Raw genomic sequence first — 57296 nt, forward strand, 5'->3', positions numbered from 1 at the left:
CGGCCCCTGAGGCGGTCGGTGGTGCCCGACTCCGGCCCACACGAGCCCCTTCGACCAGCCTGAATTCTTACGAGCCCAGACGGTGAAGCGGTAACGGTCCCCGCGTTACTCACCCAAACGAGTGAATGGGTCCACCCGGAGAGCCGGGTGGACCCCTTCATCGGTCCGTTGTGGTGGTTACGCGCCGCGCAGCTCCGCGCCGATGCGCTCCACGGCGACAGCCACAGCGGCCGCACGCGCCGCCGAGGCCTCATCGGCCGTCAGAGTGCGGTCGGCTGCCCGGAAACGCAGGGCGTAGGCCAGCGATTTCTTGCCCTCACCGAGCTGTTCACCGGTGAAGACGTCGAACAGCCGCAGCGACTCGAGGAGTTCACCCGCGCCATCGCGGAGCGCCGACTCGACCTCGGCGGCCGGGACAGCGCTGTCCACGACCAGGGCCACGTCCTGAGTGGCCACCGGGAAGGTGGAGACCTTCTGAGCCGTCACCGGACCGGTACCGGCCCGCTCGACCATGTCCAGGTCCAGCTCCATCGCACAGGTACGGGCCGGCAGGCCGAACGCCTTGGTGACGCGCGGGTGCAGCTCACCGGCGAAGCCGATCAGCCGCTCGGCGCCGTCCACCCTGACGCTCAGCGCCGCGCAGCGGCCGGGGTGCCAGGGACCGTACTCGCCCTTGGCGACGATGAGTTCGGCTCCGGCTTCACGGGCGATGGTGCGGGCCGCCTCGATGGCGTCCGCCCAGTCGGCCGGGCGGCCCTTGCCCCACCAGCCGGCCTGCTCGCGCGCTCCGGCGAGCACGGCGGCGGCGTGCCGCGGCTGCTCGGGCAGCGCGGCGTCCAGTGCGGCGATCTCCTCGTCGGTGGGCCGGGAATCGACCGGCAGCCGGACCGCGGCGGGGGCGTCCGCACGCGGCTGGAAGACCAGACCGGTCTCGAAGAGCGCCAGATCATGGCTGCCGCGGCCGTCATTGCGGCGCAGCGCGGCGAGCAGTCCCGGCAGCAGCCTGGTGCGCAGCGCGGGCTCCTCGTCGGAGAGCGGGTTGACGAGCTTGACCACCCGGCGGCACGGGTCATCGGAGCCCAGCTGGAGCTGGTCGAAGACGCCCTCGCTGATGAACGGGTAGTTCAGCGCCTCCACATAGCCCGCCCCGGCCAGTGCGCGGCCGACCCGGCGGTGCAGCCGCTGCCGCTCGGTCAGACCACGGCCCGCCGGAGGCTTCGGCAGCGTCGAGGGCAACTCTTCGTACCCCTCGAGCCGGATGACCTCTTCGGCGAGGTCATTGGGGTCGGTCAGATCGGGGCGCCAGCTGGGCACGGTGACGGTGAGCTCATCGGAGCCGTAGACATCGCAGCCGACCTGCTGGAGGCGGCGTACGACGGTCTCCCGGCCGTACTCCACACCCGCCACCCGGTCGGCGTGGTCAGCGGCGACCTTGATGGTACGGGGGCCGCTGGGCGCGACCACCTCGGTGACCCCGGCCTCAGCGGTACCGCCCGCCAGCAGCACCAGCAGATCGACGGTGCGCTGGGCGGCGGCGGACGCGGCCTGCGGGTCGACGCCACGCTCAAAGCGCTTGGACGCCTCCGAGCTCAGCTTGTGACGGCGGGCGGTGCGGGCGACGGCGATCGGGTCGAAATGCGCCGCCTCGATCACGATCTCGCGGGTGCCTTCGCTCTTCCCGGTCTCATCGGCGATCTCGGTATTGGCTCCGCCCATCACACCGGCCAGCCCGATGGGACCGGTGTTGTCGGCGATGACCAGATCCTCGGGGTCGAGCACCCGCTTGACGCCGTCCAGGGTGGTGATCTTCTCGCCCGGCTCAGCGCGGCGCACCCCGATCGCACCGTCGATGCGGCTGCGGTCGTACGCGTGCAGCGGCTGGCCCAGCTCGAGCATCACATAGTTGGTGATGTCGACGGCGAGGGAGATGGGGCGCATTCCGGCCTTCTGCAGCCGGCGCCGCAGCCAGACCGGGGACCGGACCTCGGGGCGCAGCCCGGTGACGGCACGGGCGGTGAACTGGTCGCAGCCGGCCGGGTCGGCGACCTTGACCGGGGGGCCGTAACTGTTCGGCGGCGGTACGTCCAGCAGCGCCGGGTCGCGCAGCGGCAGCCCGTAGGCGGTGGCGGTCTCCCGGGCGATGCCGCGCATCGACAGACAGTAGCCGCGGTCGGGGGTGACGGCGATGTCGAGCACCTCGTCGACGAGCTCCAGCAGCTCGATGGCGTCGGTGCCGGCCTCGTACTCCGGCGGCAGCACAATGATGCCGTCGTGATCGTCGCCCATGCCGAGCTCGGCGGCCGAGCAGATCATGCCCTCGGAGACCCTGCCGTAGGTCTTCCGCGCGGCGATCTTGAAGTCTCCGGGCAGCACGGCGCCGGGGAGCACGACGACGACCTTGTCGCCGATCTCGAAGTTCGTCGCACCGCAGATGAGGTTCTGCGGCTCCCCGGTGCCATTGGCCTCACCGACGTCCACCTGGCACCAGCGGATCGGCTTCTTGAACTCGGTCAGCTCCTCGATGGCGAGGACCTTGCCGACGACCAGCGGGCCCTTGAGCCCGGCGCCGAGCTGGTCGACGGTCTCGACCTCCAGCCCGGCGGCGATCAGTTTCGCCGCGACGTCGCGGCCGGTCTCACCGGCCGGCAGGTCGACGTACTCCCGCAGCCAGGAAAGCGGGGCCCGCATCAGATCTCCATCCCGAACGGCCGGGTGAAGCGCACATCACCCTCGACCATGTCTCGCATGTCCTCGACGTTGTGGCGGAACATCAGCATCCGCTCGATGCCGAACCCGAAGGCGAATCCGCTGTACTTCTCCGGGTCGACGCCGCAGGCGGTCAGCACCCGCGGGTTGACCATGCCGCAGCCGCCCAGCTCGATCCAGCCTTCGCTGGAGCAGGTGCGGCAGGGCCGGTCCGGGGCGCCGACGGATTCGCCACGGCAGGCGAAGCAGACCATGTCCATCTCGGCGGACGGCTCGGTGAAGGGGAAGTACGACGGGCGCAGCCGGGTGCCCAGGCCCTTGCCGAAGAGCGCCTCGACCATATGGTCCAGGGTGCCCTTGAGGTCGGCCATGGTCAGGCCCTCGTCCACGGCGAGGAGCTCGACCTGGTGGAAGACCGGAGTATGGGTGGCGTCGAGCTCATCGGTGCGGAAGACCTTGCCGGGACAGATGACGTACACCGGCGGCTCACGGTCGAGCAGGGAGCGGATCTGCACCGGCGAGGTGTGGGTCCGCAGCAGGACGCTGGACTCACCCGCGGTGGCGCCGCCATCGATCTCAGCGGGCTTCGCGCCATGGATGAAGAAGGTGTCCTGCATGGTGCGGGCCGGGTGGTCCGGGGCGATATTGAGGGCGTCGAAGTTGAACCACTCCGCCTCTACCTCGGGCCCCTCAGCGACCTCGTAGCCCATCGCGACGAAGACGTCCTCGATGCGCTCCATGAGCGTGGTCAGCGGGTGCCGGGCGCCGGCTGGCACGCGGTCGTGGGGCAGCGTGACATCTACTGCCTCCTCGACCAGCACCCGCTCGTCGCGCTCGGCCTCCAGCTCCTCCTGCCTGGCCTTCAGGGCCTTGTTGACCGCGCCGCGGGCCATGCCGACGCGCTTGCCCGCGTCCGCCTTGGCATGCGGCGGCAGGGCGCCGATCTCCCGGTTGGCCAGCGCGAGCGGCGAGCGGTCACCGGCGTGGGCGGCCTTCACCTCGCGCAGCGCCTCAAGGTCGCCCGCAGCGGTGATCGCCGCGATCGCCTCATCCCGCGCTCGGTCGATCGCTTCCGGTTTCAGTGCCTCGACCTCGACAGGGTCGTACGACTTATTGGGTGCCGACATCTCTTCCCGTACTTCCGATTGGCTGGCTGCGCTGCCCCACTGCTCCCGTGGCGGTGCTGCCAAAGGTGCCAAATGACGAGTCTAAGGGGCAGCGCGCCGTGACATGGACGCGGACGAGCCCGTGGGTGCCGCTCAGGCGAGGTCAAGCAAGAATCGCCGGGGCCCCCACGGGCAGGGTAAATCGGAACTCGGCGCCGCCTGCGGCCGAGCGGCCGACGGTGATCGTCCCACCGTGCGCCTCGACGATGCCCTTGACGATGTAGAGGCCCAGCCCGGTGCCGCCGCGCTTGCTGCCCCGCCAGAAGCGGGTGAAGACACGGCTCATCGACTCCTCCGGGATGCCGGAGCCCTCGTCACTCACAGTGATCGTCGTTCCGGCAGACCCCCGATCGGGCGGGGGTGACGAGGGCGCTACGTCGATGATGACAGCTCCCTCACCGTGGCGCACGGCGTTTTCCAGCAGATTGCCGAGCACCTGGTCGATTTTGTCCGGGTCCGCCCACAGGACGGGCAGCGGCTGCGCGATACGGCTGCGGAACCGGTCCGCGGGCTCACCGGCGGCGATATGCGCCCGCACATGGCGGCGCACGGCCGCGGCCACATCAACCGGCTGCTTACGGATCTCCAGCCGCCCGGAGTCGATCCGGGAGATGTCCAGCAGCTCCGCTATCAGCCGGGTGACGCGGTTGGCGTCGGCGTCGACCGTCTCCAGCATCAACCGCTTCTGGTCATCGGTGAAACGCTCCCACTTGGCGAGCAGGGTCGCGGTGAACCCCTTCACCGAGGTGAGCGGGGAGCGCAGCTCATGGGCGACCGTGGCGATCAGCTCAGCGTGGCCGCGCTCGGTGCGACGGCGGGCCTCGGTGCCGCGCAGTGCGACAACGAGCCGGTGCACCGGCCCGGTGGGGTATTCCCGTACGTAACGTGCCGAGACCAGCACCTCGCGGCCGCCGGGCAGCAGCAGATTGCGTTCCGGCTGGCCGCGCCGGGTGGCCAGCCCGCCGTAGGGGTCGGTGAGCTGCCACCAGCGGCGCCCGTCCAGGTCCTCCAGCGGCAGGGCGTGCTCGATGGGATGGCCGATCGCCTCGGCCGGGCGCCGGGCGGTGATCCGGACCGCGGCGGCGTTGAAGCAGATCACCCGGCCGGACCCGTCGGCGACGACCAGACCGTCGGGCAGATCGTCGGGCCGCAGCCCCAGCGCGTCCAGCTGTGGGAACAGCTCGGGCGAAGAAGCGCGGGAGCCATCACCGGACACGGTCCGATCCTCCCTGCCGGACGTTCTGACGTCCATCCCCGCTTTCACCCCCTCGACCTGCCCACCTGGCCCGGCACGGCGGACCCACAGGTCAGGCCACCCTACTAGCTGGAGGTGACGGAGCGGCACCCTCCCGCAGCACGCTGCGCACGGGCTGAGGCATAGAGGCACACGGCTGCCGCGGTAGCCAGATTCAGGCTCTCGGCCTTTCCATGAATCGGCACCCGCACCACCGCGTCGGCCAGGGCGCGGGTTTCCTCCGGCAGGCCCCAGGCCTCATTGCCGAAGATCCAGGCGGTACGGCCGCCCATGGCGCCGTCGTCCAGCTCGGCGTCCAGGTCGCGCTCACCCGCTCCATCGGCCGCCAGAACCCGCACCCCGCTCTCGCGCAGCCCGGCGACAGCCCGCTCGACCGGGACGCCGACGGCCACCGGGAGGTGGAAGAGGGAACCGACAGAGGCCCGTACCGACTTGGGGTTGTAGAGATCCACCGAGGCGTCGGTCAGCACCACCGCGTCGGCCCCGGCGGCATCCGCGCAGCGCAGCACGGTGCCCGCGTTGCCGGGGTCACGGACATGGGCGAGCACGGCGACCAGCCGGGGGTTCCGGGCCAGGATCTCCGCGAAGGGCGAGTCCAGGAAGTGGCAGACGCCGATCAGTCCCTGCGGGGTGACGGTCTGCGAGATATCGGCCATGGTCGCGTCGGAGGCGAGGTGCACAGGGACCCCCGCGGACTCGGCCGCGGTGACGATATCGGAGTGCCGCTCGGCGGCGTCCAGCGTCGTGAAGAGCTCGATGAGGGTGGTGCTGTGCGCGATCGCCTCCCGTACGGCCTGCGGGCCCTCGGCGAGGAATCTGCGTTCTTTGCCGCGGAAGTTACGGCGGGCCAGCCGACGGGCGGCGGCTACGCGCGGATTGCGCGGGGAGATGGGCTCGGCGGTTCCCATGGTGCGGCGTCTCGCTTCTGGTCTGCGTACGGATGCTGCGTACGGATGCGAACGCACCGGACCCGCAGGCGAGCAGCCTGCGGGTCCGGTATCACGCTGTCAGGCTGCTGTTCAGGCGGCCTTCGGGGCGTTGACGTCGCTCGGCAGCGCCTTCTGGGCAACCTCGACGAGCGCGGCGAACGCGTTCGGGTCGTTGACCGCGAGGTCAGCCAGCATCTTGCGGTCCACCTCGACCTCAGCGGCCTTCAGGCCCTGGATGAAGCGGTTGTAGGTGATGCCGTTGGCGCGGGCAGCGGCGTTGATGCGCTGGATCCACAGCTGACGGAAGTCGCCCTTGCGCTTCTTGCGGTCGTTGTAGTTGTAGACGAATGAATGGGTGACCTGCTCCTTCGCCTTGCGGTACAGGCGGGAGCGCTGGCCACGGTAACCGCTGGCCTGCTCGAGGATCGCCCGGCGCTTCTTGTGGGCGTTGACTGCCCGCTTGACGCGTGCCACGTGATAACTCCTTGTAGCGGGGCCGTGGGTTCACTCACACGACCCGGAAATCGATGGGGTCCCGGTCTGGGTCCGCGCCCTCCCCGGGTTCGGGATCAGGGCAGCCGACTCACTTGCCGAGAAGCTTCTTGATCTTCTTGGCGTCGGCCGGGGCCATCTGGACCTTGCCCGCGAGACGGCGCGTCAGCGTCGACGGCTTGTGCTCGAGAAGGTGGCGGCGGCCGGCGCGCTGACGCATCACCTTGCCGGAGCCGGTGATCTTGAAGCGCTTGCTCGCACCACTGTGCGTCTTGTTCTTCGGCATGTCGCCGTTCTCTCCTCGTCGGTGGCGTTCCCGTCTGGTGTCCGGTCCGTAAACCGGCAGGCGGGAACGTCAGATGTTCGGTTGAAGTTCCGGGGCGGAGCCCCGGAGCGAGACTCACGCCTCGGCGCGCTCCTCGGCGGGTGCGCTGCCCGGCTGACGGCCGGCCTTGCGGGCGGCCTGTGCCTCGCGGGCTTCGGCCATCGCCTCGGTCTTCTTCTTGTGCGGACCGAGAACCATGATCATGTTGCGGCCGTCCTGCTTCGGATTGGACTCCACGAAGCCCAGGTCCTGGACATCCTCCGCGAGCCGCTGCAGCAGCCGGAAGCCCAGCTCGGGGCGGGACTGCTCGCGACCACGGAACATGATCGTGATCTTGACCTTGTCACCCTGCTTGAGGAACCGGACGACGTGACCCTTCTTGGTGTCATAGTCGTGCGGATCGATCTTCGGCCGGAGCTTCATCTCCTTGATGACCGTGTGCGCCTGGTTCTTGCGCGCCTCACGGGCCTTCATGGCCGACTCGTACTTGAACTTTCCGTAGTCCATGAGCTTGCACACGGGCGGGCGCGCGTTCGCGGCCACCTCGACGAGGTCGAGATCGTATTCCTGCGCAAGCTCCAGGGCTTTGGCAAGCGGCACAATGCCGACCTGCTCGCCGCTGGGTCCGACGAGTCGCACCTCGGGGACGCGAATCCGGTCGTTGATGCGGGGCTCGGCGCTGATGGGGCCTCCTCGGTTGCACCACGCGATTGTCTGGCGGACAGCCGCGTAACGTCTGTATCGGTGTGACCGTCCCACCGCGACGCGTGACATGAGAAACGCCCCGGACAGGACACAGGCGGGGCTCCTCATAGACCGGGAGCACCGCCGCGATCACCGCGGGGCGCAGCCTGACCAATGACCTGCCAGCCAAACACGAAGCCGGTCAGGTGGGAGAATCGGAGCCTCCACTTGCGGGTCGGACAGGGGTGTCCGACCGGTCGCTGACTATGCTACACGACTCTTACACGGCGAGCGTCCGGTGTGCTAAGCCGATGGCGTCCGCCCTTCCTCATGGGCCTAGGCTGGACGCGCCCCTCAGTTCGCACGGACAGACGAAGAGAGCCATGACCGACGCTACCCCCCAGCCACCGGACGGGAACACCACTCCCGGCTTCGACGCCATGACCCGCGATATCGCGGATGTCCCCGCGGTCGAGGTGATCACCACCGTCGCGGTCCATCTGATGAGTTCGGCCGCGGTCAATCTCGGGCTGGCCGAGGAGGGCGAGCAGCACAAGGACCTCGACGAGGCGCGCAAGCTCATTCACTCGCTGGCCGGGCTGGTCACCGCCAGCGCCACGGAGATCGGCTCCTATCACGCGGGGCCGCTGCGGGACGGGCTCAAGTCCCTTCAGCTCGCCTTCCGCGAGGCGTCCGTCGTCCCCGACGAGCCGGGCCAGGGCCCCGGCGAAAAGTACACCGGCCCCGTCTACGGCTGACCCAGCGCCATGTTGTGCCCACCCGTGCCTCCCCCAGACTTCGTCCGGGGGGACCCCCAGAGGGGCGTGGGGGCACCTCCCAGCGTTAGCTGGGGGAGGGTTGGGCACAACACCGGTCCCGGAGCCGCACCGGCCAACCCCGGGGCCCGGGGGCGAAGCCCCCCCGCCGCGCGGCCGGTCAGCGGCGGAAGAAGGGCTCGCCGGAGAGGGGGGTGTCCGGGGGAAGCAGGGCCAGGGTCAGGCCCCGCACCAGGCGGGCGCGCAGCACCTCGTCGGCGGCGAGCGCGTCGGCCACCCGCCCCGCCACCCGACGGGCGTGGGCATCCGCCCGAAGCTGCAGTGCCAGCGTTCCGTCGGCGTCGCCGCCCGGAGCCAGCCGGGCGCTGAGTACGGCGGGCTCCGCGGCCAGCACAGCACGCAGCGCCTCGGTGACGGCCGGGTCGTCCAGGGGGCCGGGAACGGTCGTGCGGCCCTCGGCCAGCGCGCGCAGCGCGGCACCGGTCAGCTGATAGGTCACCGGCCCGGCCAGATCGAGCACCAGGGTGTCGGCACCCTCCTGGGCCGCGGCCCGCAGCGCCTGGTGCAGCGGCACGGCGACCGGGCGGGCTTCCGCACGCCAGCGGGCCAGCGTCCCGGTGGAGGTGAACGCGGGCAGCGCACGACGGCCATCCGGGGCGGTGAGGGTGGGCACCGCCATATCGCTGCTCTTCTCCCGGCGCAGTCCGTCCCCTCCGGTCTCGGCCTCGCCGAGCACGGCGACCACAGGGACCAGCAGCCTCGCCCGGGAGAGCGCGGCGAGCAGCTGGGGTTCGGCCGCGCGGTCCTGGGACCAGGCGGTGAGGGCCTCGGCGAGGGCGGGGTCGGCTGAGCCGTCGTCACCCGCGAAGCCGGGGTCGGGAATGTTCTTGAGCGCCACCCGGAGAGCGTAGCCCGCCCCGGGCGCTCAGCGACGCCGGGGCAGTCTGATCCCGCGGTACATGGCCACCGAGCCCGCGATGAACAGCGCTCCCAGCACTCCGGCGGCGGGAGCGAGCCAGCCGGTCCCGATGCCGTCGTCGTCGGGCCGCGGCCCGGCGCCGAAGTACTCCTTTCCGTAGGGCTCCGGGGTGGGGCGCTGCTTTCTGGGCTTGACGTTCGCGCCGAGTTCGATCGCGGCCGCCACATCGACCACACCGGTGCCCAGCGAGTCGCTGCGGCCACCCGCGGGGGTGTTGCGGGCGGTGTCCGAGAGAAGTTTCTTGATCTGGGCCGGGCTCAGGTCCGGATGGGCGGCGCGGACCAGGGCGGTGACGCCGGAGACCACCGCGGCGGCGGCGCTGGTGCCCCAGCCGTTGTAGTACTTGCCGTCCGGGTCGGCGATCACCACATCCTTGCCGGGTGCGCTGACGGTGGCGTACCAGCGGCGGGTGGAGAAGGAGGCACGGGCGCCATAGCGGTCCACGGCGGTCACCGTGATCACCCCTGGGTAGGCGGCCGGATAGGAGACCCGGTCACCGTCCTCACCGCCGTTGCCCGCGGAAGCGACCACCACGGCGCCCTTGCGCAGCGCGTAGCGGACGGCGGCGTCCTCGCGGGGGTCGGGGTGGGCGGCGGCGCTGTCGTCGCCCAGCGACAGATTGATGACCTCGGCCCCCTGGTCGACCGCCCAGCGGATGCCTTCGGCCAGCGCGCCGCCCCGGGCGCTGCGGGCCTTCTTACGCTGTGGGTCGCCCTCCTCCAGCAGCACCCGGACCGGCAGGATCTTGGCCTCGGGTGCGATGCCGAGCACCCCCTCCCGGCGGCCGGAGCCGTGGCCGCGCCCCGCGATGATCCCGGCCATGGCGGTGCCGTGCCGGGCCCAGGAGCGATCGCCGCGCTGTGCGCCGAAGCCGATGACGTCCTTGCCCGTCAGCACCGCGCCCCGGAGGTCGGGGTGGTCGGCGTCGACCCCGGTATCGAGCACCGCGACGGTGACGCCCGCGCCCTTGGTGGTCTTCCAGGCGTCCCGGGCGCCCACCGTCTCCAGCGGCCACTGCCGGTCCCGGATGCCGTCCGCGTACGCGTGGTCCGCCGGGAGCAGAGCCAGCAAGGTGAGCAGCGCGGCGGCGAGCAGCGCCGCCGTGCGGCGGCGCTGCTCGCCGGGGGGGCGCGTGCTGGTCATCGGTCCTCCTCGGTGCCGTCCCCAGTGGCTGGGGGCGCTGTCCCGGTCGCCTGGCTCAGGGAGAGGATGCCGCGCTCTATGCGGTCCGCGATGCCCTGGGCGTCGTGGCCCAGACCGGCCTGGGCGGGGGCGGTGGTCTCCCCCTTCTCGGTAGCTTCGGCGGCTGGCTGGGGTTCGCTGACGATGCGTCCGTCGACGAAGCCGGTCACCGCGTAGATGACGATGGGGGCGTCGGTACGGACACGGATCGTCCAGGTGGCGCGCTGTGCGTCGCCGAACCCCGCCGAGTCGGTACCGCGGGCGGCGTACGGACGGGGCATCAGATCGGTGCGCTGGGTGAGGTTTTCCCCGGCGAACCGATCGCGCAGGTCGCGCATGCCCGCCGGGTCGGCCCGGGTGAAGAGCACACCTACGGTGGTGACGCTGCTGGAGGTCTCGTCGATGTAGGTGGCGCGGACCAGGCGGCGGCAGCCCACGGGGGAGAGGACCTTGGTGAGCAGTTCGTCGAAGGCGCGCTCGCAGGCGCTGTCGGGGGCGACGGCCGCCCGTATCCAGCGCCGCTCCGCGCCTCCCGGGCCCGCGCTGTTGGCCCGCAGGCGCTGCGGAAAGAGCTTGTCGACCGGCTTTTCGCGCCACAGGTCCCGCGCGTCAGCGAAGGCGGTCTCGGCGGTGGGCTGGTCCTCGGCGTCCCCGGTCAGCCAGTTGCCGGCCACGGCGCCGGTGAGCAGTCCGATGCCGAGTACGAGGCAGATGGCCGCGGAGACGGTACGGGTCCGGGTGCGCGGCGCGCGCTTGGGCTCGGGCGGCTGGGGAGGCATACCGGGCAGCTGCGGCCCGGCGGGTATCGGCGACGTGGCGCCCGGGGCCGCCCCCCTGGGAGGCGGCGGCTGCGGCGGTACGAACGGCCTCGGTGGTATGAGAGGCGGCAACGGTGCACGTGATGGGTCCGCCTCTGTGCTCACCGGCACCCCCTGGCTCAGTACCGGCTGCCCGGCTGGTTCTCGTTTGCGGGCAGGCCGGTTCGTATCCGGACAACACGCCGTTGACCAGGCGGTCACGGTGTGTGCGTCACTTTACGGGGAGCCCTGGTGGGTCCGGCAACCCGCTCCCGGGAGGGCTGTCCAGGAGGGCTCGGTTCTGGCAAGCTGCCCGCGTGTTCGACGCTATCGCTCACCCAGCCGCCGACCGGGCCCGCTACGACCGGGCCACCGCTCATCTCAACGCGCCGCTGGCCATGGTCGATCTGGCCGCGTTCGACGCCAACGCCGCGGACATCGTCCGACGGGCCGACGGCAAGCCGGTCCGGGTCGCCAGTAAGTCGGTGCGCTGCCGGGCGCTGCTGGAGCGGGTACTGGAGCGGGACGGCTTCCATGGGGTGATGAGCTTCACCCTCGCCGAATCCATCTGGCTGGCCCGCTCCGGGGTGTCCGATGTGCTGCTGGCCTACCCGTCCGTGGACCGGGTCTCCTTCGCCGAACTGGCCGCCGATCCCAAGCTCGCCGCCGCGGTGACCGTGATGGTCGACGATCCGGCGCAGTTGGCGCTGATCGATATGGCCCGGGACGGCGGCCGGGAGGAGATCCGGGTCTGTCTGGAGCTGGACACCTCGCTGCGGCTGCTGGGCGGCCGGGTGCGGATCGGCGCCCGCCGCTCCCCGCTGCACTCCCCCGCCCAACTCGCGGAGCTGGCCCGCTCGGTGGTGCGGCGGCCCGGTTTCCGGTTGGTGGGGCTGATGGCGTACGAGGGCCATGTGGCCGGTGTGGGGGACTCCGTTCCCGGGCATCCGCTGCGCTCGCGCGGTATCCGGCTGATGCAGCGGGCGGCACGCCGGGAGCTGGCCGAGCGCCGGGCGGCGGCCGTACGGGCCGTGACGGCGGTGCAGCCGGAGCTGGAGTTCGTCAATGGCGGTGGCACCGGCAGTGTGCAGCACACGGCCGCCGAGGAGGCGGTCACGGAGATCGCGGCGGGCTCGGGGCTGCTGATGCCACGGCTTTTCGACCACTACACCTCGTTCACCGGCCGCCCGGCCGCCCTGTTCGCCCAGCCCGTGGTACGCCGCCCGGGGGTGGGCGTCGTCACGGTGCTGGGCGGTGGCTATCCCGCATCGGGCGCGGCGGGTGAGGACCGGCTCCCGACGCCGTATCTGCCCGAAGGGCTGCGCTACGACCCGCGGGAGGGCCCGGGTGAGGTGCAGACGCCACTGCTGGGCCCGGCCGCGGATGACCTCCTCATCGGTGACAAGGTGTGGTTCCGGCATGCCAAGGCCGGTGAGCTGGCCGAGCGCTTCGCGGAGCTGCATCTCATTGAGGGTGACCGGATTACGGCGACCATGCCGACGTACCGGGGCGAGGGCCGTACCTTCCTGTGACACCTGTGACACCGCCAGCTCCCGCGACCGTAACGGCGCGCGGGAGCCGGAGGCCGCGCCGCACGGCTACGGCTACGGCTACGGCTACGGCTACGGCTACGGCTACGGCTACGGCTACGAGGAGACAGCCTTCTCTACCTCCTCCAAGGACTTGGCGTCCACCAGCCCGGTGTCCTCAAGCACCTCCAGATGGTCCAGTACCGTCTGGTTCGCCTGGCGGGCGTGACGGCGGATGAGGTCATTCTGGGTGGCGCCGCGCACCTCGCCGATGGTGGCGAAGATCTTGCCGTGTGACACCCGCAGCACATTGGCGAAGAGACGGTCGAACTCCGCGCCACGGGCGTTCTTCAACTGCTCGACCCAGTCCTGCTGCTCCTCGGTGGCCTGATTGGGGATGGTGACGCCGAGTATCTTCGCGTCCTCGCGCACCAGCTGGTCCAGCTTGGCGTGTCCGTCCAGCAGATGGAGGCCAGCGCGCTTGACGGCCTCGCTGGAGCCGTTGGTCTGCGCCAGCCGGCCGGCCGGGATCTCCCATAGCCCGGCCTGCCGCACCGCCACCAGGAACTTCTTGTCGATCTCGGTCACCGTGCCCACCTCCACCGGCTTCTCGCCTCCGGAGGTGCCGGAACCACCCGTGTGCGCTGAGTCGTTGCCGCTGTGCTGCGATCCGGCCGCCGCGGTGCCAACGTCCGCACTGCTGCTGCCGCTCTGCAACGACAGCAACACGGCGGAGACCGTGATGAGGATCGCGGCGGCGACGGTGACCGCGGTCAGCCTGGTCGGTACCTTGCGCCCTGTCAGTCGTCGATAGGACCGCATCCGTTCTCCTTCTTCGCGCCGAGCCCCCTCGGTACGCAGCGCACACTGCCGTGTGTGCCCTGGCCATGGGGGAAGTTGCGCGAGAATGGACGAGGACCGCCCACCGTCGCCGCCGATGCGGTACGGTCACGCGTTCTACACAGGTGTCACATACGCACCGGAGATCCCGCCGTCCACCAGGAAATCGGCGGCGTTGATGAAGGACGCGTCATCGCTGGCCAGAAAGGCCACCGCGGCGGCGATCTCCTCCGGCTCGGCGAAGCGGCCGACCGGGACATGCACCAGACGGCGCTGGGCCCGCTCCGGGTCCTTGGCGAACAGCTCCTTGAGCAGCGGCGTGTTGACCGGCCCGGGGCACAGCGCGTTGACCCGGATGCCCTCGCGGGCGAACTGGACGCCCAGCTCCCGGGACATCGCGAGCACCCCGCCCTTGGACGCGGTGTAGCTGATCTGGGAGGTGGCCGCGCCCATCACCGCGACAAAGGACGCCGTGTTGATGATGGAGCCCCTGCCCTGGCGCTGCATATAGGGGATGGCGTGCTTGCAGCACAGATAGACGGAGGTGAGGTTGACCTCCTGGACCCGTCGCCAGGCGTCCAGCCCGGTGGTGAGGATCGAGTCGTCGTCAGGTGGTGAGATCCCCGCGTTGTTGAAGGCCACATCGATGGAGCCATAGGTGTCGTAGGCGGTCTTGAAGAGCGCCTCCACCTGGTCGGAGTCGGTGACATCGACCGGAACGTAGAGACCGCCGACCTCCTCGGCGGCCGCCTTGCCGCGCTCGCTGTCCACATCCGCGCAGACGACGTTGGCGCCCTCGGTGGCCAGCCGCCGTACGGTGGCCAGTCCGATGCCGCTGCCCGCCCCGGTGACCACGGCGGTACGGCCCACCAGCCGACGGCATACTGCTGCTTCGGTCACTGCTGCTCCTCGGTGCTCAGGAAGACGTTTTTGGTTTCGGTGAAGGCGGCCAGCGCGTCCGGACCCAGCTCACGGCCGAGTCCGGACTGTTTGTAGCCGCCGAAGGGGGTCGAGTAGCGCACGCTGCTGTGCGAGTTCACGGAGAGATTGCCCGCCGCTACGGCCTGGGACATGCGCAGGGCGCGTGCGGTGTCGCGGGTCCAGATCGAGCCGGACAGTCCGTACGCGGTGTCATTGGCGAGCCGTACGGCGTCGGCCTCGTCGTCGAAGGGAAGCACAACGGCGACGGGTCCGAAGATCTCCTCGACGGCGGTACGGTCCCGCGGATCGCCCTCCAGCACGGTGGCCGGATACCAGAACCCGGCGCCCTTGGGCGCCTCGCCCCGGATGGCCGCCGGGAAGTCCTCGGGGACGTAGGAGCGTACGCGCTCGCGCTGGGCGGCGGAGATCAGGGGGCCCATCCCGGTGTCCGGGTCGGTGGGGTCGCCGCAGCGGAAACCACGCACGGCTGGCTCCAGCAGCTCCATGAACCGGTCGTAGACGCGGGCCTGGACGAGGATACGGCTGCGGGCGCAGCAGTCCTGCCCGGTGTTGTCCAGGAAGGAGCCGGGAGCGGCGGCCGCGGCCCGCTCCAGATCGGCGTCGGCGAAGACGATATTGGGGCTCTTGCCGCCGAGTTCAAGCGTCACCCGTTTCACCTGGGCGGCGCACTTGGCCATGATCTCCTTGCCGACCGCGGTGGAGCCGGTGAAGACGACCTTGGCGACGCCGGGGTGTTCGACCAGGGCGTTGCCCGCGACGGGCCCGGCGCCGGGCAGTACCTGGAAGAGCCCTTCGGGCAGCCCGGCCGCCAGGGCGAGCTCGGCCAGACGCAGCGCGGTGAGCGGGGTGGTCTCGGCGGGCTTGAGCAGGACGGCGTTGCCCGCGGCGAGTGCGGGCGCGGTGCCCCAGGCGGCGATCGGCATGGGGAAGTTCCAGGGCGCGATGACGGCGACGACACCCAGCGGCTCGGTGAAGGTGAGGTTCACGCCGCCGGAAACGGGGATCTGGCTGCCGGTCAGCCGCTCCACTCCCCCGGCGGCGTAGTCGAGGAGGTCGCGGACGTTGCCCGCCTCCCAGCGGGCGTTGCCGATGGGGTGGCCCGCCTCGGTGACCTCCAGCTGGGCGAGCTCTTCACGGTGTTCATCGACGGTGAGCGCGAAGCGGCGCAGCAGCCGGGCTCGTTCGCCCGGGGCGAGGGCCGCCCAGCCACGCTGGGCGGAGGACGCCCGTACGACTGCGGCGTCCACGTCCTGTGCGGTGCTGGCGGGGACGGTGGCGACCAGCTCTTCGGTCGTCGGGTTGATCACACGGTGCTCGTGCGGCTCCGGCTGCTCCGGCTGCTCCGGCTGCTCTGACAGTTCCAGTTCTGACTGTTCTGACTGTTCTGACAAGGGGGTGCGGTCCTCACATGCGCTCGAAGGAGCGGTAACGCTCCCAGTCGGTCACTGCGGTGTCGTAGGCCTCTTGCTCAACGCGGGCCATATGGCGGTAGTGCTCGACCACGTCGTCGCCGAAGGCGGCCCGGGCCAGCGCGCTGCCCGCCCAGAGCTCGGCGGCCTCGCGGAGCGTGCCGGGCACATGTACGGCGTCGCCGTCGTAGGCGTTGCCGGTGCAGGGCTCAGGGAGTTCCAGCGCCTGGTCAATGCCGTACAGGCCGCCCGCGATCATGCCCGCGACGGCGAGATACGGGTTCACATCGCCGCCGGGCAGGCGGTTCTCCATCCGGTGTGCGTGGCCGTGACCGATGACCCGGTAGGCGCAGGTGCGGTTGTCCGGTCCCCAGGCGACGGCGGTGGGCGCGAAGGAGCCGGGCTGAAAGCGCTTATAAGAGTTGATGTTGGGCGCGTAGAGCAGGGTCAGCTCACGCATCGTGGCGAGCTGTCCGGCGAGGAAGTGCCGCATGGTCTTGGACATGCCGTACGGGTCGTCGTCCCCGGCCAGTACCGGTGCGCCGGACTCATCACGCAGCGAGAGATGAATATGGCAGGAGTTGCCCTCACGTTCATCGAACTTCGCCATGAAGGTGAGCGACAGCCCCTCCTGCGCGGCGATCTCCTTGGCGCCGGTCTTATAGACCGAGTGCTGGTCACACGTGGTCAGCGCGTCGTCGTAGCGGAAGGCGATCTCATGCTGGCCGAGGTTGCACTCACCCTTGGCGGACTCCACGGTCATCCCGGCGGCGCCCATCTCGTTGCGGATGCGGCGCAGCAGCGGCTCCACCCGGCCGGTGCCGAGGATGGAGTAGTCGACGTTGTACTGGTTGACCGGGGTGAGTCCGCGATAGCCGCTCCCCCAGGCCTGTTCATAGGTGTCCTTGAAGACCATGAACTCCAGCTCGGTGCCCGCGTAAGCGGTCCAGCCGCGGTCGGCGAGCCGGTCGAGCTGACGGCGCAGTATCTGCCGTGGCGAGGCGGTGACCGGTGAACCGTCGTGCCAGGCGAGGTCGGCGTTCATCAGCACGGTGCCCGGGTGCCAGGGGGTGCGGCGCAGGGTGCCCGCGTCGCCGTGCATGGCGAAGTCGCCGTAGCCGCGCTCCCAGGAGGACATGGCGTAGCCGTCGACGGTGTTCATATCGGCGTCCACGGCGAGCAGGTAGTTGCAGCCCTCGGTGCCATGGGTGAGGACGTCATCGAGGAAGAAGCGCGCGGCGAACCGCTTGCCCTGGAGCCGTCCTTGCATATCCGTGAAGGCGAGTACCACCGTGTCGATGTCGCCCGCGTCGACACGTCGGCGGAGTTCACCAATGGAGAGTGGGGGTGTGCGGTCTGCCATGCGGTCTGCCACGAAGGGACCTCCTGTTTGTGCCGCCGGAAGCCATAAGGTAGTCCTGAATACCATTGAAGGGAAGGGATTCGATGAACGAGAGCCAGACGGCGGACGGAGCGCAGGACGCGGACCGGCTGGCGCCGGTGCTGCGCCCCGTACGGGCGGGCGGGGGCTTTGAGGAGGCACTGGAGCAGATACTCCAGATCGTCCGCCTCGGGCTGGTGCGGGCCGGCGAACGGCTGCCCGCCGAGCGGGAGCTGGCCGAGCGGCTGGGGATCAGCCGGGTCACCCTGCGGGAGGTACTCAAGGTGCTCTCCGACCAGGGCCTGGTGGAGAGCAGGCGCGGACGGTACGGCGGCACGTTCGTTCGGCGACCGGAACCGCGCTCCCACGCGCCGGAGGAGCTGCGGCGCCGGGTGGCGGCCGTGGATGTCGACGACACCCTGCGCTTCCGCGAGGTGCTCGAGGTCGGCGCCGCCGGGCTGTGCGCCGCTCAGGGCCTCACGGAGGAGCAGGCGGACCGGTTGCGCGCCGCGCTGGCGGCGACCGGGGACGCCGCACTGCCGGACTACCGCCGCCAGGACACCCTCTTCCATCTCGCCCTGGCCGAGCTGGCCGGCTCGCCGTCGCTCACCGCGCAGTACGCGGCCGTACGGGCGACGGTCAACGATCTGCTGGACTGCATCCCGCTGCTGGTGCGCAATCTGGAGCACGCGCAGCAGCAGCACACCGCGCTGGTGGAGGCGGTACTGGAGGGCGACGCGGAGGGGGCCCGGGAGGTGATGCGTGAGCACTGCGCCGGGACGGCCGCGCTGCTCAGGGGCTTCCTGACGTGAACGCGTAATCATTCTTTACCGCACAGGGCTTGCGCATCCTCGTATCGCCCCGCAAAGGTATGGGCCCCAACCAATGACCTCAGGGCAGGAGCGGCTCATGGCCGAGGGAACCGATTCGCCAACCACCGTGACCACCAGAAACTCCCCGTCTCCCGAGGACGCCTACCTCCAGCGCCGCTCGCTGCGGCGTGGCAGCGCCGGCTGGGTGCTGCTGACCGGCCTCGGCGTCGCCTATGTCGTCTCCGGGGACTACGCGGGCTGGAACTTCGGCCTCGCCGAGGGCGGCTTCGGCGGGCTGGCCATCGCCACGGTCTTGATGGGCCTGATGTACACCTGCCTGGTGTTCTCGCTCGCCGAGCTGTCCTCGATCCTGCCCACCGCGGGCGGCGGCTACGGCTTTGCCCGGCGCGCCCTGGGCACCTGGGGCGGCTTTCTGACCGGCACCGCCATCCTCATCGAGTACATCCTGGCGCCCGCCGCCATCTCCGTGTTCATCGGCGGATATGTCGAGTCGCTGGGCCTGTTCGGGCTGGAGTCCGGCTGGCCGGTGTATCTCGCCTGCTTCGCGATCTTCATCGGAGTGCATCTCTGGGGCGTCGGTGAGGCGCTGCGCTTCAGCTTCGTGGTCACCGGGATAGCCGTCATCGTCCTCATCATCTTCTCCATCGGTGCCCTCACCCATTTCGACGCCGCCTCGCTCACCGACATCAAGGGCGACGGCGACGCCTTCGGCGCCAACTCCTGGCTGCCGTACGGGCTGCTGGGGATCTGGGCGGCCTTCCCGTTCGGCATGTGGTTCTTCCTCGGTATCGAGGGCGTACCGCTGGCCGCCGAGGAGACCAAGGAGCCCGCGAAGACCATGCCGAAGGCGATGGGCCTGGCCATCGGCATCCTGGTGCTGCTGGCGCTGCTCACCCTGCTGCCCGCCGCCGGAGCCGCCGGGTCCGATGCCATCAAGGACGCCGACAATCCCCTGGTCGCCGCGCTGGAGGCGGCCACCGGCGGAGATCCGACCATGCTCAGCAGGATCGTCAACTACGCGGGCCTCGCCGGACTCATCGCCTCCTTCTTCTCCCTCATCTACGCCGGATCCCGGCAGCTGTTCGCCCTCTCCCGGGCCGGCTATCTGCCCCGCTTCCTCTCCCTGACCAGCGGCCGCAAGGCGCCCTACCTCGGGCTGCTGGTGCCCGGAGCGATCGGCTTCTCGCTCGCCGCGGCCACCGGGGACGGCGCCCGGATGCTCAATATCGCGGTGTTCGGCGCGGCCATCTCCTATGTGCTGATGTCGCTCTCGCACATCGTGCTGCGCCGCCGCGAGCCCGGGCTGCACCGCCCCTACCGCACCCCGGGCGGAATGGTCACCTCATCGGTGGCCTTCGTCCTCGCCTGCACTGCGGTCGTCGCCACCTTCCTGGTGGACCCCAAGGCCGCCGGGATCGCCTTCGTGCTGTACGTCGTGGCCGTCGGCTACTTCACCTGCTTCTCCCGGCACCGGCTGGTCGCCGCCGCTCCGGAGGAGGAGTTCGCCGCACTGGCGGAGGCCGAAGCCGAGCTGGAACGCGGCTGAACATCGCTGGCCATACCATCGCCGGCCATACCGAACTGGAGGTTTCTGTGTCCATGCCCGCCCCCCTCATCGGCATCAGCACCTATCTGGAGCCCTCGGCCCGGTGGGGGGTGTGGGACCTGCCCGCCGCGCTGCTGCCCGCCGGATACCACCGGCTCACCCAGCGCGCGGGCGGCCTGGCGGCGCTGCTGCCGCCGGACGACGCACCCGGGGCAGCCGGGGCGGCGGTGGCCCGGCTGGACGGGCTGGTGATCGCGGGCGGACCGGATGTCGAACCGGTCCGCTATGGCGCCGTGCCCGAGCCGAGGACGGGACCGCCCGCCCGGGAGCGGGACGCCTGGGAACTGGCCCTGATCGAGTCGGCGCTGGCCGCCGGGCTGCCCCTGCTGGGCGTGTGCCGGGGCATGCAGCTGCTGAACGTCGCCCTCGGCGGCACCCTTGTGCAGCACCTCGACGGTCACTCCGGCCCGCCCGGCGTCTTCGACACCCACACCGTCAAGCCGGTGCCGGGGACGCTGCTGGACGGTGTGCTGGCTGAGCCGGTGACCGTGCGGACCTATCACCACCAGTCGGTTGACCGGCTCGGCCGGGGCCTGACCGCGAGCGCGTACGCGGCGGACGGCACGGTGGAGGCGGTCGAACTCCCGGGCGCGGACGGCTTTGTCCTGGGGGTCCAGTGGCACCCGGAAGCCGATGACGACGTACGCGTCATGCGCGCGCTGACCGCCGCGGCGCGCGGGTGAGCGAGAGCGGTTCCCGCACCGACCGGGGGCGGGACGGTTCGGGTGCTGTTCAGGGGAGCGCTGCCCGCAGTGCCGTGCTGAGCACGGCCGGGGCTGTGGCCAGCGATGGCCCGTACCAGGTGAGATGGCGGCCGCTGAGCAGCGCGGCGGGCAGCCCCGGGAAAGCGTCCGGGCCGTCGTCAGCGGTGAAGACATACGGCTCATCGGGGAGGACGACCAGCTCGGCGCCGCGCCCGTTCAACTCCTCGACGGGGATGCGCGGATACCGGTCCGGATGGTCCGCGTACACATTGCGCACGCCCAGCCGGGCGAGCAGATCACCCGCGAAGGTGTCCCGGCCCAGCACCATCCAGGGCCTGCGCCAGACCGGCACGACCGCGGTCACCGCGAACTCGCCCTGGAGGCCCTGCCAGGCCGCCTCGGCCGCGTCCAGCCAGGGTGGCCGGGTGAGTCCGCAGCCGCTGACCAGCACCCGCTCCAGCTCGGTAAAGGCCTGTGGCAGGGTTCGGACCTCGGTCACCAGCACCTCAAGGCCGGCGGCACGCAGTGCGGCGAGATCCGGTTCGCGGTTCTCCTCCTCATTGGCGATGACGAGGTCCGGCGCCAGCTCGATGATCCGGTCGGTGTCCGGGTTCTTGGTACCCCGGACACGGGCCACCTCAAGATCCGCCGGGTGGGCGCACCAGTCGGTGGCGCCGGCCAGCAGCCCGGGGGCGGTAGCGGCGACAGCCTCGGTGAGCGAGGGCACCAGGGAGACAACGCGCCGTACCGCGGTCACGCCGCTGGCTCCGGCGTTGTCTCCGGGCTTGCCCCGGGGGCCGTCTCCGGGGCTGCCCCGGGGTGCAGCTGCGCCTCGCCGGTGACCCGGATGCCGGTCTCCTGGCCGGGGCGTACGGCGACCGGTCCGGGCCCGGGCCAGGGCGACGCGCTGCTGCTGGCCGCCGGAGAGTCCCCGCCCGGAAACATGGGTCAGCTACTTCTTGCCCAGGTCGGCCTGGGTGTCACCCGGCCCCTCGGAGAGGGTGCCGCTCTCCAGGCCCTCCTCTATCGCCGCGACCGCCTGGCCGATCAGCCGGTCCTGCTGCTCCTTGCGCCGTGCCGCCAGATACATCTGGCGTTCCCGGTGGAAGGACTTGATCGTGGCGATACACATACCGATCATCACAAAGCTGAAGGGCAGCGCGATGATGATCGCCGCCGTTCGCAATGTATCCAGGGCAGCGGTTCCGGTGCCGCTGGCCACCAGCAGAGCGATGGCCACGGCACCCTCCGCGGCGGCCCAGAACACCCGGCTCCACACCGGTGGTTCGGGGTCGCCGCCGGAGGCCAGCATGTCGACCACATAGGAGCCGGAGTCCGAGGAGGTGACAAAGAAGAGCACGATCAGCAGGATCGCCACACCGGCGACCAGCGCACCGCCGGGCATGGTGTCGAGCAGCTGGAAGAGCGCGCTGTCCGGATCGGTACCGCCCTCCCTGAGCCCGCCGGCTCCGAACATCTCGCGGTGCAGCGCCGCACCGCCGAAGACGGAGAACCAGAAGAAGGTCAGCAGGGTCGGCACCAGCAGTACACCGCAGACAAACTCACGGACCGTACGGCCACGGGAGATACGGGCGATGAAGATGCCGACGAAGGGCGCCCAGGAAATCCACCAGCCCCAGTAGAAGACGGTCCAGCCCTTGACCCACTCAGTGCCCGCGCTGCCCTGCGAAGCACCGGTGTCAAAGCTCAGCGCGAGGATGTTCTGCAGATACGCGCCGATGTTCTGGACGAAGCCGTTGAGGATGAACAGCGTCGGGCCGGCGACAAGAATGAAGAGCACGACCGCGGCGGCCAGCACCATATTGATGTTGGACAGCCACTTGATGCCCTTGCCGATACCGGTAACGACCGAGATGATCGCGATCAGGGTGATGCCGATGATGAGGGCGACCTGCAGGCCCTTGCCCGGCCGGTCCACCCAGTCCTGGAAGTTCAGCCCGGCGGAGATCTGCATGACGCCAAGACCGAGCGAGGTGGCCACACCGAAGAGGGTGCCGATGATCGCTACGACATCGATGGCATCGCCCCAGCGACCCTTGATCTTGTCACCGAGGAGCGGCTCAAGGGCCCAGCGGATAGAGACCGGGCGGCCCCTGCGGTGCACGGCGTAGGCGACGGCCAGGCCGACCACGACATAGATGGCCCAGGGATGAACGCCCCAGTGCAGAAACGTCTGCACCATGGCCGCTTCGCCCTTCGCGGCCTCGCCCCCGCCAGTGCCCGGCCTGGGGGCATCGAAGTGGGACAGCGGCTCGGCGACACCCCAGAAGACCAGACCGATGCCCATACCCGCGGCGAACAGCATGGCCAGCCAGGAGCCCAGGCCGAACTCGGCCTTCTCCTCGTCCCTGCCCAGCTTGATGTCGCCGTACCGGCCGATGCCCACCCACAGAGCGAAGATCACAAAGAGCGAGACAATCGCGGTGTAGTACCAGCCGAGGCCGCCGATGATCTGGTTCTGCACCGCCCCGACGTGACTCTTCGCCGCGTTCGGGAAGACCGTGGCGTAGAGAACAAAGGCGGCGATGATGATCGCGGAGGGCCAGAAGACGCGCGGTGCGATCGACGACTTACGCGGAGTCACCTGTTCTCGTTCCGCGTCCGGTTTGTCACTCGGCGAATTCGCCATCTGCTGGGCGGCCACGCACTCATCCCTTTTGTTGTCGGTGTCAGGCGACTGGCGGATCGGGGCATCTTCGCCCCGACTGCCCCCGCCTGCCCCAAAAGTATGAACTCATGCATCACGAATAAGTTACCGCCCGACAACAAAACGTTACGCGACGCGGGACCTTGGTCCCGGGCGACTGCGGCATCATCGGGTTGTGACGACACCACGCCTGATGCTCCTTGACACCGCCTCCCTGTACTTCCGGGCCTACTTCGGCGTTCCGGAATCGGTGCGGGCCCCCGATGGAACGCCGGTCAACGCGGTACGCGGACTGCTCGACTTCATCGCCCGGCTGATCCATGACCACCAGCCCGATGCCCTGGTGGCCTGCATGGACGCCGACTGGCGGCCCGCCTGGCGGGTTGAGCTGATCCCCACGTACAAAGCACACCGGGTCGCTGAGGAGGCCGAGGAAGGGCCGGATACGGAGGAGATCCCGGACACCCTCACCCCGCAGGTGCCGGTGATCGAGGGTGTGCTGGACGCCCTCGGCATCGCCCGGGTGGGCGCGGCGGGCTATGAGGCCGATGACATCATCGGCACGCTCACCCGCCGCGCCACCGGTCCCGTCGATATCGTCACCGGGGACCGGGACCTCTTCCAGCTGATCGACGACACCCGGAAGGTACGTGTCCTGTACCCGGTCAAGGGCGTCGGCACCCTGGCCGTCTTCGATGAAGCGGCGCTGCGCGAGAAGTACGGGGTAAACGGTTCCGGTTACGCCGATCTGGCGCTGCTGCGCGGTGACCCCAGTGATGGCCTGCCGGGAGTGCGGGGCATCGGCGAGAAGACCGCGGCCACACTGCTGAACACCTATGGCGACCTGATCGGGATCCTGGTCGCGGTCGATGACCCCACCTCCCGGCTGACCCCCTCCCAGCGCAAGCGGCTGACCGAGGCACAGCCCTATCTCGCTGTCGCGCCGAAGGTGGTCCGGGTGGCCGACGATGTCGCGCTGCCGGAGTTCGACGCGGCACTCCCCACCGGCCCCAGGGACCCGCGGGCCCTGGACGAACTGGCCGAGCGGTGGGGGCTGGGGAGCCCGCTGCAGCGACTGCTCTCCGCCCTCCAGGAGTAAACCGCTCAGGCGCTCGGTGGACCGCGCGGGCAGCGGCGCAGCAGGAGCGGTCACCGCTCCAGCGGCCTCCTGGGACACTTCACCTCCGGCACACTGACCGGGTTGCAGCGCACCGTCGCACCACCGGGCAGCCGCGCGGCATAGTCCGAACCGTAGCGGGCGGCCAGGCCGGGCACCGGGAAGTCGGTGGACACCATCTGGGCGCCGGAGTCGAGAGCGGCACGCAGCATGCCCGTATCGCCGCTGGAGGCGTGCTCGACGGGGATATCGGAGCGGGTCCGCACAAAGTAGCCGCGCTTGACCAGGTCGCTGATCACGGCCTGGTTGGCTCCGGTCGGGTCGTTCCACTTCACAAAGGCGGCGTCGGCACGGCCGGGGCGGGAGGCGGTGAACAGCACCCGGCCCTGGAGGCTTTCCCGGCCGCCGGCGCGGTAGGCGTCCTGGAGCTGCTGGTCGTCATTGTCCATCAGGAACATCACCTGGCCCCTGGTATCGGCGACCCTCGGCCAGCCGCGCTTCAGCACCGACTGCTCCAGGGTCTCACCCGCGCGGCGGATGTCATCGGGGTTGACGGTCCGTTCGTCCCCGAAGACGGTGCGGATCTCGGCGTCCAGGGCATCGAGCATCGCGGTGTCCCACGGCGGGCTCTTGGCCCCGCCCAGCTCCTCCAGTCTGGGGTCGGTGCGCTTGAGCTCCAGCAGGACCGGGACGGTGACATGGCCGGGCTGCCGGTCGGACCACTCCTTGACCTGGGTGAGACAGCCGGTGAGCGTGACGCAGCTGGTCTCATAGTCGAAGTCGGCCAAGTGCAGCACCTTGAAGCCGGGCCTCTTCCACTCCGGGGCGGTCAGTGGCGGCTGCTGGGCAAACGCCCGGATGAGGGGGCTGGCGTAGAGCCCGCCGTCCGGATCGGGGAAGACGTCCAGCTCAATGCCGCGAACGCGCTGTGCGCCTAACTGCACGGGCAGCGAAGCATGACTGTAGAGCAGATTCCGGAAGTCCGGGTCATGCTGCTCCATGATCTTCTGCTCGGCGAAGGAGACCTCACGGTGATAGCTGTTGTGCGTGGCCATCGCCTGGAGCTGATTGAGCCTCAGCTCTCTGGCCGGATCATGCCGTGAAGTGGCCTGGGCCCCCGATGACAGCGCCGCGACCGCGGTGACCGCGACGAGCGCCGCCCCGGCGGAGAGCCGTCCGCGGAGCCTGCTTCTGCGGATATACCTGCGCACACTGACCTCCCGTTGACGTCTGATACGAGGTCAACATGCCGGTGGCCCGAAGTACGGTCAACACCGCACATCTGGCCACTCGTTGAACTCCCGTATCAGACGCACGGCTGGTACAACCGGCGCAAGCCGATACCAGTGGTACGAGAGGCCCCGGCCTCAGCCCACCGAGGAGTAGGCGACAACGCCGCGCAGCATGCCGTCGACCGCCCGGCGGGCATTGCGCACAACGGTGCTGCCCTCGGGGGCGGCGGCCGCGATCTGCCCCAGCACATCGATGACCTGCTTGCACCAGCGGACGAAATCACCGGCGGGCATCTCCACATCGCGCAGCACCGCGTCCAGGCCATGGCCCTCGGCCCAGCGGTAGGCGGCCCAGGCGAATCCGAGATCGGGCTCCCGCTGGCCGACGCCTTCCGTCTGGTTGATGCGGTGCTCCTCCTCCAGCGCGTCAAGACGGCCCCAGATACGGACCATCTCGCCCAGCGCCCCCTTGGCCCGGCCGCCGGGCAGCCTTGGCGGCAGCGCGTCGTCAGCCGTCCGCGCCTCATACACCAACGCGGAGGCGCAGGCGGCCAGTTCGGCGGGCGGCAGCCCCTCCCACACGCCCTCGCGCAGACACTCGGAAGCCAGCAGATCCAGCTCACCGTAGAGCCGGGCGAGCCGCTTGCCGTCCTCGGTGACCTGGTCGCCCTGGAGATAGTCGAGGTCGGACAGGAGCGCGTAGACCCGGTCGAAGGTACGGGCGATCGTGTTCGTACGTCCCTCAATGCGCCGCTCCAGCTGCCGGGTATCGCGCCGGAGCCGGTGGTATCGCTCGGCCCAGCGAGCGTGGTCCTCCCGCTCGTCACAGCCATGGCAGGGATGGGCCCGGAGAGCGGCGCGCAGCCGGGCGATCTCGCTGTCATCGGCGGCCGCCGCGCGCTGCTTCTTATGCCGCTGCGGCTCGAAATGGCCCGCCTTGGTGCGCAGTGTGGAGGCCAGATCGCGGCGGGACTGCGGGCTGCGCGGATTGAACGACTTGGGGATCCGCATCCGGTCCAACGGCTCGACCGGAACGGGGAAGTCAATGCCCGCCAGCCGCTTGACCTGCCGCTGTGCGGTGAGCACCAGTGGGCGGGGCCCGTCGTGGTGGTCAAAGCCCCGGTGGCCGGGGCTGCGCCCGGCGGGCAGCCCCGGGTCGAGCACCAGCGCGAGTCCGGCGAACTTGCCGGTGGGCACATGGATGATGTCGCCGGGCTTGAGCTTCTCCAGCGCGGTGGCGGCCTGCGCCCGGCGCTGCACCGCGCCCTGCTTGGCCAGCTCGGTCTCCCGGTCCTTGAGGTCCCGGCGCAGCCGCGAGTACTCCTCGAAGTCGCCCAGATGACAGGTCATGGAGGTCCGGTAGCCCTCCAGCCCCTCCTCGTTCTTCTGCACCTGACGGGAGATTCCCACGACCGAGCGGTCGGCCTGGAACTGGGCGAAGGACGTCTCCAGCAGCTCACGGGAGCGATGGCGGCCGAACTGCTCGACCAGATTGACCGCCATGTTGTACGACGGCTTGAAGGAGGAACGCAGCGGATACGTGCGTGTCCCCGCCAGCCCCGCGAGCGCGCCCGGGTCCATGCCGCGCTGCCACAGCACCACCGCGTGTCCCTCGATATCGATACCGCGCCGCCCGGCCCGGCCCGTCAGCTGGGTGTACTCACCAGGTGTGATGTCGGCGTGCTGCTCACCGTTCCACTTGACCAGCTTCTCCAGCACCACCGACCGGGCGGGCATATTGATGCCCAGTGCCAGGGTCTCGGTGGCGAACACGGCCTTGACCAAGCCCTGGACAAAGAGCTCCTCGACGACCTCCTTGAAGGTCGGCAGCATGCCGGCGTGGTGCGCGGCGATACCGCGCTCCAGGCCCTCCAGCCACTCGAAGTACCCCAGCACATGAAGGTCCTCATCGGGGATGGAGGCGGTGCGCTCCTCGGCGATCTGCCGGACCTTGGCGCGGGCCGCCGCGTCGTTGAGCCGCAGCCCGGCGTACAGACACTGCTGTACCGCGGCTTCGCATCCCGCGCGGCTGAAGATAAAGGTGATCGCGGGCAGCAGACCCTCGGCGTCGAGCCGTTCGATGACCTCGGGGCGGCTGGGTGTCCAGATCCGGCTGCGCTGGCGGCGCTCACGCTCCCGGTCGGCCTCCCGCAAGGGCCCACCGCGGCGGCGGCCTGGCGGTCCGGTGGTGCGGCCGTTCTCCATCCGGGCCATCCGCACCAGGTCGGGGTTGACCTCGCGCTTGGCGGCCTTCTCCTCGAAGAGGTCGTACATCCGCCGCCCGGCCAGCACATGCTGCCACAGCGGCACCGGACGGTGCTCCGAGACGATCACCTCGGTGTCGCCACGCACGGTGTCCAGCCAGTCACCGAACTCCTCGGCGTTGGAGACCGTCGCAGACAGCGAGACCAGGGTCACCGACTCCGGGAGGTGGATGATGACTTCCTCCCAGACGGCGCCACGGAAGCGGTCGGAGAGGTAGTGCACCTCGTCCATCACCACATAGGCCAGGCCGAGCAGGGTCTGCGAACCGGCGTAGAGCATGTTCCGCAGGACCTCGGTGGTCATCACGATCACCGGCGCCTCGGAATTGACGCTGTTGTCACCGGTCAGAAGGCCGACCTTGTCGGGTCCGTACCGCCTGACCAGGTCGCTGTACTTCTGGTTGGACAGGGCCTTGATGGGGGTGGTGTAGAAGCACTTACGGCCCTCGGCGAGAGCCAGGTGGACGGCGAACTCGCCGACGATCGTCTTGCCAGAGCCGGTGGGGGCGGCCACCAGCACGCCTTTCCCGGTTTCCAGGGCCTGGCATGCCTCGATCTGGTAGTCGTCCAGCTCGAAGTCGTACATCTCACGGAAAGGGGCGAGCGCGGTGGCCTGCTCGGCAGCGCGTTGCCGAGCGGCGGCGTAGCGCTCAGCAGGGGACATGTCCTCGGTCATCGTGTGTACGAGCCTACCGGCCACCTCTGACAGCGCACACGATCTTTATCCGGGGGTCCGTACCCGCACCAGCGGGTGCCCGTATCCGCTCGCCCGGTCAGGTGGCGTCGTCGTAACCGTTCCGCCTGGTCCGGCCGTCATCGTCCGGGGAGCCGTCGGCCTGCTCCGGCAGCATCCGGCTCGTCGAGACCGGCTCGGGGGTGAGGTCGATATCGGAGGCCTCGTCGTCGCTCAGCCCGGCATCCGGGTCCTTGTTGAGGCGGCGGCGGTCGTTGAGCAGCGAGAACCCGGTCGCACCGAAGTAGAGCACGGTGATGGGCACCGCGAGGACGATCATCGACAGGGGGTCGGTGGGCGTGACCATCGCTGAAAAGATGGCGATGGACAGCACCATGCCACGCCACCAGCCCAGCATCCGCTTCCCGGAGAGCACACCTCCCGCGTTGAGCAGCATCAGCACCAGCGGCAGCTGGAAGGCAAGGCCGAAGGCCAGCACCATTTTCACGGAGATGCCCACCATGTCGTCGACCGAGATGAAGTTGGTCGAACCGTCGATGCTGAAGCTGAGCAGAACGGGAATGGCGAGCGGCAGCACCCAGTACGCGAGGTAGGCGCCGGTCAGGAACAGTGGCGTGCCAAGCGCCACCGCGGACAGCGCGTACTTCTTCTCATGCCGGTGCAGGCCGGGGGCGAGGAAGGCCCAGAGCTGGTACAGCCACACCGGCGCGGAGGCCACGAGGGCGGCCATCAGTGAAATCTTGACAAAGGTGGTGAACGGGGAGGTGAGCCCGTCCTGCTTGAGGATGGCGCAGCGCTTACCCGTCTCCGCGAAGAATTCCGCGGCCTTGGCTTCACTGGGACACACCGGTACCGGGGCGGTGATGAACGCGGCGATGTCCTTGGCGAAAAACAGCGCCACGATCATGATCGGCACAATGGCCAGCAGCGCCTTGACCAGCCGGTTGCGCAGCTCGCGCAGATGTTCCACCAGGGGCATCCGCCCCTCGGGGTCCCTGGGCTTCTTGCGGGCGGACTTGAGCAACCCACGTCCTCATCTCATGGGGCGGCCGACGGGCGGCGCATGCCCACTGTCTGCGGTGAACCGGAGGGCGTCAGCCCTGGCTGGTGTGCTTCGGCTCCTCGACAGGGCGCGAGCTGGTGACATCGCCGGGGGCGGCCTGGATGGTCCTGGGCGCCGAGGTCTCCTCCGTGGCGGAGGAATCCGTCGTGGCGGTGTCCGAGGAGGACTTGTCGCTCTTCATCGCCGCGGTTTCGCTCTTGAGAATACGCAGGGACTTGCCCAGCGCCCGGGCGGTATCGGGAAGCCTCTTGGCACCGAAGAGCAGCACAATGATCCCAAGGATGATGACGATCTGCCAGATGCCGACATTACCGGGCATGAGTGCCTACCTTCTCGCCGAGGCCACGTGAGGGTTCGTGTTGCGGCTGATCGGAAAGGTGCCGACCGTCGCATGGACAGTCATCGTAACGCGCAGGGGTAAACGCCGGGCAATGCCCATGCGTACTCCCGGCTACGGCCACCGCCTCGGTTCCGGGGCCGCGTTCAGCAGCGTACCGCCCGTGCTGTGCGGCTGCGCAGCCCCGGCATCGGCTCAGCTCCGCCGTGCGGACTCCGCGCGCGTGGCGAGCGGGGTGGCCGCGCGCTCCAGATCCTCGGTGGCACGCGTGATGCGCTCAGCGCTGTCACCGACCGCCCGGGACAAGCGCCGCACCTCCAGCCCCACCCGGACGGCGAGGACGCCGAGCACGGCGGTTCCGCAGAAGGCAAGCGCGAGGAAGAACATCGGCCAGAGCATGCGGGTGAGCGTAGTGGACCGCTCAGTCCCCGTACGCCGCCAGGGCCGCCCGGGCGGCCTCCCGGGCGCTGTCCGCCAGCTCCTGGGGCGCGATGATCCGCCCGTCCCGGCCCAGCCGCAGGGCAAGACGGCGCAGCGAGGCCGGGTCGGGGGTGCGCAGCGTGATCCGCAGGCCTCCGTCGGAGAGCTCCTCAGCGCTGTCGTGCGGGTAGTACTCGGCCACCCAGCGGCCTCCGGGACCGACCTCAACGACCACCTCGGGGTCCTCGGCGGCGGGCTGTACCAGCCCCTCGCTCAGATCCCGCGGCCTGATCGGCGGCGGATCGGCGGGCTCGTCCAGCAGCCGGATTTCGGCGACCCGGTCCAGCCGGAAGGTCCGCCGTGCCTCGGAGAGCCGGCACCACGCCTCCATATACGTGTGTCCGAGGACGAACAGCCGGATCGGGTCGACCGTCCGCTCGGTCAGCTCATCGCGGGCCGGAGAGTAGTAGCGCAGCCACAGTCTGCGGCGTTCGGCGATGGCGCGGTCGACATCGGCGAAGACCCCGCCCTCGGACTCAAAGGTGACCGACAGCCGGGAGCTGGCCCCGGCGCTCTCCCCCGCCGCGGCCTCCAGCTTGGCGGTGGCCCGCAGCAGCGCCTCCCGGTCGCTCTCCCGCAGCCCGGGCAGGGTGGCCACCGCGCGGGCGGCCACCAGCAGCGCGGTCGCCTCATCGGCGGCCAGCCGCAGCGGCTCCCCGGTGGAGCCGACGGCATCGGCGTTGTGCCACCAGATGTGCTCACCATCGGTGTCGATATCGAGCAGATCACCGCCACGGAAGCTCGTGCCGCACATGGGCAGCACATGGAGATCGGAGATCAGCTCATCGGGGGTGATCCCGAAGGCCCGGGCGACCTCGTCGACCCGGGCGCCGGGGCGCTCCCGCAGGTAGGTCACCAGGGAAAGCAGTCGACGGGTCTGGTCAATGGCGTTGGTTGCCATAGCTGCCTCTCCCCCTCAGCCCTTGGCCACGGCGCGCAGCCGGTCCACGACATCCGCCCGCAGCTCGGCGGGCTCCAGCACCATCACCTCAGGGCCGAGCTCGGCCAGCCAGGCGTCCAGCCCATGCCCGTACGGGATCTCCAGCTCGTCCCAGCCGTCGCCGATATCGCGCATCTCGGTGGCCCGGGCGCGCAGCGGATAGCCGGAGTTCTGCCGCAGCCGGATCCGGGCGCTGGCGGTCGCGGTCTCACCGGCCCAGCGCTCCACGGTCTCCCGCACCCGTACCTGATCCGGCACCGGGGCGGTGAAGGCGGCCGCGCGGGAGCGCACCGGACCGGTGATCCGGGAGAGCCGGAAAACCCGCTCGGCCCGCCGGTCCCGGTCCCAGCCCGCCAGATACCAGTGCCCGCGCCAGCACTCCAGGGCCCACGGCTCCACCTGCCGGTTCTCCGGCCGTACGGCGTTCGACTTGCGGTAGGCGAAGACGACCGGGCGCCGGTCACGGCAGGCCAGCATCAGCGGCTCAAAGGCCGCCTCCCGGGTCGGAATCCGTGGCTCCAGGGCACCGTACGGCTCATACGGGGCCTCCCCCAGCGGCATCCCGGCGGCCCGCAGCTTCTGCAGGGCGCCGCTGGCCGCCCCCGCGAGCCGGGCCTGCTGCCACACCTTGGCGGCCAGCCCCAGGGCCGCGGCCTCCGCGGCGTCCAGGGTGATGGGTGGCAGCCGGTTCAGATCACGGCGCGCGTGATAGGCGGGCTCCCCCTCAAGGTTCTCCACCGTGTCGATGACCAGCCCGAGCTCCCGCAGGTCATCCTTGTCACGCTCGAACATCCGGTTGAAGGAGTCATCGTTTCCGGCCTCGATATAAGCCTCGATCGAGGAACGCAGCTCCCGCTTGCTCAGTGGGCGCCGGGTCCCCAGCAGGCACAGCGCCAGATTCATCAGCCGCTCAGCCTTGGCAATCGCCATCGACGCCCTCTTTTCCACTCTCGTCTCAACCGACGACCGTACCGCTCCGGACACCGCTGGCCAAACAAACGCCGAGGCCCCGCACCATCCGGTACGGGGCCTCGGATTCAGCCAGCGCCTTGCGGCACGGATCCCCGGCTCAGACGGCGACCAGGTCGCAGACGAAGATCAGCGTCTCATTCGGCTTGATACGGCCACCGCCCGCACCGTGCTCGCCGTAGGCGAGGTGCGCCGGGATGGTCAGCCGACGACGGCCGCCGACCCTCATGCCCTGCACACCCTTGTCCCATCCAGCGATGACCTGACCGGCGCCCAGCTGGAACTGCAGGGGCTTGCCACGGTTCCAGGAGGCGTCAAACTCCTCGCCCGTGCTGAAGGAGACACCCACATAGTGCACGGAGACCATGTCCCCAGCCTTGGCGACCGGCCCGTCGCCCTCCCAGATGTCCTTGATCTCCAGGTCAGCCGGCGGCTCACCCTCAGGGAAGTCGACCTCGGGCTTGTCGATGCTCACGAAATTGCTCCTACGAACGAAACTTTTGGGCAACCGCGCCATTCTCGCAGACGCGATCATTCAGCGGCTGGACGTCGGCCTCACTGAATGTCAAGGATGTCCACGGCGAAGACCAGTCCTCCGCCGAGCTGTTTGCGGTCCTCCTTGGGGAACTCCTTCTCCGGCACCACCAGCAACACCCGGCTGCCGACCTGCTGCCCCTTCAGGCCCTCCGCCCAGCCAGGCACCTGCTCCACCGGCATCGGCCTCGGGCCGGCGGGGCCCTGCTGCGTGGCCTGCCGGGTGTCGCCCACCAGCTTTCCGTCCTTCCAGGTGACGGCGGTGAAGTGGGCCTCAATCGTGTCCTTGGCGCCGACCTTCTTGCCAGTGCCCTGGATCACGGTCTCGCTCACCACCTCGCCGGGCACCTCCGTGTCCTTCGGCACAGTGATCTTCGGCGCCTTACCGTCCGTATTGGTGCCGACCTTGGGCAACGCGGCGTCCTCCTGCGGGACCTTCTCGCCCTCCGGGATGCCGGACTTGGCTTCCTCGATCTCGATGACGAAGACCAGCGTGTCACCAGGCTTGATGGCGCTGCCCTGCGGAGGGTTGTCCCCATAGGCCTTCTCCGGCGGAATCACCAGCTCAACCCGGCTGCCGACGGTCTTGCCGAGCAGGCCCTCGTCCCAGCCCTTGATGACCCCGTCAGTGTTGATCTGGAAATCAAAGGGCTGCTTCTTGTCGAAGCTGTTGTCGAACTCCTCGCCCTTCCAGGTCTGGCCCAGATAGTTGACCCGCAGCAAGTCGAACTTCGCGACCTTCGCGCCATCGCCCTTATTGAGCACCTTGGACTTGAGTTCCTTGGGCGGATCACCCTTGCCGTCCGCGACCTCGGGCTTCTTCCCGGAGTCCCCGGACACGGCGGGAACCCCGCCGGGCGTCGTCTCATCGTCCCCGCTGCCGCACGCCGCGGCAGAGGCAAGCAGCAGGGGCACGACGAGCGCCGCTGCCGCGCGGCGCACTGTCTTCGTAGAGGTCATCGATCCAACTCACGGGGTAGGGATGTCCGGGTATTCCTGCCACCCTACGGCCACGCCCCAGCACCCCCGCCACTCCCGACACGGATACTCGCTTCCACGCTCGGTCACATCCCCGCGATCAGCTTCTCCACCCGCTCATCCACCGACCGGAACGGGTCCTTGCACAGCACCGTGCGCTGCGCCTGGTCATTGAGCTTCAGATGCACCCAGTCGACAGTGAAGTCACGCCGCTGCTCCTGGGCCCGGCGGATGAAGTCACCCCGCAGCCGTGCCCGGGTGGTCTGCGGAGGCACGGACTTACCCTCGAAGATCTTGAGGTCATTGCAGATCCGCTCGGCCTGGCCATTGCGCTCCAGCAGGTAGTACAGACCCCGCCGACGGTGGATGTCGTGATACGCGAGATCTATCTGAGCGACCCGCGGATGCGACATGGTGATGTTGTGCTTCGCCCGGTACCGCTCCAGGAGCTGGTACTTCATGACCCAGTCGATCTCAGTGTTGATCTTGTCCAGCTCCTGGGTACGGACCGCCTCCAGAGCACGCCCCCACAGCTCCAGGACACGATCCACCATGCCCGTACGGATACCACGGCGCTCGCAGAAGTCCACAGCCTTCTCGTAGTACTCCTGCTGGACCTCCAGCGCGGAAGCCTCCCGGCCGCTGGCCAGCCGCACCTTCCGCTGGCCGGTGATGTCGTGACTGACCTCACGGATGGCCCGGATCGGGTTCTCCAGGGTGAGATCCCGCATCACCGTGCCCGCCTCGATCATGCGCAGCACCAGATCCGTGGCGCCGACCTTCAGCAGCATCGTCGTCTCGGACATATTGGAGTCACCGACGATGACATGCAGCCGCCGGTAACGCTCGGCGTCAGCGTGCGGCTCATCCCGGGTATTGATGATGGGCCGGGAACGGGTCGTCGCCGAGCTGACGCCCTCCCAGATGTGCTCAGCGCGCTGACTGACGCAGTAGACCGCACCGCGTGGAGTCTGCAGCACCTTGCCCGCACCACAGATGAGCTGACGGGTGACCAGGAACGGAATGAGCACATCCGCGAGCCGGGAGAACTCCCCATGCCGCGCCACCAGATAGTTCTCATGGCAGCCATAGGAGTTACCCGCCGAGTCGGTGTTGTTCTTGAACAGATAGACGTCGCCCGCGATGCCCTCCTCATGCAGGCGGCGCTCAGCGTCGACCAGAAGGCCCTCAAGGATGCGCTCGCCCGACTTGTCGTGGGTGACCAGCTCGGTCACGTTGTCACACTCCGGAGTGGCGTACTCCGGGTGCGAGCCCACATCGAGGTACAGACGGGCGCCATTGCGCAGAAAGACATTGCTGCTGCGGCCCCATGACACGACACGGCGGAAGAGGTACCGCGCCACCTCGTCAGGGGACAGCCGACGCTGCCCCCGGAACGTACATGTGACGCCGTACTCGTTCTCAAGCCCGAAGATTCGGCGGTCCATGAGTGAACATTACGCCTGATGCTCTGTTCTGAAACCGGGTTCGAGGGCCACGTTTCGATCATTTTCCACCCGCACGACCGGCCCGGACACCCGCTCAGGCGCCGCGAGGACCCGGCGGGTCGCCAGCAGGACCAGCAACGCGGCGACCCCGGCCGCCCCCGGCACCACAAAGCCGACCGCCGCCCCGCCCAGTTCGATCGCAGGCCCCACCACGGCCGTACCCAGAGCCGCGCCGACGCCGAAGGTCGTCACCAGCCAGGAGAACGCCTCCGTGACGGTGCCCTGCGGAGCATGCCGGTCCACCACCACAAAAGCACAGCTCAGCGCGGGCGCGAGGAACAATCCGGCAACACAGGCCAGTACGGTCATGGCGACCGCGCCAGGCACCAGCGCCAGCGGAAGATAGCCGACCGCCAGCAGACCGATCAGCCACCGCAACCGCGGCTCCGGCGCCCCCGCCCACTGCCGCGCCCCATAGACCAGGCCACCCACCAGCGCACCAAAGCCGATACCGGACATCAGCAGGGCGTACACGATGTCACCACCGTTGTCATCGGCGTAGGCGACCGCGGCGACCGTGATCGAGCCCAGGGCGATACCAACAAAGAGAAACGATCCCAGGAGCGCGAGCAGCCCGCCGGAGCGCAAGGCCCCCAGCCAGTGCGCGGCACGCGGCGCCGACCGCCAGGCGCGCGACGGCGGCGAAACCACCACGGACAGCGCACCCAGCACCCCGACGGCGTTGATCACCAGCAGCGCCCCCGCCTCCGACCACACCGCCACGGCCAGTGTGACCAGCAGCGGCCCCACCGTGAACATCACTTCCTGGGCCACCGAGTCCAGCGCGTAAGCGGTATGGACCCGGTCCTCACGCTTCAGCACACTCGGCCACAGCGCCCGCAGCCCGCCCTCCAGCGGCGGGGTGAAGAGCCCGGCTATCAGTACGGCGGCACAGGCGGCCGGCAGCGGGGATATCCCCACCACCGCGAACGCCACCATGCCCAGGGCGGAGACCAGCGCGGCGGGCAGCATCACGCGCGGCTGACCGCAGAGGTCCACCGCACGGCCGAGCAGCGGCTGCCCCACGGCGGTAGCCAGGCCGTAGACCGTCGCCAGCACCCCCGCCAGGGTGTAGCTGCCGCCCTCCGCCCGGGTGAACAGCACAATGGCGATATGCGCCGTGGCGTTGGGCAGCCGCCCGATGAGGGTGCCCGTCAGCAGCCGCATGGCGTGCTTGGCGCGCAGCAGCTCGGCATAGCCCGTCGCCATCCGGCGACACCTCCTGATGTTACGTACAAGCCGGTGTTACGTATAAGCGGTGTTACGTATAACTTCCGGCCTCATACGTACCATGTCCACGTCCCTGGGTCCATCCAGCAGCTGGAGCCAATCGCCGTGACCACCGCTCACCCCCGGCCCACCAGCCGCGATGTCGCCCGCGCCGCAGGGGTCTCCCAGGCCACGGTCTCCCTGGTGCTACGGGACAAATGGCACGGCCGCGTCTCCGCCCGCACCGTCGAAGCCGTACGGACAGCCGCCCGGGAGCTCGGCTACCGCCCCAACCTCGCCGCCCGCAGCCTCCGCATGGGACGCACCCGCACCGCGCTGCTCGTCGTACCAGCCCTCACCAACGACTTCTTCGCCCGGGTCCACACCGGCGCCGCGCGCATCGCCGCCGAACACGACTTCGGCGTCGTCCTCTACCCCTCCCCCGAAGGCATCGGCCCCACCCGCGACCCCTTCGACTCCGCCCGCGCCACCCTCGACGGCGTCATCGCGTCCTCCATGGCCGCCGACGCCCTCACCGCCCTGCGCGAGGGCGGACTGCCCCTGGTCATGCTGGACAGCGAGCCAGCGCGGACACCAGCCGCCGCCACCGTGAACCTCGATATCGCGGACGGCATCCGACAGGCCACCGCACACCTGCTGGGGCTGGGCCACCGACGCCTCGCACACCTCGCCGCCGATGTGCGGAGCTGGACCTTCGAACTGCGCGCCCGCACCCTCGCCGACACCCTCCGCGGAGCGCCGCAGGCCCACCTCGTACGGACCGAGGCCGCCGAGCTGAGCGTCGCGGGCGGGCTGCGGGCGGCCGAGCGCGCCCTGACCGCCGATCCCCGGCCCACCGCGCTCCTCTGCGACGACGACCTGCTCGCCGCGGGCGCCTGCAAGGCGGCACGACGCCTGGGACTGCGCGTACCGGAGGACGTCTCGGTGACCGGCTTCGACGATCTGGCCCTCGCCACCGCCGTCGAACCAGAGCTGACCACCGTCCGGCTGCCCGCCGAAGAGGTGGGCGCGGCGGGCATGCGCGCCCTCCTGGCCGTCCTGGACGGCCACACCCCCGACACCACCACCCTGCCGGTCGAGCTGGTAGCCCGCGGCTCCTCCGGCCCGCCGCCCGGCAACGCCGAACGCCCCGGCGGGAATTGAGCCGCCGGGGCGTTCGGAACGTGCGGAATATGCGGAATGTGCGGAACCTGGCGAGGTTACTCCTCCTCGGTGGATTCCTCTTCAGTCGCTGCCGCTGCCGACGACGACGAGGACTCCGCCTCGCCCTCCAGCAGCCGGGACAGCTGACGGCCCAGCACCCGCTTGAACTTGCGCTGCTGCGGACGGTTACGGTCCAGAATCGCGACCTCCAGCTGATCAGCGGTAAGACTGCGCTCACCACCGTTGTTGTCCCGCGAGAGGGAGTCAACAGCGAGCTTCAACGCCTCAGCGAGCGTCATCCCGTCCCGGTGCCGCTGATCCAGATAGCTGCTGATCTGGTCGCTGCTGCCACCCACCGCGACCGAGCCATGCTCATCGACAATCGAGCCATCGTGCGGCAGCCGATAGATCTGATCATCCTCGGGGCCGTCCCCGACCTCGGCGACGATCAGCTCAACCTCATAGGGCTTCTCAGCGGCGCTGGAGAAGATGGTGCCCAGCGTCTGTGCGTAGACATTGGCGAGACCACGCGCGGTGACATCATTGCGGTCGTAGGTATACCCGCGCAGATCGGCGTAGCGCACACCGCCGATACGCAGATTCTCAAACTCGTTGTACTTCCCGACCGCCGCGAAGGCGATCCGGTCATAGATCTCACTGACCTTGTGCAGCGCCCGGGAGGGGTTCTCCGCGACGAAGACAATGCCGTCGGCATACTGCAGCACCACCACACTGCGCCCGCGCGCGATGCCCTTGCGGGCATACTCCGCACGGTCCGCCATGGCCTGCTGGGGTGAGACATAGAACGGCGTGGACACCGGCTTTCCCGTCCCTTCCTGTGCTTAGAGAACCGGGGCCTGGGGCCCGTTGGGCAACTGCAGACGACCCTCATGCACCGCGCGCGCGATCTCGGAGACCTCAGCCTCGGTGAGCCGCCTGTAGCCGTCCTCCGTGATGACCGCGACGATCGGATAGATACGCCGGGCCATATCCGGTCCGCCGGTGGCGGAGTCGTCGTCAGCGGCGTCATAGAGCGCCTGGACGACAACCGTCGCCGCCTGCTGCTCCGTCAGGTCCTCCCGGTACAGCTTCTTCAGCGAGCCACGGGCGAACACCGACCCGGAGCCGACCGCCGCGAAGCCGAGCTCCTCGGAACGGCCGCCGGTGACATCGTACGAGAAGATACGGCCCTTCTCCCGGTCGACGTCATACCCCCCGAAGAGCGGCACCACGGCTAGGCCCTGCAGGGCCATACCGAGGTTGCCACGGATCATCGTGGACAGCCGGTTCGCCTTGCCCTCCAGCGAGAGCAGGGCGCCCTCGACCTTCTCGAAGTGCTCAAGCTCCAGCTGGAAGAGCTTGACCATCTCCACGGCGATACCGGCCGTACCGGCGATACCGACGGCCGAGTGCTCATCGACCGGGAAGACCTTCTCGATGTCGCGCTGCGCGATCATGTTCCCCATCGTCGCCCGCCGGTCCCCGGTGAGCACCACGCCACCGGGGAACGTCGCCGCGACGATGGTCGTACCGTGCGGTGCCTCGATGGCACCGTGCACGGGCGGCAGCGGCCGGTTACCCGGCAGCTGGTCGGGCGCGTGCTCGGACAGGAAGTCCATGAACGAGGACGAGCCAGGCGTCAGGAAGGCAGCCGGTAGACGCCCGGTGCTACGAGTGTTGGCTTCCACACGTTTCCTTCCACGTATGCGGCCGCTCGCCTTATGGCGTCCGGCCGGTCCTTGAACTGCCCCAGCGCCGCGTTGCAGCTGAAGCAGAGTACGCCCCGGACCTTACCCGTCCTGTGATCGTGATCCACATGCTCTGCCGAAGCTGCTAGGCAGATTACGCAGACACCGACTTGCTCCTCGAGTAGCTGCTGCAACTCTTCCTGACTGAGCCCGTACTTGCGACGGAAGTAGTGGTCCCGGTTTCGATGCGCTCGGCAGGTGCGGCAGTAGCTCGCCCAGCCGTCTGATGACGTCCTGTTGCGCTCCCACTCGCTGTGCGGCTTCACCTCGCCGCACTGTGGGCAACGCTTGTGTCCACGGGGCACCGGAATTCTCTCGCGGACGGTGAGCCCTCTGGCCTCCTGGCGCTGCCGGTAATACTCCGCAGAGCATTCCCGGCAGTACGCCTGAAGGCCATCCCGCATGGACTTGTTCTCGGCGAACGCGTCTGGCCGTAATGTCCGCTTACACCGAGAGCACTTCTTCCCCTCGGAAAAATCGGACATTCCTCACTCTCCGCCCTTTTGAACAAATGATCGGACAAAATCCTCTGCGTTCTCTTCGAGGACATCGTCGATTTCGTCCAGAACCGCGTCCACGTCATCGGACAGCGCCTCCTGGCGTTCCTTGAGGTCTTCCGATGCCTGCGCGTCCTGCGCCTGCTCCTCGACCTCCTCGGTCGAGCGCGTCGACTTCTGCTGTCCGCCGCCGGTGTCCTTGGTCGCCATCTACCTCACCCCGCTCGGATTGGACGTACAAGATCAGACCCTACTAGCAGGGTCTGACATCGACCCTGCACTTGCTACAACGTCTGGGAGCCACCCCGATCATTCCCAGATCCGGCGGGAATCAGCCGCCGGACAGCACTCGGACCAGGTCTTCCGCTGTACGACAGCGGTCCAGGAGCTCCTTGACGTGGTTGCGCGTCCCGCGCAGTGGCTCCAGGGTAGGGACCCGCTGCAGAGAGTCACGGCCGGGGAGGTCGAAGATCACCGAGTCCCAGGAGGCCGCCGCGACATCGTCGGCGTACTGCTCAAGGCAGCGGCCCCGGAAGTACGCCCGGGTGTCCTCGGGCGGCTTGCTCTGGGCTCGTACGACATCCGGCTCCTTCAGGAGCCGCTGCATCTTCCCCCGGGTCGCCAGACGGTTGTAGAGGCCCTTGTCGGGGCGTACGTCCGCGTACTGGAGGTCCACCAGCTGGAGGCGGGCGGCGTCCCAGTCGAGGTTGTCTCGGCGGCGGTAGCCCTCCATGAGCTCTCGTTTGGCGATCCAGTCCAGCTCACCGGACAGGCTCATGGGGTCGGTCTCCAGCCGGGCCAGTACGTCCTCCCAGCGGCCGAGCACATCCTTGGTCTGGTCATCCGCGTCGGCACCCCAGCGCTCCTCGACATATTTGCGGGCCAGTTCGTAGTACTCCATCTGCAGCTGTACGGCGGTGAGTGTGCGCCCGCTACGCAGCGTGATGAGCTGGCCCAGAGTGGCGTCGTGGCTGACCTGGTGAAGGGTGCGTACGGGCTGGTCAACGGCGAGATCGACGGCGATGAAGCCGTCCTCGATCATGGAGAGGACCAGCGAGGTCATGCCCAGCTTCAGATAGGTGGAGATCTCCGAGAGGTTGGCGTCGCCAATGATGACGTGCAGCCGCCGGTACTTCTCGGCATCGGCGTGCGGCTCGTCGCGGGTGTTGATGATGGGGCGCTTGAGGGTGGTCTCCAGGCCGACCTCCACCTCGAAGTAATCGGCGCGCTGGCTGATCTGGAAGCCGTTTTCGCTGCCGTCCTGGCCGATGCCGACCCGGCCCGCGCCACAGATGACCTGGCGGGAGACGAAGAAGGGCGTCAGATGGCGCACGATGTCCGAGAAGGGGGTCTCCCGCTTCATCAGGTAGTTCTCATGGGTGCCGTAGGAGGCGCCCTTGTTGTCGGTGTTGTTCTTGTAGAGGTGGATCGGCTGGGCGCCGGGCACCTCGGCGGCGCGCTGGGCGGCCTCAGCCATGATGCGCTCGCCCGCCTTGTCCCACAGGACAGCGTCCCGGGGGTTGGTGACCTCGGGCGCGCTGTACTCAGGGTGAGCATGGTCGACGTACAGCCGGGCACCGTTGGTCAGGATGACGTTGGCCAGGCCGATGTCCTCGTCGGTCAGCTGGCTGGCATCGGCTGCCTCGCGTGCGAGGTCGAAGCCACGGGCGTCCCGCAGCGGGTTTTCCTCCTCGAAGTCCCAGCGGGCGCGGCGCGCCCGGTGCATCGCCGCCGCGTAGGCGTTGACCACCTGGGATGAGGTGAGCATGGCATTGGCGTTGGGGTGGCCGGGAACGGAGATCCCGTACTCCGTCTCGATGCCCATTACTCGCCGTACGGTCATGCGGCCCTCCTTGCCTGGCAGTGACCCGTCACTGGGCTACCGCTCAAGTCCCGCTGCGCATCCGACCCGTATGCGGTCCCCGGCACCGCACTGCGCGTCGCGACGGTACGGTCGAGCCTAGAACGACTGAGCTGTGCTGGGGAGATCACTACGGGCTTACCTCTAGCCGACTTCGTGGAAAACGGTCCGGCTGCGGGTGCCCGTCCCCGGGCACCCGCAGCCGGACGGTTGCGCTCTACAGGTACTGACCGGTGTTGGCCACTGTGTCGATGGAGCGTCCGGTGTCCGCGCCCTGCTTGCCGGTGACGAGCGTGCGGATGAAGACGATCCGCTCGCCCTTCTTGCCGGAGATACGGGCCCAGTCGTCCGGGTTGGTGGTGTTGGGCAGGTCCTCGTTCTCCTTGAACTCGTCGACGCAGGCGGCGAGCAGGTGGGAGACGCGCAGGCCCTTCTGGTTGTGGTCGAGGAAGGCCTTGATGGCCATTTTCTTGGCCCGGTCGACGATGTTCTGGATCATCGCTCCGGAGTTGAAGTCCTTGAAGTAGAGGACTTCCTTGTCACCGTTGGCGTAGGTGACCTCGAGGAAGCGGTTCTCCTCGGACTCCGCGTACATCTGCTCGACGACCGACTGGATCATGGCGGCTACGGCGGCTTCCGCGCTTCCGCCGTGTTCGGCGAGGTCGTCGGTGTGCACGGGGAGGGTGGGGGTCAGGTACTTGGAGAAGATGTCCTTCGCGGCTTCCGCGTCCGGCCGCTCAATCTTGATTTTCACATCAAGACGGCCGGGGCGCAGGATGGCCGGATCGATCATGTCCTCGCGGTTGGAGGCGCCGATGACGATGACGTTCTCCAGGCCCTCCACGCCGTCGATCTCGGAGAGCAGCTGGGGAACGATGGTGTTTTCCACGTCCGAGCTGACTCCGGAGCCGCGGGTGCGGAAGAGGGAGTCCATCTCGTCGAAGAAGACGATGACGGGAGTGCCTTCGCTCGCCTTCTCGCGGGCTCGCTGGAAGACCAGCCGGATATGCCGTTCGGTCTCGCCGACGTATTTGTTGAGGAGCTCTGGGCCCTTGATATTGAGGAAGAAGCTCTTTCCGGCGGGTTTACCGGTGACCTCGGCGACCTTCTTGGCCAGGGAGTTGGCGACAGCCTTGGCGATGAGTGTCTTGCCGCAGCCGGGGGGGCCGTAGAGCAGCACGCCCTTGGGCGGGCGCAGCTCGTGCTCCTTGAACAGGTCGGGGTAGAGGTAGGGGAGCTCGACCGCGTCGCGGATCAGTTCGATCTGACCGCTCAGTCCGCCGATCTTGGTGTAGTCGATGTCCGGGACTTCTTCGAGGACGAGCTCTTCGACCTCGCTCTTGGGAACGATTTCGTAGACATAGCCGGAGCGGGATTCGAGGAGCAGGGCGTCGCCTGCACGCAGCGTGGCCTCCAGCAGCGGCTCGGCGAGCCGTACCACACGCTCTTCGTCGGTGTGCCCGACCACGAGGGCTCGTTCGCCGTCCTCGAGGACTTCCTTGAGGGTGACGATGTCTCCGGCGCGCTCGAATTCCATGGCGTCGACCACGTTGAGCGCTTCGTTGAGCATGACCTCTTGGCCACGCTGGAGCTCTTCGAGCTCGACGCTGGGGCTGACATTGACCCGGAGCTTGCGCCCTCCGGTGAAGATGTCGGCCGTGCCGTCCTCATTGGCCTGCAGAAAGGCGCCGAAGCCAGCCGGTGGCTGGGCGAGCCGGTCGACTTCCTCCTTGAGGGCGACGATCTGGTCGCGGGCTTCACGGAGGGTGTTGGCGAGCCGCTCGTTCTGTGCGGACACGCCGGCCAGGTTGGTCTGCAGCTCGACGATCCGCTCCTCGAGAATCCGAGTGTGGCGCGGAGAGTCGGCGAGCTTCCGGCGCAGGACGGCGATTTCCTGCTCAAGATAGGCAACCTGGCCGGCCGGGTCATCGGAACCCCGACCGGGCCGGGTGCCGCGGTTGATGTCGTCGTCGTGGGCTGCCACGGTCCTCACCTCCTCCAAGGGGAGCTGGACGCTTCCTGACCCTACCTGGGCCTGTGGTGGTTGAAACCCCTAGATCACAAAGACGGTCGGGGTGTGTCTGATCTTCACCCTTGCGCACTCCCTCACGCCAGGGGAATACCCACCCAACAACATCGGAAAGCGACCGGTTGTATCGTCAGGGTGGTCAACACCCGTCAGGGTTGGCTCCAATTGGTTCACTCGCGCAGGAACGGCAGGCGACATGACCGTGCAGAACGATGCGGCTACCGGTGAGCTTGAGGTCTGGATCGACCAGGACCTCTGCACCGGTGACGGCATCTGTGCCCAGTACGCGCCCGAGGTCTTCGAGCTGGACATCGATGGGCTCGCCTATGTGAAGGGCAAGGATGACGCGCTGCGGACGGCGGCCGGGGCGACCGCCCCGGTGCCGTTGCCGCTATTGAATGATGTGGTGGATTCAGTCAGGGACTGTCCTGGCGAGTGTATCCATGTACGTCGGGTTTCGGACAACGTCGAGGTCTACGGCCCCGACACGGAGTAAGGGATCACACACTCCCTGTGAGGGGTGCCGCGCGGAGGGCGAACTTCCCGTCTTCCCAGTCCCATTTGACGTCGCGCTCCATGTCCGGGCAGCAGCGTGGGACGTCGTCGGAGGAGTAGCCGCGCAGTTTCGCGGCGATGGTGCGGCCGCGCACGGTGAAGTTCTCCACGGTCAGCTGCTCCGCCGGGTCCACCAGGGTCTCCGCGACGCGTGGTTCGCCGGTGCCGTCGGCGGGCTGGGCCAGTACGTACATGCCGCTGGGCGGGGTGCCCGTGCCGGTGGCGCAGCGCACCACGGCGACGGTCTCGTACTGGCCGTCGCCATCGAAGTCGATGGCGGCCTGGTCGATGACGGCTACGTCCCAGGGGCCGCAGTCTATGGGGTAGGCCGCCTTGGCGGGATCGGGGCCGGTCGCTGCGCTGGGGGTGCCGACCGGGCCCGCCGGGGTGGCGGTGGCGTCGGAGGGCTGGACGAGCGCCGTGGCGCCGAGCACCGCGCCGAGGGCTGCGGCGGTAGCGAGCCAGTGCACCGTTCGGGCGCGGGTGTGCGGGAGGTCTGGGCGGGGCGGCGGCGGGAAGGACGCTGAGCCTGCCGAGGGCTGCACGCGGGAAGTCTCCTGTGAGAGCTGTGGCGGTGGGGATGCCCAGCATCGTGCCATACGTCACACGGCGATGGAACGACCTGACTGCCAAGTCAACGTAAATATGCCGCTGCCGAGTTCCGTGGTCCGGAACGCGGCAGCGGCATATTTCAGCAGTGGTTTACCGCCGTTGCTCGTTCGTCCTATTTCCCCGCTTCGCCCCGGCCGCCCGGCGCTCCTCTGTCCCCACCACCCGGCCCTACGTAGTCCTCGCCATAGGCGCCCTTGGCGGGGCGGCGGCGGCGCAGTGGTGGCTCGACGCCGTCGGCGAGGCGGCGGGCGGTGAGCAGGAAGCCGGTGTGCCCGATCATGCGGTGGTCGGGGCGTACGGCCAGGCCTTCGACGTGCCAGTTGCGGACCATGGTTTCCCAGGCTGAGGGCTCGTTGAAGGTGCCGTGTTCACGGATCGCCTCGACGGTGCGGGCGAGCTGGGTGGTGGTGGCGACGTAGGCGCAGAGGATGCCGCCGGGGACGAGCGACTTGGAGACGGCGTCCAGGCACTCCCAGGGGGCGAGCATGTCGAGGATGACGCGGTCGATCCCGGTGTCGGAGAGGTTGTCCTGGAGGTCTCCGACGGTGAGCTGCCAGGCGGGGTGTTCGCTGCCGAAGTAGCGCTCGACGTTCTTCTTGGCGATGTCGGCGAAGTCGGCCCGGCGCTCGTAGGAGTGCAGCATGCCCTGGTCACCGATGGCGCGCAGCAGGAAGGTGCTCAGCGAGCCGGAGCCGACGCCTGCCTCGACGACGCGTGCGCCGGGGAAGATGTCGGCCATGGCGAGGACCTGGCCGGCGTCCTTGGGGTAGACGACGGCCGCACCGCGCGGCATGGACAGGACGTAGTCGGGGAGCAGGGGGCGCAGCGCGAGGTAGGCGACGTTTCCGGTGGTACGGACGACACTGCCTTCGGGAGCACCGATCAGCTCGTCGTGGGGGAAGGCTCCCTTGTGGGTGTGGAAGCTCTTCCCCGCTTCGAGCGTGAAGGTGTAGTGGCGTCCCTTGGGATCGGTGAGCTGGACCTGGTCCCCGACCTGGAAGGGCCCGCGACGGCGGGCGGCACCGGTCGGTTCGGACATACGAGCAAGAGTAGTCGAGCGGGGGCCGGGGGCCGAATCGAGGTCGGTCCGCGGGTGGACGCCGGTCAGGTGCTGGATTTGGCCATGGCGGCGACGAAGGCGCGCTCGACGTCGCCGGTGGAGAGCACTCCGTAGATCTCGCCGGTGTCCTCGACGACCAGGTATTCGGTGGCGGGGGTGATCCGGAGATGGTCGATGAGCTCTTCGCCGGCGAGCTCGGCGGAGACCCGCATGCCGTCGGTGAGGTCCTGGGCGAGGCTGCTGACGGCGACCCAGGGGCGGCGGTGCTCGGGGACGGAGACGATGCCGGATTCGCGGACGACGCCGGTGGGGGCGCCTTGGCCGTCCACGATGACGAGGGCGCGGGCGCCGGCTTCGTTGGCGCGGCGCAGGGCCTCGGAGAGCGGGGTGTCGGAGGTGACGGGGATGGCGCGCCGGGTGAGGACTCGGGCGCGCAGCTCGGGGAGGCGGGCGCGGAGGCGGGCCATACGGAGGCTGTTTCCGGCGCCGGTCCAGATGATCGCGGCGAGGATGGCGGCGAGCAGGGCGTCGGTCAGTGAGTTGAGTCCGCCGACGCTCTCGCCGCGGGACAGGCCGCTGGCGTGGGTGGCCAGTGGGAGTCCGATGAGGACGGTGACGGCGAGGCCGCGGCCGGTCCAGGCGGCGGCGATGGTGCCGGTCATGGGGTTGCCGCTGAGCTTCCAGATCACGGCGCGGAGCATGCGGCCGCCGTCCAGGGGGAGGCCGGGCAGGAGGTTGAAGACGGCGACAATGAGGTTGGAGATCATCAGTCCGGCGAGCAGGACGCCTGGGACGCTGCGGGGCTCGACTACGTACATGCCGACGTAGAAGAGTCCGGCGAGGGCGAGGGAGAGCAGCGGGCCGACGAAGGCGAGGACGAATTCCCGGCCGGGGGTCTCAGACTCCTTTTCGATCTCGGATACGCCGCCGAAGAACTGGAGCTGGATGCGGCGCACCGGGAGCTTGAAGCGGAGGGCCGCGACCGTATGGGCCAGTTCATGGACGAATACGGAGGCGTAGAAGGCCACTGCGAAGAAGAGTGCGATGAAGTAGCGGGCGGTGCCGAGGCCGGGCAGGACGCGGTCGAGTTGGGAGCCGAAGACCCAGGTGATGAGGGCGGCGACGAGGAACCAGCTGGGAGCGACGTAGACGGGCACTCCGAAGGGGCGACCCATGAGGATGCCGCCGCCGGTCGCCCGCGGGCGCTGCTTTCTGCCGTCCCTGGTGTCCGTGTGGCGGCTGCCAGTGTTGTCAGAGATATCAGCGCTGTCAGCGCCCTCAGCGCCGTCAGGTCTGTCGTCCCCGGGGCCTTGGCTCCGGGTCTGCGGCTGCGGCTTCCCGCCGTTGTCCGTGTCTCCCACGGGATCCCCTCATTGCTGCTGTTCTCACACCCGCTCGCAGTCCCTACGATCATGCGGGGCGAGGGGTGGTGTCGTCGATGGTATGTGTCTGACTGTCGGTGGTGGGTCATAGGGTCTGGAGCATGGGAACCTCCGCTGACCGGCCGGCCGCGCCGCCCAAGTCGCTGTCCCCCTCGCGGGCGGCTGACTTTATGCAGTGTCCGTTGCTGTACCGCTTCCGGGTGATCGACCGGCTGCCGGAGAAACCAAGTGCGGCGGCGACCCGGGGCACGGTGGTGCATGCGGTGCTGGAGCGGCTTTTCGACGCTCCAGCGGGGGACCGGAGTGTGCCGCGGGCGCGGGCGATGGTGGCCGGGGAGTGGGAGCGGCTGCTGGCGAGGCGTCCGGAGCTGGCGGAGCTGTTCGCGGAGGGCGCCGCGGACGGGGAGGGCGTTGCGGACGGGGAGGGCGTTGCGGACGGCGCGGAGCTGGCGCGCTGGCTGGCGGAGGCGGAGGGGCTGGTCGAGCGGTGGTTCACGCTGGAGGATCCGACGCGGCTGGAGCCCGCGGAGCGTGAGCTGTTCGTGGAAGCGCGGCTGGATTCGGGGCTGCGGCTGCGCGGGATCATCGACCGGGTGGATGTCGCACCGACGGGTGATGTGCGGATTGTTGACTACAAGACAGGCAAGGCGCCGCGACCGGAGTTCGCCGGGGAGGCGCTGTTCCAGATGAAGTTCTATGCGCTGGTGGTGTGGCGGCTGAAGGGTGTGGTGCCGCGGCGGCTGCAGCTGGTCTATCTGGGCAGTGGTGATGTGCTGACGTATGACCCGCAGGAGTCGGATCTGCTGGGGGTGGAGCGGAAGCTGCTGGCTCTGTGGGACGCGATTCAGCGGGCCACCGAGTCGGGTGACTGGCGGCCGAGGCCGGGCAAGCTGTGCGGCTGGTGTGACCATCAGGCGCACTGTCCGGAGTTCGGTGGCACTCCCCCGCCGTATCCGCTCGTTGTTCAGCCGCGGTTGCCGGTGGATGAGACGCAGGACGCCCGGGGAGGCCGGGCGGGAGATCGTTGAGCGAGAATGGGGCCGCCTGTGCCTGACGGCCTACGAAGGAGTTTTCCTGTGGCAATCCGCGTCCTGCTGGTCGATGACCAGCCGCTGCTGCGCACCGGTTTCCGGATGATTCTGGAGGCGGAGCAGGACATCGCCGTGGTGGGAGAGGCCGGGGACGGTCTTCAGGCCCTGGACCAGGTGCGGGCGCTGCAGCCCGATGTGGTGCTGATGGACATCCGGATGCCGCGCATGGACGGGGTGGAGGCGACCCGGCAGATCACCGGTCCGGCGAAGGACGGTCCGGCGAAGGTGCTGGTGCTGACGACCTTTGATCTGGATGAGTATGTGGTGGAGGCGCTGCGGGCGGGGGCGAGCGGCTTTCTGCTGAAGGACGCGCCCGCGCAGGAGCTGGTGCAGGCCATCCGGGTGGTCGCGGCGGGTGAGGCGATGCTCGCGCCGAGCATCACGCGTCGGCTGCTGGACAAGTACGCGGGGAAGCTGCCGACGGGTGAGGATCCGGTGCCGGACACGCTGCACACGCTGACCGAGCGCGAGGTGGAGGTGCTGAAGCTGGTGGCCCGGGGCCTGTCGAACGCGGAGATCGCGGCGGATCTGTTTGTGAGCGAGACAACGGTCAAGACCCATGTCGGGCATGTGCTGACCAAGCTGGGGCTCCGCGACCGGGTGCAGGCCGCGGTCTACGCGTATGAGAGTGGGCTGGTCCGTCCCGGGACGCAGTGACACGTCCCGGGGCGGTGGGGTTCAGCTTTCCGCGCCCTTGCTGATCTCCCAGAAGCGGAAGACGGTCGAGGCATCGAGGGTCCACTCCAGACCGGCGATGTTCTCGCGGGCGACGGCGTACTGCTTGCCTTGCCAGATGGGCAGGACCGGCAGGTCCTTGGCGACGATGTCCTGCACCGTGCCGAAGTCCTCGACGGTGGCGGCCCGGTTGCTGGCGGCCGCGGTGCGCGGCAGGAGCTCCTGGGTGATCCGGCCGGGCTTGTAGTTGTTGTGCAGGACGTTGTCCTCGCCGAAGAACGGATCGGTGAAGTTGTCCGCGTCGGGGTAGTCGGGGACCCAGCCCTTGACGTAGGCGCCGTACTTGCCGTCAGCGATGTCCTTGTCGTACTGCTTGAGTTCGGTGCTCTTGACGTCGACATCGAAGAGGCCGCTCGCGTTGAGCTGTTCGGCGATCGCTGCGACCTCCTGGTCGGTGCCGGGGCCGTAGCGCACGGGGGTGGACCACAGGGTGAGCTTCACCTTGCCGGTGATGTTTTCGGCGTGCAGGGCGGCGGCGGCCTTCTTGGGCTGCGGGCGTTCGCCGTAGCGGTCGAAGAAGGCGGTGTTGTGACCGGTGATCCCGGAGGGGACGATCGAGTACAGCGGTTCGGCGGTGCGCTTGTACACATCGCGTACGAGGGTGGAGCGGTCGATCAGGTAGGCGATGGCCTGCCGGACACCCGCCTTGCCGGTCACCGGGTGGTCGTGGTTGAAGACCAGGTGGTGGACTTCGGCGCTGCCGCCCTCGACGACCTTGACGCCCTGCTTGGCGCTGGTGGTGGAAGCTTCGAGCTCAGCGATGTCCTCGGTGGCCAGACCGCGGTAGGCGAGATCGACGTCCCGGTTTTTGACGGCCTTCTTCAGCGTTGAGGGGTCGCTGAAGAATTTCATCCGCATTCCGGAGTTCTGGACCTTGGCGCGGCCTTTGTATCCCGGGTTGACGGAGAAGACGGCTTCTTTGTCTCCGAAGCTGTCGAGGGTGTAGACACCGGATCCGATGGCCTCGTTGTCCGTGCGGAGCTTGTCGGCCGGGTATTCGCGGTGGTCGACGATGGATCCGGCGCCGGAGGCGATCTTCTGGGGGAAGGTGGCGTCCGAGGTGTTGAGGTGGAAGACGACGGTCTTCTCGTCCGGTGTCTTGATCTCGTCGATGGTCTGCAGCATGACGGCCGGACCGTCATCGTCATTGATCGTGAGGGTGCGGTCGAAGGAGTGCTTGACGTCCTTGGACGTGAGGGAGTGACCGTTGCTGAACTTCAGTCCGCTCTTGAGGGTGCAGGCGTAGACCTTGCTGTCGCTGTCGCGGAAGCCGCACTTCTCGGCTGCCTCGGGCTGCGGCTGGCCGCCGCCCTTGGGGAAGTTGAGCAGGGACTGGAAGACATTGTTGAAGACCAGCCATGATCCGGGGTCATATCCGGACGCGGGGTCGATGGACAGCACCTTGTCCGTCATCCCCATGACGATTGACTCGCCCTTGCCGGCGTTTCCATCGCCGTTTCCACAGCCGCTCAGCAGTGCGGCCGCCAGGGCCGCGCTGAGGGGGAGCGCCGGCCATGTGGCCCGATTCCTCACTCGCACTTTCTCACCTTGTTCTAGGGGGGTTCGGCTCGTACCGGGGAGGAGTTGAGTGCCTGCTCGGCCCCGGTGATGCCGTCGCGGGCTGCGACGTACTGTTTGCTCTGTCACAACGGCAGTAGAGGCCGCTCGTCGGCGACGATGTACACGATCGCTGCGGCGGGGTTGGCGAGCTCCCTTTCGGGGGTGGCTCGCACCTTGGTGATGCCGCTGGGCAGTGAGACGTTCCAGGACGCGATGTCGCAGGCCGCCGCGGGACCAGACGAAGCGGGGGTTTCTCTGGTCGCCACGGAGTGATCGGTGGCGGCCAGTACGCCCGCCGGCGCGGGCAGCACAGGCGTCCTGTGGTTCATCTTCGGTGGTCTCCCTCACCCGGCACTGGGTTGTTGCTGTGGTCTCGTGTCCGGGAGGCAGACATTAGTAGTTGGGATACATGGTGTCTGAACAGGGAGTCATGGGAGCGGTATCGCGCACCGATAACGGCGGACGAGCATCCGGTATTCGAACGCCGGTACGTATCGCATGAACAGGCACTAATCCGGATACTTGACCACGCCAGCGAGCCCCCGAGCCACCGGGAGAACGACTCAGACGACCCTTGTCGACCTCCCTTTAGGTGAGAAACATCACTCTGTCAATACCTCAGCGCAACAGATGAATTCAGCCACGGTCATGTTCACGGAAAATAAGCACACAGCTGCTGAGGGTTTTTCATGTGTGCCAGAAAACGGCGCCTGAGGCACGCTCAGTGCACGATGGTGATCAGAGAGCGCAGAAATGGCAGGTCGACTTCCTCCAGGGAACCGACCACCGCCCGCCCCGCGGCAGGCTTGATCGGTGCCACGGACGGCACCGCCACCACACTGCAGCCAGCGGTCTCCGCCGAAGTCACGCCGGTCGCCGTGTCCTCCACCGCGGCACACCGGGCGGGGTCAACTCCCAGTCGGCTGGCCGCCGTCAGGTAGGGCTCCGGGTGTGGCTTCGTACGTTCGAGTTCATCGCCGGAAATGGACAGGGCGAAGTTCTCCGGTCCCAGGGAGTGCAGCATGCGGTCGATGATGCCGCGGTGCGAGGCGGAGACCAGGGCGGTGGGCACCTGGTGCGCCGCGAGCTCGGCCAGCAGCCTTCTGGCCCCGGGCATCAGCGGCACGCCCTGCTCGATGCGCTCGGTGAACTTGGCGTTCAGCAGGGCGGAGAGCTCTGGGAGAGTGATGTCGGCGCCGGTGGCCTGAATCAGGTAGGCGGCGCTGCGGCTCATCGGGCCGCCGACGACGATCTCCCGGTGTTCTTCAGCGAGAACATGCCCGAGCTCCGCGAACGCCTCGACTTCAGCGTCCCACCAGAAGCCCTCGGTGTCGACCAGAGTGCCGTCCATGTCGAGCAGCACGGCCTGCAAGGCGGAGCCTTCGGCCATACGGGTGACAACGGCGGGGATGGAACTGGTCATCCGCGTACACCTCCGTAGGGGACGAGAAGGCCGGTTGCCCACTCCCGGAGGAACGGACAACCGGCCTGTACCGGACCGAACAGTGTACGACGATCGTTTAACGCGCGTTGAAGTATTTCGCCTCGGGGTGGTGGATGACGATGGCGTCGGTGGACTGCTCGGGGTGCAGCTGGAACTCTTCAGAGAGCTTTACGCCGATGCGTTCAGGCTGCAGCAGTTCAGCGATTTTGGCGCGGTCCCCCAGGTCAGGGCAGGCGCCATAGCCCAGGGAGAAGCGCGCACCCCGGTACTTGAGTGCGAACATATCTTCGATATCGCCGGGGTCCTCCCCCGCGAAGCCCAGCTCGGCGCGGACCCGGGCGTGCCAGTACTCGGCCAGTGCCTCGGCGAGCTGGACGGACAAGCCGTGCAACTCCAGGTAGTCGCGGTACGCGTTGGCGGCGAAGAGGTCGGCGGTGGCCTCGCCGATCTTCGAACCGACGGTGACCACCTGGAGGCCGACCACATCACGTTCACCGGCCTCGGCGGGACGGAAGAAGTCGGCCAGACACAGCCGACGGCCCCGGCGCTGGCGGGGGAAGGTGAAGCGGGTGCGCTCGGAGCCGTCCTCGTTCAGCAGGACCAGGTCGTCGCCCTCGGAGTGGCAGGGGAAGTAGCCGTAGACGACGGCGGCTTCCAACAGGTTCTCTGTGTGGAGCTTGTCCAGCAGGCCACGCAGCCGTGGCCTGCCCTCGCTCTCCACCAACTCCTCATAGCCGGGCCCCTCCCCCGTCCGTGCCTGCTTGAGCCCCCACTGCCCCTTGAACAGGGCGCCTTCGTCCAGCCAGGAGGCGTACTCCTTGAGCTGGATGCCCTTGATGACGCGGGTGCCCCAGAACGGCGGCGTGGGAATCGGGTTGTCGGTGCCGACATCGGAGCGCGCCGGCCCCTCGTCCGGGGACGACTCGGTGATCTGGATGTCGCGTTTGGGCACCCGGCGCTGCTTGAGCTCGGGCAGGGTGGCACCGGGCACACCGCGCTTGACGGCGATAAGGGCGTCCATCAGGCGCAGCCCTTCGAAAGCGTCGCGGGCGTAGCGGACTTCGCCCTGGTAGATCTCGTGCAGATCCTGCTCCACATAGGCGCGGGTCAGGGCGGCGCCGCCGAGGATGACGGGGAAGTCCGCTGCCATGCCACGCTGGTTGAGCTCTTCCAGGTTCTCTTTCATGATCACGGTGGATTTCACCAGCAGCCCGGACATGCCGATCACATCGGCCCGGTGCTCCTCGGCCGCGTCCAGGATCGCCGCCACCGGCTGCTTGATGCCGAGATTCACCACGTTGTAGCCGTTGTTGGACAGGATGATGTCCACCAGGTTCTTGCCGATATCGTGCACATCTCCGCGCACGGTGGCCAGCACGATGGTGCCCTTGCCCTCGTCGTCGGTCTTCTCCATGTGCGGTTCGAGATAGGCGACCGCCGTCTTCATCACCTCAGCCGACTGCAGCACGAAGGGCAGCTGCATCTGGCCGGAACCGAACAGCTCTCCGACGACCTTCATCCCCGCCAGCAGTGTGTCGTTGACGATGTCCAGCGCCGGTCGCTCCGCCAGCGCCGCGTCCAGGTCCGCTTCCAGGCCGTTCTTCTCGCCGTCGATGATCCGGTGCTTGAGGCGCTCCTCCAGCGGCAGCGCGGCCAGTTCCTCGGCCTTGCCCGCCTTCATCGACTTCGTATCGACGCCTTCGAACAGCTCCAGCAGCCGCTGGAGCGGGTCGTAGCCCTCACTGCGGCGGTCATAGATCAGGTCGAGGGCGACCTTGACCTGTTCCTCCTCCAGCCGGGCGATCGGCAGGATCTTCGAGGCGTGCACGATCGCCGAGTCCAGACCGGCCTTGACACACTCATCGAGGAAGACCGAGTTGAGGACGATACGGGCGGCCGGGTTCAGACCGAAGGAGATGTTCGACAGTCCCAGGGTCGTCTGGACATCGGGGTGACGGCGCTTGAGCTCCCGGATCGCCTCGATGGTGTTGACCCCGTCCTTACGGGACTCCTCCTGTCCGGTGCAGATCGTAAAGGTCAGGCAGTCGATGATGATGTCGCACTCATGGATGCCCCAGTTCCCGGTGAGATCGGCGATCAGCCGCTCGGCGATGGCGACCTTGTGCTCCACCGTGCGGGCTTGGCCCTCCTCATCGATGGTCAGGGCCATCAGCGCGGCCCCGTGCTCCCGGGCCAGCGTGGTCACCTTCGCGAACCGCGAGTTGGGGCCGTCGCCGTCCTCGTAGTTCACCGAGTTGATCACCGCCCGGCCGCCCAGCTTCTCCAGACCGGCCCGGATGACGTCGACCTCGGTGGAGTCCAGCACGATCGGCAGTGTCGAAGCGGTGGCGAAGCGTCCGGCCAGCTCCGCCATGTCGGCCACACCGTCCCGGCCCACATAGTCGACACACAGATCCAGCATGTGGGCGCCCTCGCGGATCTGGTCCCGGACCATCTCCACACAGTCGTCCCAGCGGCCGTCCAGCATGGCCTCGCGGAACTTCTTGCTGCCGTTGGCGTTCGTGCGCTCCCCGATGGCCAGATACGCGGTGTCCTGCCGGAAGGGAACGCTCTGGTAGAGAGACGCCGCCCCGGGCTCGGGCCTGGGCTCGCGTACGGCCGGTGTCAGATCCCGGACGCGCTCGACGACCTGCCGCAGATGCTCCGGTGTCGTACCGCAGCAGCCGCCCACCAGCGACAGCCCGTACTCCCGGACAAAGGTCTCCTGCGCGTCCGCCAGCTCCCCCGCGGTCAGCGGGTAGTGGGCGCCGTCCTTGCCCAGCACCGGGAGCCCGGCGTTGGGCATACAGGCCAGCGGGATCCGGGAGTGCCGGGCCAGATAGCGCAGATGCTCACTCATCTCCGCCGGGCCCGTCGCACAGTTCATCCCGATGATGTCGATGCCCAGCGGCTCCAGCGCCGTGAGCGCCGCCCCGATCTCCGAGCCCAGCAGCATCGTGCCGGTCGTCTCCACCGTCACCGAGCAGATCACCGGCATATCGACGCCGGTGGCCTCCAGCGCCCGCCGGGCCCCCAGCACGGCGGCCTTGGTCTGCAGCAGGTCCTGGGTCGTCTCCACCAGCAGCGCGTCCGAGCCGCCGGCGATCAGGCCCTCGGCGTTGCGCTGGTAGGCGTCGCGCAGCACGGTGTACGGGGCGTGGCCCAGCGTCGGCAGCTTGGTACCCGGCCCCATCGACCCCAGCACCCAGCGAGCCCGGCCGTCCGCCTGGAACTCATCGGCCACATCCCGCGCGATACGCGCACCCGACTCCGACAGCTCGAAGATCCGGTCGGCGATGTCGTACTCCGCCAGGGCAGCATGATTCGCACCGAAGGTGTTGGTCTCCACACAGTCCACACCGACCGCGAAGTACTCCTCATGCACCGACCGGACGATGTCCGGTCGGGTGATGTTCAAGACCTCATTACAGCCCTCAAGCTGCTGGAAGTCCGCCATGCTGGGGTCCTGTGCCTGGAGCATCGTGCCCATCGCCCCATCAGCGACAACGACGCGGGAGGCAAGCGCCTCCCGCAGGGTCTCTGCTCGGGGGGTGTCCGATGCGGGCGGAAGTGTCGGCGAGGACATGAACGTGCTCCCTGGAATGCGACGGCTGTCGGCTTTGCGTCTTCCGTTGGGCAGACGCACCCGGTCAGGGTAGCGGTCAGGGCGATTCGACCGGGAGGCATTCCGATGCGTGGACGGCCGTAGACTCACGCTGGCTACCAGGACATCGGCATGGTCCGATAGCGTTCGGCATTGTCGACCATTTGTCGCCGCCATGAGCGGCAGGGGAGAGAGGTTGTCCGATGGCCCGGAGCATCCAGTCACTGGAGCGGGCAGCGGCGGTACTGCGCCTGCTCGCTGGTGGTGAGCGGCGGCTTGGACTCTCAGATATCGCCTACACCCTCGGGCTGGCCAAGGGCACCGCACACGGGCTGCTGCGCACCCTCCAGCAGGAGGGCTTTGTGGAGCAGGACGAGGCCTCGGGCCGGTACCAGCTGGGCGCGGAGCTGCTGAGGCTCGGCAACAGCTATCTGGATGTGCACGAGCTCCGTGCCCGTGCCCTGGTGTGGTCCGATGACCTGGCCCGCTCCAGTGGTGAGGCCGTCTATCTGGGCGTGCTCCACCAGCAGGGCGTGCTGGTGGTGCACCACGTCTTCCGGCCCGATGACAGCCGTCAGGTGCTGGAGATCGGCGCGATGCAGCCGCTGCACAGCACCGCCATGGGAAAGGTGCTCTCGGCGTACGACCCGGTGGCGCACAGCGAGGTGGTGGAGGCGAAGCGGCAGCCCTTCACCGACCGTACGGTGACCGAGCTGGCGGATCTTGAGGCATCCCTGGAGATGGCCCGGACACGTGGCTGGGCCTCCGATGTGGAGGAGACCTGGGAAGGCGTCGCCTCGATCGCCGCCCCGATCCATGACCGGCGGCGGCTGCCGGTCGGCGCGGTCGGCATAACCGGCGCGGTGGAACGGGTGTGCGAGGACGGTGTCATCCATGCCGAGCTCGTGGCCTCCGTACGGGACTGTGCCCGCGCCGTCTCGCGCGACCTGGGAGCCAGCCGCTTCTAGGCCCTCGGCCACGGCTGGACAAGGCACGATTCAGACACGTTCGAGATTCTGGGCGTTCACACCTCTTGACGACACCCCCCTGGAGGAGAAAACTGCCGTGCGGCGGTCGACATTGTCGAACACCGGACGGGACCCGGTTTCCGCCATCCCCCTTGAACAAAGGAGTCGCGGGTGTCCACCTCCGACATTCTCATCGGCGAGATCATCGGTACTGGCGTTCTCATTCTGCTCGGCGGCGGTGTCGTCGCTGGCGTCGTCCTCAAGCGCACAAAGTCTTTTAACGCCGGGTGGCTCGCCATCACCTTGGGCTGGGGCCTCGCGGTCCTCACCGGCGCTTATATCTCCGTCGGTGTTTCCGGCGCGCACCTGAACCCGGCTGTCACGGTCGGCATAGCCATCAAGGAAGGCGCCTGGGACAAGGTGCCCTTCTACTTCGCGGGCCAGCTGCTCGGTGCGAT

Annotated in this window: 53 protein-coding genes (1 of these 53 running past the window's edge); 12 read left to right on the forward strand and 41 right to left on the reverse strand. The window is 68.7% G+C overall.

The window, feature by feature from the left end; translation table 11 throughout:
* Window positions 1–177 precede the first annotated feature (177 nt).
* From pheT to infC, 7 genes are all read right to left on the reverse strand, one after another.
* Complete coding sequence (pheT, locus tag test1122_RS01115) at window positions 178–2688, reverse strand: phenylalanine--tRNA ligase subunit beta (protein WP_232267265.1); 2511 nt, start codon at window positions 2686–2688, stop codon at window positions 178–180.
* Window positions 2688–3833, reverse strand: a complete 1146-nt coding sequence (gene pheS, locus test1122_RS01120) for a phenylalanine--tRNA ligase subunit alpha (RefSeq protein ID WP_232267266.1) — start codon at window positions 3831–3833, stop codon at window positions 2688–2690. The genes pheT and pheS overlap by 1 nt, the downstream gene beginning before the upstream one ends.
* Before the next feature lie 142 nt (window positions 3834–3975).
* A complete protein-coding gene (locus test1122_RS01125) occupies window positions 3976–5124 on the reverse strand; it encodes a sensor histidine kinase (protein ID WP_422396895.1) in 1149 nt (382 codons plus the stop codon).
* A 68-nt stretch (window positions 5125–5192) separates the two neighbouring features.
* On the reverse strand, window positions 5193–6035 hold the full coding sequence (locus test1122_RS01130; protein ID WP_232267268.1) for a TrmH family RNA methyltransferase: 843 nt from the start codon (window positions 6033–6035) through the stop codon (window positions 5193–5195).
* A 111-nt stretch (window positions 6036–6146) separates the two neighbouring features.
* A complete protein-coding gene (gene rplT, locus test1122_RS01135; protein WP_232267269.1) occupies window positions 6147–6530 on the reverse strand; it encodes a 50S ribosomal protein L20 in 384 nt (127 codons plus the stop codon).
* 109 nt (window positions 6531–6639) lie between these two features.
* The gene (rpmI, locus tag test1122_RS01140) at window positions 6640–6834 is read right to left on the reverse strand and encodes a 50S ribosomal protein L35 (RefSeq protein WP_232267270.1); all 195 of its coding nucleotides are present in this window, start codon (window positions 6832–6834) and stop codon (window positions 6640–6642) included.
* Window positions 6835–6948: 114 nt separating this feature from the next.
* Window positions 6949–7647, reverse strand: a complete 699-nt coding sequence (gene infC, locus test1122_RS01145) for a translation initiation factor IF-3 (protein ID WP_232267271.1) — start codon at window positions 7645–7647, stop codon at window positions 6949–6951.
* 293 nt (window positions 7648–7940) lie between these two features.
* Here infC and test1122_RS01150 point away from each other — a divergent pair, with 293 nt between their 5' ends.
* Window positions 7941–8315, forward strand: a complete 375-nt coding sequence (locus tag test1122_RS01150) for a DUF1844 domain-containing protein (protein ID WP_232267272.1) — start codon at window positions 7941–7943, stop codon at window positions 8313–8315.
* A gap of 178 nt (window positions 8316–8493) precedes the next feature.
* On the opposite strand, the gene test1122_RS01155 is transcribed toward test1122_RS01150, so the two are convergent.
* Genes test1122_RS01155 through test1122_RS01165 form a run of 3 tightly spaced genes read right to left on the reverse strand, consistent with a single transcriptional unit; the run spans window position 8494 to window position 11273 of the window.
* Complete coding sequence (locus test1122_RS01155; protein WP_232267273.1) at window positions 8494–9231, reverse strand: SseB family protein; 738 nt, start codon at window positions 9229–9231, stop codon at window positions 8494–8496.
* A 27-nt stretch (window positions 9232–9258) separates the two neighbouring features.
* Window positions 9259–10455: a type VII secretion-associated serine protease mycosin gene (mycP, locus tag test1122_RS01160; protein WP_232267274.1), complete on the reverse strand. Its 1197-nt coding sequence runs from the start codon at window positions 10453–10455 to the stop codon at window positions 9259–9261.
* Window positions 10452–11273, reverse strand: coding sequence for a hypothetical protein (locus test1122_RS01165; protein ID WP_232267275.1), 822 nt, complete (start codon window positions 11271–11273; stop codon window positions 10452–10454). Before test1122_RS01165 ends, mycP begins: the two co-directional genes overlap by 4 nt.
* Before the next feature lie 347 nt (window positions 11274–11620).
* Here test1122_RS01165 and test1122_RS01175 point away from each other — a divergent pair, with 347 nt between their 5' ends.
* A complete protein-coding gene (locus test1122_RS01175) occupies window positions 11621–12823 on the forward strand; it encodes an amino acid deaminase/aldolase (protein WP_232271696.1) in 1203 nt (400 codons plus the stop codon).
* A gap of 114 nt (window positions 12824–12937) precedes the next feature.
* Here the strand turns inward: test1122_RS01175 and test1122_RS01180 are convergent, their stop codons facing one another.
* The 4 genes from test1122_RS01180 to test1122_RS01195 form a co-directional block, all read right to left on the reverse strand.
* Window positions 12938–13642, reverse strand: a complete 705-nt coding sequence (locus test1122_RS01180) for a DUF4142 domain-containing protein (RefSeq protein WP_232267276.1) — start codon at window positions 13640–13642, stop codon at window positions 12938–12940.
* 135 nt (window positions 13643–13777) lie between these two features.
* A complete protein-coding gene (locus tag test1122_RS01185) occupies window positions 13778–14560 on the reverse strand; it encodes a 3-oxoacyl-ACP reductase (protein ID WP_232267277.1) in 783 nt (260 codons plus the stop codon).
* Window positions 14557–15960 (reverse strand): aldehyde dehydrogenase family protein, encoded by a 1404-nt coding sequence (locus tag test1122_RS01190; protein ID WP_232271697.1) that lies wholly within the window; start codon window positions 15958–15960, stop codon window positions 14557–14559. The genes test1122_RS01185 and test1122_RS01190 overlap by 4 nt, the downstream gene beginning before the upstream one ends.
* Window positions 15961–16006: 46 nt before the next feature.
* Window positions 16007–17374 carry a glutamine synthetase family protein gene (locus test1122_RS01195; protein WP_232271698.1) on the reverse strand — a complete coding sequence of 456 codons (1368 nt, stop codon included), beginning with the start codon at window positions 17372–17374 and terminating at the stop codon, window positions 16007–16009.
* A gap of 83 nt (window positions 17375–17457) precedes the next feature.
* On the opposite strand from test1122_RS01195, the gene test1122_RS01200 reads away from it, so the two are divergent.
* The 3 genes from test1122_RS01200 (at window position 17458) to test1122_RS01210 (ending at window position 20514) form a co-directional block, all read left to right on the forward strand.
* Window positions 17458–18204 carry a FadR/GntR family transcriptional regulator gene (locus tag test1122_RS01200; RefSeq protein ID WP_232267278.1) on the forward strand — a complete coding sequence of 249 codons (747 nt, stop codon included), beginning with the start codon at window positions 17458–17460 and terminating at the stop codon, window positions 18202–18204.
* 97 nt (window positions 18205–18301) lie between these two features.
* Window positions 18302–19771, forward strand: a complete 1470-nt coding sequence (gene eat / locus test1122_RS01205; protein WP_232267279.1) for an ethanolamine permease — start codon at window positions 18302–18304, stop codon at window positions 19769–19771.
* Between the two features lie 53 nt (window positions 19772–19824).
* Entirely contained in the window at window positions 19825–20514 is a 690-nt protein-coding gene (locus test1122_RS01210) for a gamma-glutamyl-gamma-aminobutyrate hydrolase family protein (protein WP_232267280.1), read from the forward strand.
* Window positions 20515–20563: 49 nt separating this feature from the next.
* On the opposite strand, the gene test1122_RS01215 is transcribed toward test1122_RS01210, so the two are convergent.
* From test1122_RS01215 to test1122_RS01225, 3 genes are read right to left on the reverse strand one after another with little or no spacing between them, the layout of a single operon-like run.
* Window positions 20564–21292 (reverse strand): helical backbone metal receptor, encoded by a 729-nt coding sequence (locus tag test1122_RS01215; protein ID WP_232267281.1) that lies wholly within the window; start codon window positions 21290–21292, stop codon window positions 20564–20566.
* On the reverse strand, window positions 21289–21480 hold the full coding sequence (locus test1122_RS01220; protein ID WP_232267282.1) for a hypothetical protein: 192 nt from the start codon (window positions 21478–21480) through the stop codon (window positions 21289–21291). The genes test1122_RS01215 and test1122_RS01220 overlap by 4 nt, the downstream gene beginning before the upstream one ends.
* A 7-nt stretch (window positions 21481–21487) precedes the next feature.
* Window positions 21488–23200: a BCCT family transporter gene (locus tag test1122_RS01225; protein ID WP_232267283.1), complete on the reverse strand. Its 1713-nt coding sequence runs from the start codon at window positions 23198–23200 to the stop codon at window positions 21488–21490.
* 196 nt (window positions 23201–23396) lie between these two features.
* Between test1122_RS01225 and test1122_RS01230 the strand changes: the two genes are divergently transcribed.
* Window positions 23397–24302, forward strand: a complete 906-nt coding sequence (locus tag test1122_RS01230; RefSeq protein WP_232271699.1) for a 5'-3' exonuclease — start codon at window positions 23397–23399, stop codon at window positions 24300–24302.
* 50 nt (window positions 24303–24352) lie between these two features.
* Here the strand turns inward: test1122_RS01230 and test1122_RS01235 are convergent, their stop codons facing one another.
* The 11 genes from test1122_RS01235 to test1122_RS01285 all read right to left on the reverse strand — a co-directional run bounded on the left by test1122_RS01235 (window position 24353) and on the right by test1122_RS01285 (window position 36528).
* Window positions 24353–25531 carry a phosphatidylinositol-specific phospholipase C1-like protein gene (locus test1122_RS01235; protein ID WP_232267284.1) on the reverse strand — a complete coding sequence of 393 codons (1179 nt, stop codon included), beginning with the start codon at window positions 25529–25531 and terminating at the stop codon, window positions 24353–24355.
* A 156-nt stretch (window positions 25532–25687) separates the two neighbouring features.
* Complete coding sequence (locus tag test1122_RS01240; RefSeq protein WP_232267285.1) at window positions 25688–28492, reverse strand: DEAD/DEAH box helicase; 2805 nt, start codon at window positions 28490–28492, stop codon at window positions 25688–25690.
* Window positions 28493–28589: 97 nt separating this feature from the next.
* The gene (gene tatC / locus test1122_RS01245; RefSeq protein ID WP_232267286.1) at window positions 28590–29534 is read right to left on the reverse strand and encodes a twin-arginine translocase subunit TatC; all 945 of its coding nucleotides are present in this window, start codon (window positions 29532–29534) and stop codon (window positions 28590–28592) included.
* Window positions 29535–29604: 70 nt separating this feature from the next.
* On the reverse strand, window positions 29605–29892 hold the full coding sequence (gene tatA / locus test1122_RS01250; protein ID WP_232267287.1) for a Sec-independent protein translocase subunit TatA: 288 nt from the start codon (window positions 29890–29892) through the stop codon (window positions 29605–29607).
* 213 nt (window positions 29893–30105) lie between these two features.
* Window positions 30106–30309 carry a hypothetical protein gene (locus test1122_RS01255; protein WP_232267288.1) on the reverse strand — a complete coding sequence of 68 codons (204 nt, stop codon included), beginning with the start codon at window positions 30307–30309 and terminating at the stop codon, window positions 30106–30108.
* Window positions 30310–30331: 22 nt separating this feature from the next.
* Complete coding sequence (locus tag test1122_RS01260; RefSeq protein WP_232267289.1) at window positions 30332–31291, reverse strand: helix-turn-helix transcriptional regulator; 960 nt, start codon at window positions 31289–31291, stop codon at window positions 30332–30334.
* A 15-nt stretch (window positions 31292–31306) separates the two neighbouring features.
* On the reverse strand, window positions 31307–32260 hold the full coding sequence (locus tag test1122_RS01265; RefSeq protein WP_232267290.1) for a helix-turn-helix transcriptional regulator: 954 nt from the start codon (window positions 32258–32260) through the stop codon (window positions 31307–31309).
* A 139-nt stretch (window positions 32261–32399) separates the two neighbouring features.
* Window positions 32400–32774, reverse strand: a complete 375-nt coding sequence (locus test1122_RS01270) for an FKBP-type peptidyl-prolyl cis-trans isomerase (RefSeq protein WP_232267291.1) — start codon at window positions 32772–32774, stop codon at window positions 32400–32402.
* Window positions 32775–32854: 80 nt separating this feature from the next.
* Window positions 32855–33793, reverse strand: coding sequence for an FKBP-type peptidyl-prolyl cis-trans isomerase (locus test1122_RS01275; RefSeq protein WP_232267292.1), 939 nt, complete (start codon window positions 33791–33793; stop codon window positions 32855–32857).
* 104 nt (window positions 33794–33897) lie between these two features.
* On the reverse strand, window positions 33898–35259 hold the full coding sequence (pafA, locus tag test1122_RS01280) for a Pup--protein ligase (protein WP_232267293.1): 1362 nt from the start codon (window positions 35257–35259) through the stop codon (window positions 33898–33900).
* A 9-nt stretch (window positions 35260–35268) separates the two neighbouring features.
* Window positions 35269–36528 carry an MFS transporter gene (locus test1122_RS01285; RefSeq protein WP_232267294.1) on the reverse strand — a complete coding sequence of 420 codons (1260 nt, stop codon included), beginning with the start codon at window positions 36526–36528 and terminating at the stop codon, window positions 35269–35271.
* A 126-nt stretch (window positions 36529–36654) separates the two neighbouring features.
* On the opposite strand from test1122_RS01285, the gene test1122_RS01290 reads away from it, so the two are divergent.
* Entirely contained in the window at window positions 36655–37692 is a 1038-nt protein-coding gene (locus tag test1122_RS01290; protein WP_232267295.1) for a LacI family DNA-binding transcriptional regulator, read from the forward strand.
* A gap of 56 nt (window positions 37693–37748) precedes the next feature.
* On the opposite strand, the gene prcA is transcribed toward test1122_RS01290, so the two are convergent.
* The 6 genes from prcA to arc all read right to left on the reverse strand — a co-directional run bounded on the left by prcA (window position 37749) and on the right by arc (window position 43782).
* A complete protein-coding gene (prcA, locus tag test1122_RS01295) occupies window positions 37749–38510 on the reverse strand; it encodes a proteasome subunit alpha (RefSeq protein ID WP_232267296.1) in 762 nt (253 codons plus the stop codon).
* 24 nt (window positions 38511–38534) lie between these two features.
* Window positions 38535–39380, reverse strand: coding sequence for a proteasome subunit beta (gene prcB / locus test1122_RS01300; protein ID WP_232267297.1), 846 nt, complete (start codon window positions 39378–39380; stop codon window positions 38535–38537).
* Window positions 39332–39925: an endonuclease VII domain-containing protein gene (locus tag test1122_RS01305; protein ID WP_232267298.1), complete on the reverse strand. Its 594-nt coding sequence runs from the start codon at window positions 39923–39925 to the stop codon at window positions 39332–39334. Before test1122_RS01305 ends, prcB begins: the two co-directional genes overlap by 49 nt.
* Before the next feature lie 3 nt (window positions 39926–39928).
* On the reverse strand, window positions 39929–40147 hold the full coding sequence (locus test1122_RS01310; protein WP_232267299.1) for a ubiquitin-like protein Pup: 219 nt from the start codon (window positions 40145–40147) through the stop codon (window positions 39929–39931).
* A 121-nt stretch (window positions 40148–40268) separates the two neighbouring features.
* Entirely contained in the window at window positions 40269–41780 is a 1512-nt protein-coding gene (gene dop, locus test1122_RS01315; RefSeq protein ID WP_232267300.1) for a depupylase/deamidase Dop, read from the reverse strand.
* 235 nt (window positions 41781–42015) lie between these two features.
* The gene (arc, locus tag test1122_RS01320; RefSeq protein ID WP_232267301.1) at window positions 42016–43782 is read right to left on the reverse strand and encodes a proteasome ATPase; all 1767 of its coding nucleotides are present in this window, start codon (window positions 43780–43782) and stop codon (window positions 42016–42018) included.
* Window positions 43783–44023: 241 nt separating this feature from the next.
* On the opposite strand from arc, the gene test1122_RS01325 reads away from it, so the two are divergent.
* Window positions 44024–44323 carry a ferredoxin gene (locus test1122_RS01325; RefSeq protein ID WP_232267302.1) on the forward strand — a complete coding sequence of 100 codons (300 nt, stop codon included), beginning with the start codon at window positions 44024–44026 and terminating at the stop codon, window positions 44321–44323.
* Between the two features lie 4 nt (window positions 44324–44327).
* On the opposite strand, the gene test1122_RS01330 is transcribed toward test1122_RS01325, so the two are convergent.
* The 3 genes from test1122_RS01330 to test1122_RS01340 form a co-directional block, all read right to left on the reverse strand.
* Complete coding sequence (locus test1122_RS01330) at window positions 44328–44927, reverse strand: hypothetical protein (RefSeq protein ID WP_232267303.1); 600 nt, start codon at window positions 44925–44927, stop codon at window positions 44328–44330.
* A 179-nt stretch (window positions 44928–45106) separates the two neighbouring features.
* Window positions 45107–46033 (reverse strand): tRNA (adenine-N1)-methyltransferase, encoded by a 927-nt coding sequence (locus test1122_RS01335; protein ID WP_232267304.1) that lies wholly within the window; start codon window positions 46031–46033, stop codon window positions 45107–45109.
* Between the two features lie 65 nt (window positions 46034–46098).
* Window positions 46099–47415, reverse strand: coding sequence for a site-2 protease family protein (locus test1122_RS01340; protein WP_422396896.1), 1317 nt, complete (start codon window positions 47413–47415; stop codon window positions 46099–46101).
* A 122-nt stretch (window positions 47416–47537) separates the two neighbouring features.
* Between test1122_RS01340 and test1122_RS01345 the strand changes: the two genes are divergently transcribed.
* Entirely contained in the window at window positions 47538–48464 is a 927-nt protein-coding gene (locus test1122_RS01345) for a RecB family exonuclease (RefSeq protein WP_232267305.1), read from the forward strand.
* 48 nt (window positions 48465–48512) lie between these two features.
* Complete coding sequence (locus test1122_RS01350) at window positions 48513–49184, forward strand: response regulator (protein ID WP_232267306.1); 672 nt, start codon at window positions 48513–48515, stop codon at window positions 49182–49184.
* Window positions 49185–49205: 21 nt separating this feature from the next.
* Here the strand turns inward: test1122_RS01350 and test1122_RS01355 are convergent, their stop codons facing one another.
* From test1122_RS01355 to metH, 4 genes are all read right to left on the reverse strand, one after another.
* Entirely contained in the window at window positions 49206–50795 is a 1590-nt protein-coding gene (locus tag test1122_RS01355) for an ABC transporter substrate-binding protein (RefSeq protein ID WP_232271701.1), read from the reverse strand.
* 110 nt (window positions 50796–50905) lie between these two features.
* The gene (locus tag test1122_RS01360; RefSeq protein WP_232267307.1) at window positions 50906–51151 is read right to left on the reverse strand and encodes a hypothetical protein; all 246 of its coding nucleotides are present in this window, start codon (window positions 51149–51151) and stop codon (window positions 50906–50908) included.
* Between the two features lie 392 nt (window positions 51152–51543).
* The gene (locus test1122_RS01365; protein ID WP_232267308.1) at window positions 51544–52245 is read right to left on the reverse strand and encodes an HAD family hydrolase; all 702 of its coding nucleotides are present in this window, start codon (window positions 52243–52245) and stop codon (window positions 51544–51546) included.
* 97 nt (window positions 52246–52342) lie between these two features.
* A complete protein-coding gene (gene metH / locus test1122_RS01370) occupies window positions 52343–55852 on the reverse strand; it encodes a methionine synthase (RefSeq protein ID WP_232267309.1) in 3510 nt (1169 codons plus the stop codon).
* Window positions 55853–56073: 221 nt separating this feature from the next.
* Between metH and test1122_RS01375 the strand changes: the two genes are divergently transcribed.
* Window positions 56074–56838 carry an IclR family transcriptional regulator gene (locus test1122_RS01375; protein ID WP_232267310.1) on the forward strand — a complete coding sequence of 255 codons (765 nt, stop codon included), beginning with the start codon at window positions 56074–56076 and terminating at the stop codon, window positions 56836–56838.
* A gap of 171 nt (window positions 56839–57009) precedes the next feature.
* A protein-coding gene (locus test1122_RS01380; RefSeq protein ID WP_232267311.1) for an MIP/aquaporin family protein crosses the window boundary here: on the forward strand, window positions 57010–57296 show its beginning. It continues 508 nt past the right edge of the window; the window shows 287 of its 795 coding nt (coding positions 1–287); it begins with the start codon at window positions 57010–57012; the stop codon falls past the right edge of the window.

Source organism: Streptomyces gobiensis (assembly GCF_021216675.1).
GTDB classification, from domain to species: domain Bacteria; phylum Actinomycetota; class Actinomycetes; order Streptomycetales; family Streptomycetaceae; genus Streptomyces; species Streptomyces gobiensis.

What these genes read in the sequence shown, in the direction of transcription:
- test1122_RS01305 (WP_232267298.1), bottom strand. Translation starts at nt 39,925, where the DNA reads ATGTCCGATTTTTCCGAGGGGAAGAAGTGCTCTCGGTGTAAGCGGACA.
- test1122_RS01240 (WP_232267285.1), bottom strand. Translation starts at nt 28,492, where the DNA reads ATGACCGAGGACATGTCCCCTGCTGAGCGCTACGCCGCCGCTCGGCAA.
- test1122_RS01150 (WP_232267272.1), top strand. Translation starts at nt 7,941, where the DNA reads ATGACCGACGCTACCCCCCAGCCACCGGACGGGAACACCACTCCCGGC.
- dop (WP_232267300.1), bottom strand. Translation starts at nt 41,780, where the DNA reads ATGACCGTACGGCGAGTAATGGGCATCGAGACGGAGTACGGGATCTCC.
- test1122_RS01365 (WP_232267308.1), bottom strand. Translation starts at nt 52,245, where the DNA reads ATGACCAGTTCCATCCCCGCCGTTGTCACCCGTATGGCCGAAGGCTCC.
- eat (WP_232267279.1), top strand. Translation starts at nt 18,302, where the DNA reads ATGGCCGAGGGAACCGATTCGCCAACCACCGTGACCACCAGAAACTCC.
- test1122_RS01335 (WP_232267304.1), bottom strand. Translation starts at nt 46,033, where the DNA reads ATGTCCGAACCGACCGGTGCCGCCCGCCGTCGCGGGCCCTTCCAGGTC.
- metH (WP_232267309.1), bottom strand. Translation starts at nt 55,852, where the DNA reads ATGTCCTCGCCGACACTTCCGCCCGCATCGGACACCCCCCGAGCAGAG.
- test1122_RS01130 (WP_232267268.1), bottom strand. Translation starts at nt 6,035, where the DNA reads ATGGGAACCGCCGAGCCCATCTCCCCGCGCAATCCGCGCGTAGCCGCC.
- test1122_RS01275 (WP_232267292.1), bottom strand. Translation starts at nt 33,793, where the DNA reads ATGACCTCTACGAAGACAGTGCGCCGCGCGGCAGCGGCGCTCGTCGTG.
- tatA (WP_232267287.1), bottom strand. Translation starts at nt 29,892, where the DNA reads ATGCCCGGTAATGTCGGCATCTGGCAGATCGTCATCATCCTTGGGATC.
- test1122_RS01180 (WP_232267276.1), bottom strand. Translation starts at nt 13,642, where the DNA reads ATGCGGTCCTATCGACGACTGACAGGGCGCAAGGTACCGACCAGGCTG.
- test1122_RS01165 (WP_232267275.1), bottom strand. Translation starts at nt 11,273, where the DNA reads ATGCCTCCCCAGCCGCCCGAGCCCAAGCGCGCGCCGCGCACCCGGACC.
- infC (WP_232267271.1), bottom strand. Translation starts at nt 7,647, where the DNA reads ATGTCACGCGTCGCGGTGGGACGGTCACACCGATACAGACGTTACGCG.
- test1122_RS01265 (WP_232267290.1), bottom strand. Translation starts at nt 32,260, where the DNA reads ATGGCGATTGCCAAGGCTGAGCGGCTGATGAATCTGGCGCTGTGCCTG.
- test1122_RS01375 (WP_232267310.1), top strand. Translation starts at nt 56,074, where the DNA reads ATGGCCCGGAGCATCCAGTCACTGGAGCGGGCAGCGGCGGTACTGCGC.
- pheS (WP_232267266.1), bottom strand. Translation starts at nt 3,833, where the DNA reads ATGTCGGCACCCAATAAGTCGTACGACCCTGTCGAGGTCGAGGCACTG.
- test1122_RS01325 (WP_232267302.1), top strand. Translation starts at nt 44,024, where the DNA reads ATGACCGTGCAGAACGATGCGGCTACCGGTGAGCTTGAGGTCTGGATC.
- test1122_RS01230 (WP_232271699.1), top strand. Translation starts at nt 23,397, where the DNA reads ATGCTCCTTGACACCGCCTCCCTGTACTTCCGGGCCTACTTCGGCGTT.
- test1122_RS01210 (WP_232267280.1), top strand. Translation starts at nt 19,825, where the DNA reads ATGCCCGCCCCCCTCATCGGCATCAGCACCTATCTGGAGCCCTCGGCC.
- test1122_RS01345 (WP_232267305.1), top strand. Translation starts at nt 47,538, where the DNA reads ATGGGAACCTCCGCTGACCGGCCGGCCGCGCCGCCCAAGTCGCTGTCC.
- rpmI (WP_232267270.1), bottom strand. Translation starts at nt 6,834, where the DNA reads ATGCCGAAGAACAAGACGCACAGTGGTGCGAGCAAGCGCTTCAAGATC.
- mycP (WP_232267274.1), bottom strand. Translation starts at nt 10,455, where the DNA reads ATGACCAGCACGCGCCCCCCCGGCGAGCAGCGCCGCCGCACGGCGGCG.
- test1122_RS01285 (WP_232267294.1), bottom strand. Translation starts at nt 36,528, where the DNA reads ATGGCGACGGGCTATGCCGAGCTGCTGCGCGCCAAGCACGCCATGCGG.
- pafA (WP_232267293.1), bottom strand. Translation starts at nt 35,259, where the DNA reads ATGGACCGCCGAATCTTCGGGCTTGAGAACGAGTACGGCGTCACATGT.
- test1122_RS01310 (WP_232267299.1), bottom strand. Translation starts at nt 40,147, where the DNA reads ATGGCGACCAAGGACACCGGCGGCGGACAGCAGAAGTCGACGCGCTCG.
- test1122_RS01260 (WP_232267289.1), bottom strand. Translation starts at nt 31,291, where the DNA reads ATGGCAACCAACGCCATTGACCAGACCCGTCGACTGCTTTCCCTGGTG.
- test1122_RS01195 (WP_232271698.1), bottom strand. Translation starts at nt 17,374, where the DNA reads ATGGCAGACCGCACACCCCCACTCTCCATTGGTGAACTCCGCCGACGT.
- test1122_RS01255 (WP_232267288.1), bottom strand. Translation starts at nt 30,309, where the DNA reads ATGCTCTGGCCGATGTTCTTCCTCGCGCTTGCCTTCTGCGGAACCGCC.
- pheT (WP_232267265.1), bottom strand. Translation starts at nt 2,688, where the DNA reads ATGCGGGCCCCGCTTTCCTGGCTGCGGGAGTACGTCGACCTGCCGGCC.
- test1122_RS01200 (WP_232267278.1), top strand. Translation starts at nt 17,458, where the DNA reads ATGAACGAGAGCCAGACGGCGGACGGAGCGCAGGACGCGGACCGGCTG.
- test1122_RS01125 (WP_422396895.1), bottom strand. Translation starts at nt 5,124, where the DNA reads ATGGACGTCAGAACGTCCGGCAGGGAGGATCGGACCGTGTCCGGTGAT.
- test1122_RS01360 (WP_232267307.1), bottom strand. Translation starts at nt 51,151, where the DNA reads ATGAACCACAGGACGCCTGTGCTGCCCGCGCCGGCGGGCGTACTGGCC.
- test1122_RS01220 (WP_232267282.1), bottom strand. Translation starts at nt 21,480, where the DNA reads ATGTTTCCGGGCGGGGACTCTCCGGCGGCCAGCAGCAGCGCGTCGCCC.